Below are 57,671 nucleotides of genomic sequence, written 5' to 3'. Positions count from 1 at the left end.
CGTTGTGGCGCTGAAACGCTGCCTCGCATTGGTCTCCGCGCGCATCGAATAGTGTAATGCGTGCCATCGGATACTCTGCATACTTGCCTTCAATTAAGGGTTTGATGAATTGAATCTCCGGGTTATCCCAGCCATACTGTTCATACAGGCGATGCAAATAGATTCTTCCCGCCTTGATCTCAACACGATACACCTTTCCGCTTAAATCCGGGGAGTCCGCTATGGCTTGCATAACGCTCGCTTCAAGTCTTGATTTATCGGCTGCCGTCAATTTAGCCGGCTTGGGATTATACGACCAACGCTTATTCGTCAAGGTTTCCCGCCTCCTTTAACCTGATAGCTTAATCTCCAAGCTCCTCCGCCCCGTCGTGCTCCTTATTCGCAAAATCCTCCAGCAGCGCACGCGCTTCGCTTGTGGACCTGGTGTTCATTAAGTGGTTTCGCAGCTCGCTGGCCCCGCGGAATCCGCGAACGTATATTTTGAAGAAGCGGGTCAGAGGGCGGTACGAGCGCTGCTCCAGCGCCGAATATTGATCATAGAGATCCAGGTGCAGCCGCAGCAGGTCCAGCAACTCGCTACTGCTGTGTTCCCTCGGCTCCTGCTCAAAGGCATACGGATTATGAAAAATCCCCCGCCCGATCATAATCCCGTCCACCCCGTACTCCTCCGCGAGCTTAAGGCCGGTCTGACGGTCAGGAATATCCCCGTTAATGGTCAGCAGGGTATGCGGCGCCACCTCATCGCGGAGCTTCTTGATCTCCGGAATCAGCTCCCAGTGGGCATCCACCTTGCTCATTTCCTCTCTGGTGCGCAGATGAATGGACAGATTCACAATATCCTGCTGCAAAATATGGGTTAACCAGCCGCGCCATTCGTCTACGCTGGTGAAGCCGAGCCTTGTCTTGACGCTGACGGGCAGTCCCCCGGCTTTGGCCGCCTGGATGAGCTCCGCTGCCAGCTCGGGACGGCAGATCAGGCCGCTTCCCTTGCCGTTCTCGGCTACATTCGCAACAGGGCAGCCCATGTTGATATCGATGCCTCGGAAGCCTTCCTGCGCGAGGCCGATGCTCATCTGCCGGAAGTATTCCGGCTTATCGCCCCAGATATGCGCGACCATGGGCTGTTCATCCTCGGTGAACGTCAGCCGCCCGCGCACACTATGGTTCCCCTCCGGGTGACAATAGCTCTCCGTATTCGCAAACTCTGTGAAGAATACATCCGGTCTGCCCGCTTCACTCACAACATGGCGGAACACTACATCCGTCACATCCTCCATGGGCGCCAGGATAAAAAATGGCCGTGGCAACTCACGCCAGAAATTCGTTGTCATCTCGAAAACCTCTCTATGAATACCGGGAAACATCCTTCCCGAAGTAGTAGACTAACTTGTTGATATCCTTGCTTTTAGATACAGCATGTTAAAGCTTCACATAATAAACGACAGGTTGTGTTAAGGTTTAGACACTTCCACAAGTATATCATAATCCGGAGCGAAGCATCCTTCCCCAATATCTTCACATCTGGAGGGGCTGCTGCACCGATGCCTACAACTTGCCGCACCGGCGGCGGAATGGAGATGAAGATGAAGAAATACTTAAGGCTAGGCCTAGTTCTCATGCTGGCCGTGAATGTAGCTGGTTGTTCTAATGGTAAGGCGGCTGGTGTATCCAAAGAGCCTGTCTCGATGGTTAATAAGGGCAGCCACTTTGAGGTGGTCCTTGATTATACTGCGGGCACATCCCATTATGACATGGGAAAGGCCTATGGTGCGGCGATCCTTGAAGCGGTGCCGGATTATGAAAGCCTTTTCGATTCCTATCTGGCGGATATGACCAGGGACAACCAGGATCTTGACTTTCTTTTAGGACGAGTAAAAGATATCAAGCCGCAAATGGAACAGGATTATGTGGATGAAATCGAAGGGATCGCCTCCAATTTCTCAGGAGGGACCGACAGCATCAGAGGAGACGGGAAGCTTTCTGCGGAGGAGCTGTTCCTGATCAATCTATTTCCGGATGTGGGCAGAGGCACCCAATGTTCAGCGGTTAGTGTATACGGACAGCGGTCTGAGACCCGTGAGACCATTACGGCGAGAATTCTGGATTGGTATAATGGCACGAAGAATCAGCTGTCCAGAATGCATGCGGTCGTTACGTACAAGAATGATGATAAATCCATCGTGACGATTGGCTATTTAGGGTTTATGGGGACGGTTTCGGGATTTAATGATGACAAGGTCTTTGGGGCGATTCTGGATGCAGCGACGGGGGCTGCGTATTCTTCCTCCTCGAAATATTCGTATCCAATGGATTTGCGGTATGCGCTGGAGCATTATCAGACGATGGATGAGGTTGCGGCTTATCTGACCTCCCCCGATCGGGAGTATGCATTTAGCCATCTAATCTTTATGAGTGATCCATCCGAAAGCAAGGTGCTGGAGAACAATGTAAGCGGGCAGGCCAACAGCCTTCGTAACGTCCGGACAGAAGGGTCCGAATTCAACGGCAAGATCGTCTGGGGGATCAGTGACTCGATAGGAAGTGTGAACTCATTTTTGTTAAAAGGTAACTTTAATAACCACTCCTTGAACTTATTCAACACCGCAAGGTTTGAGAGTATGAAGGATGCGCTTGAGTCCAAAGGAGAAGAAGTAACCGTAGATGAGCTGAAGTCCGTGGCCTCCTACTACGGCGGGGAAGCCCCCGGAGAGCAAACGAATGGGGATCTATATAATCTGGGGACACAGCAAATTATTATTTTTGAGCCAGGCGAGCTGAAGCTGGAGGTGTTCTTCCGGCCTATGGATAATGTGCTGCCGGCGGTTCCGCAGTTTGAGGAGATTGATGTGGATTTGGATTGAATAAACTTTCTCTCCAAAAAGAAATAGACCGCACTATCCCAAGGAACCGGTCTATCTCATGACTGCTATTCCGAAGCCGCCGCCCTTAATGCGGCTATTGCAAAAGGGGAGTCGTGTTGGCGCACGGCTCTCTTTGCATTTTACGATATTTCTGCCTTTATTATAATGGGCAAATCCCGCAATTACCAGGTCGCCGCGCTCCGGCTCGTACCTGCCCGTCACCCTGCTTCCCGTCCTTGTATTTCACCAGTAGAAACCTCTTTATGGAGATTATCCGGCGTGACCCTGGAAAGAATCTCGTCCAGTGTTGCCGACTTCGGCTTGATTACAAGCTGCCCATCCTCCACATCGAGTTCGACTTCAGAGCCTTCTTCAATACCGACCTTCAAGGCAAGGGACTTTGGGATGCGAATGCCCAAGCTATTCCCCTATTTTTGGACCTGAAACATAAAACCGCCCCCTAAATTGTCTAAACACATCTCCTTTGCAAGTCAATCAATGGATGCGGTGTTGGGCCTCTTTGATCTAAATCAGCCTGTCCTTACGGAAGCCCGCCGTCATAAAACGCCATGCAGCCTTTCGGTTGGTCAGCCAGGCGATTTGAGCGCCATTCTTGGTGTTGCTGAGTATTCTGGGTACGAGGAATTTGGCGACCGTCTCCGGTTTGTCTGCCAATATATTAAATATCCTTCTGAACCTCTCATCCGAGATGACCTCCGATGGATCACCGTCGGGCGTCCGTGTGATAAAATCTGTCAGCATCATGCCGGGAGATAGCCTCCCTGCCAGGATTCCTGTGCCTTCCAGTTCTTTGGTTAGCCCCTTCATAAAATACGTTAATGCGTGCTTAGTGGTACCGTACAATATGGTCTTGGGCTGGATCATATTGTTGGAGCCCAGACCCTCCATGCTGTATATCGCCCCATGCCCCTGCTTTATCATCCCCGCTGCCGCAATCTGTGAACCGTATATCATGCCTGTAATATTGGTCTTTATAATATTCTCCGTGTAAGATTCGCCCGTTTCCCACGCATACCTATGCGGCGCATTTTGCCCCGCGTTGTTGATCCAGATATCTACCCTGCCCCATTGATCCTGAGAAGTGTCCCAGAGGTTCTGGAGACTTGCTTTGTTTTGGACGTTGCATGGGACATAAGTGTATTTCCCCTCAAAGGGCAAAAGTGACGCGGCAGCCGCTTCCGGTAACCTTTCACCTCTGCCAGACAGGGTAACATTACATCCGGCCCGCAGAAACTCCATTGCCATAGAGAACCCGATTCCCCGTGTACTGCCGGTTATCACTATATTTTTCAATGAAAATCCCCCTTCATCGTCCTCATTGAAGATACACCCGTTCCTGCAAATATTCTATAGGTTTACCTTTTCTCCTCTAGCGGCACAATATCCTTCTCGAAAATAACTATTCTAGAATAAAAAGGGAGGATGCTGGGAGAACATTTATTGCGGGACTATCGCAGAAAGTTGGCAGCTATGGCGGTCCTAATATCGTTCAAAAACAGCATAGTACGATAATCAGGAAACACAAAAAAAGAGGGGCAGCATCCCTCTAGCTATATCCTCAAACATAAAACCGCCCCTAAATTGTATAAACATAGTATCCTTGTGAGTCAATCACCGAACATTCAGCGCGAAGACTATCACAGCACCACCAGCCCCGTTGCCTACTGCGCCCAAACCAAATAAAAAAGAAGCGGATGATCGCCTGCACCCAAGGACATCTCGAACAAGTCCGCTCCCATCTGGCCCATCTGGGCAAAAAAGCTGCCGTAAAACCCGATCACCTGGCCGTACAGCCGTCCATTACGTCGCCCAACACCTTGTCCACGACGAAATCCCAAATGAACATAAAGGGTACATCATCTCCCGTTTGGCAATTTTTGAATTAGCAGTTGCGTCACGAAGAGTTGACTCCTTCCACCAACGCAGTACAATGAAGACGCGAAGACAGAAACACAGTTCCGGTGGTAGTCCGGACGGGCGCAAGCCGCCAGTAACCTGCCTCCTTGGTTGTCCGTTCTTTGCGGATCAAACAAAAGGGGGAATAGTTATGGACGTCGTCAACTGAAGGTTCAGTCCACCCATTGAAGCAAGAGACACGTTAGAAAAGCAGATCAATCCCAAACTATGGAGGGTAATGCCTCAACAATCGGAGGTATCCATGAGAATTCAAAATATAAAAATCGGCAACATCCCATCCATTATTTGGGGTGATAGATCAGACAAGGTATATGTCCATGTTCATGGCAAAATGTCATGCAAAGAACATGCTAGAGATTTTGCTGAAATCGCTGTGAAAAAAGGATATCAAACGCTAAGTTTCGATTTGCCTGAACACGGGGAACGAAAGGACAGTAGTTATCGTTGTGACATTTGGAATGGCATTAATGACCTTAATCTAATTGGAGACTATGCCTTTTCAAATTGGGATCATGTTTCTTTGTTTGGGTGCAGTCTGGGAGCGTATTTCAGTTTGAATGCTTACACAAATAGTAATTTTGTCAATTGTCTGTTCCAATCACCTATATTAAACATGGAATATCTAATTAAACAGATGTTTAATTGGTTTGATGTGACAGAAGAACAGCTATGCATACAAAAAGAGATTGCAACCTCTGTTGATTTGCTGCGTTGGGATTATTATAAGTTCGTAAAGGAACATCCGGTTAAAAAATGGAATATTCCAACTTCAATCCTATACGGCAGAAAAGACAGTATGCAATCTCTGGAAGTTGTTAAGGACTTTGCGAAATCACATGATTGCAAGTTGGAAATCTCTCAGAATAGTGATCATCCTTTTATGCAAAAAGAGGATGTTAAGATAGTTCATGCATGGCTTAAAGAAAACATATGAGACTATAAGCTTAATACGGATTTGTCTTCCTCTAAAACCACCTTGGTTAAAAAAGTCCATCTATGGAAAGGGCACTTTTTAAGCCCAAAAACAACAAACCAGATAATGTAATTAAAAATCAATATGCGGTGTTAGCTCTTCGGCATTAACCCCTACATATCGTGGTTTTTTACCCTTTTCCTATAAAGTCCATCCGAGTTACGCACTCAACATGCACCGTATGCGGGAACATATCCACCGGGGTTACCTCCACTGTCTTGTACCCGCCGTCCTCTAATACCCGCAAATCCCTTGCCAGTGTCGATGGATTACACGACACATACACTACGCGTTCCGGCTGCATCGCCAGGATCGTCTCCAGCAGGCGCGGATCGCAGCCTTTGCGCGGCGGATCGACGACGATGACGTCGGGGGTGACACCCTGCTCTTTCCAGGCCGGAATCACGTCCTCGGATGCACCGACCTCGAACGTCACGTTCTTCATGCCGTTCAGTGCGGCATTCGCGCGGGCGTCCTCAATGGCTTCCGGCACGATCTCTACGCCGTATACTTTATCCGCGTGCTGGGCCAGGAACAGGGAGATCGTGCCGATGCCGCAGTAGGCGTCGATAACGGTCTCATTGCCGGTGAGGCCGGCGTACTCGACGGTTTTGCCGTACAGCACCTCGGTCTGGACCGGGTTCACCTGGTAGAAGGAACGGGCCGAGATGGCGAACTGCACGTCGCCGATGTAATCGTAGATGACGTCGCTGCCCCAGAGGGTGCGGGTCTCGTCGCCGAAGATGACGTTGGTCTGCCGCGTGTTCACGTTCTGGCAGATGCTCGCCACCTGCGGCAGCTCCTCACGGATGCTGCCAAGCCAGGCGTCCAGGTGTGGGATGTCGCGCCCGTTCGTGACCAGCACCAGCATCATCTGCCCGGTGCGGAAGGCCTTCTTGACGACGACATGGCGCAGCAGGCCGCGGCCGGTCTCTTCGCTGTAGGCGGAGATGCCCAGCTCGCTGCCGAGCCGCTTCACGGCGGCGACTACGGCGTCGTTGTGCTCATGCTGGATCAGACAGGTCTCCATGTCGATGATCCGGTGACTGCCGCGCGCGTAGAAGCCGCCGACCAGACCGCCGTCGGTGACGCCGATCGGCACCTGGGCCTTGTTGCGGTAGCGCCAAGGCTCGTCCATGCCGAGTGTCGGCCGGACGATGATGTCTCCTTGCGGCGTGGCTGCCCCAATTGCAGGAGTGCCGCTACCCGATGTGTGGCCTGCGCCAAGCGTACCTGTAGTTGCACCATTGCCCCCGTCAGCACCTTCTTCACCTTGCCCGCTTTCGAACGCACCATTGCCCGAAGCAGCACCAAATTCACGCTCCACGCCTTCAGCAGCGCCGCCACCACCCTGCCCTGCAACAGCCTGGGCAGCGCCAAGCGCCGCCCCCGCCACCCGCAGCTTCCCGATCCGCTGCAGGTTGTCCACCACCAGCTGCCGCTTCCAGGCCAGCTGGGCGGTGTAGTCCATGTGCTGCAGCTGGCAGCCGCCACACTGGTCATAGATCGGGCAAGGCGGCGCGATGCGGTCGCTGCTGGCCTGCACCAGCTCAAGCAGCTTGGCGTAGCCGTACTGCTTCTTGGTCTTCAGCACCTTGGCCCGGACCTTCTCTCCGGGCAGGGCGCCCTGCACAAAAAGGGTATAGCCGTCCGCGCGGCCTACCCCTTCGCCTTCATGAGTCATGCCGATAATATCGAGCACGACTTCATCGTTCTTATTCACGGGCAGTCCGGCGACGGGTACGCTTGCTTCCCGGCGGTTCCCGCCGCGTCCACTGCGATGTTTACTCATGTTCTGTATGTTCACTTCTTTCATTAATCTCTTGGCTTAACTCTTCCCGCCCGTTTAATTCTGGGCAAAGATCCGCAAATGCTGCGGCAAAATATGAAACTGTCCCGGCAGCGTGCCGCCCAGCTCACCGTCGAGGTTGATCTGCACGTAGCCGGGGGAGGTGACCTCCATGGCATCCGTGCGGAAATAGACGACGCGCTTATCCTGCAGATGCTCGCCGCGCAGCGCCAGTGTGACCAGCCGGATGAACTCGGCCAGGTTGCACTTCTTGACGGCGATGACGTCGAACAGGCCGTCGTCGATACGGGCATCCGGGGCGAGCTTCTCGAAGCCGCCGACCGAATTGGTATTGGCAATCAGGAACATCATGAACTCGTCGTGAATCATTTCCTGGCCGTTGGCCCGTATGTACAGCTCCTGCGGGGAGAGGCTGGCCATTTTCTCGATGCCTTTCAGGTAGTACGCCAGCTGTCCCATCATGGTCTTCAGTCTGCTGGGAACCTCGTATGTCAGCTCGGTCAGCCTTCCGCCGCCGGCTATATTAATGAAATAACGGTCATTGGCTTTGCCAAGGTCAATCAGGCGCGATTCCTGGCGCAGAATGAGATCGCAGGAATCCTCCCAGTTCTTCGGAATGCCCATCGCCCGGGCAAAATCATTCGTCGTCCCCAGCGGCAGTACGCCCAAGGGAGGCAGATTCGGCCGCTCGGCCATTCCGTTGATCACTTCATTTAAAGTACCGTCGCCGCCGGCCGCAATGATCATGTCATACGTGCCGCGCTCGACCGCTTCGATCGTAGCTGCCGTAGCATCGCCTTCTCCGGTTGTTGCGTGACAGGACGCCTCAATGCCGCCTAAATCCAGCCGCTCCAGGATGTCGGCAAGCCGTTTCTTCATTCCTTCCCGACCCGAAGTGGGATTATAAATCAATCTCGCAGTTTTCATTACCGGAACGCCACCTGTTTAGAGTATAGATAACTTTACTGATTATACCCAATTGGACACCCTACAAGCAATGTTATACCCGTCCTGGCCCAAATTTAGCAGCAAACGGCAGGACCACCGCCGCCGAGCTAACCCATTACCCGCAAACGTCTCCAATAAGTATACCTCTATATCTATGCGAGGCCACCCTCACTCATTCAGGCTCTTCCATTACGTTCTTCTCGCTACGAACGCTCTCGCAGCAAAGCAACCGCACGATTTACCTGCTCCTCAATCCAGTGCGGCAGCAGCGGATGCGGCAGCAGCGTTCTGCCCGAGTATGCAAAATCCAGGCCTTCGAGCCGCTTCGGTACGACGACCTTGGTGAAATAGCCCTCGCTCAGAAAGAGCGGGGCTACCAGCACCTCATACCCCTGCTCCTGCCAATGCTCCGCGCGGCTGCGCACGCTGTCCGGGTTCAGCAGCCCATAGTCTGCTGCCGCAACGCCACTAAGCTGGCGCACCCGTTCGGCGAGCGAGGCGATGCCCCGCTCCCAGCGCTGCCGGAAGCCCTCATGCCGGCTGCCGTGGCCGACCAGCAGAACCACTTCCCGCTCTGGGTGGTGCGACAACTCGCGCAGCTTATCCCAGATCATAACGGCAATGTCCGGATCGTCATCGACCGGATTGCCGAAATGTACCCGGGCCTGCACCGCAAACGGTGCAAGGTCCGTCTCCAGCTCAGGAGCAGCCTTGACGCCCAGTGCATATTGTATTTCATCAATATGGGTACTCCCCGAAGAAACAAACAAGGGGATCACAATTATATCTGTGACCCCTTGGCTCTCCAGTTCATCAATTCCATCTTGTATCAGGCGGCCTTCCACCAGCTCCAGGAAAGACACCGCCACCGGCAGCTCCTCCGCAAGACTCAGCTCCGCTACGGCTTCCTCCACCATGGATACCCAGGTGCGGTCGCGGGAGCCGTGACTGATAATCAGTACGCCCGGCTGCATGCTTATCGTCCCAGACGTTCCAGCGTCATCTTGTAGCCGTCGTTGCCGTAATTCAGGCAGCGCTTTACGCGCGAGATCGTCGCCGTGCTGGCGCCGGTCTCCGCTTCAATCTGATTGTATGTAGAGCCCTTGCCCAGCATACGTGCAACCTCCAGACGCTGGGACAGCGACTGGATCTCATTCACCGTGCACAGGTCGTCGAAGAAGACATAGCATTCTTCCATATTCTTCAACGTTAAAATAGCCTCGAACAGTTGATCGACACTCTTATCATTTAGCTTCTTCAGCTGCATCGTAGATCATCCCCTAAATGTGTGGTCAGTATATTGATTCACCCGTGAATTTACATACAGAACCCTTATAAATATAACAAATAAATCCGACTATCTGCCTCTACTATATTGTAACGGAGCAGTTTTTTCAAGCATTAACGATTTCACGCTGTAAAGAACGAAAACGACGGACAACTGTCCGCCACACACGCACAAATCTTATGTACTTGAGCACAAAAATCCTGCCGCGCAGCAGAGGAATTACCGAATTAACTATAGTATACTTAAGCGCCGGAAAGCAAGCCCTGACACGCTTTCTTCACTTCCTCGCCCCGCTCAGGGCACCTGCCCAAATCCGCATCTATCCCGGAAATCCGGGCTATGGTCTATACCTTATGTTCGCCCATGACATACAGTATAGCAAATCCATAACAAAGGAAAGTGATGACATGCCTGAGCATTACTACAACCATTCCCGCCGGAATGCGCGTGCCCTGGCCGGTCCGTATCCCTCCTCGCCTTATCCGGGCATCAGTCTGCCGCCCGCCCAGGCGCCGCTTCCGCTGGAAGCCGGGATGGTTCCCGCCGCCGGTGCGGAGCTGGTGGAGACGTCCCTGGCCGCTCCCGCTGCAGAAGCCGGAGCCAAGGCCGGTGGCCTGCTCGGTGGCCTCGGAAATCTCGGCAATCTGGCGAACATGGAGCAGATCAAAGGCTTCATCGACCGGATGGGCGGCATCGACGGCATTGTAAATAATATGGGCAAGGTGCAGAAGATGGTGCAGGGCTTCCAGCAGATGGCCCCGATGGTGAAGCTGGTGATGGGCAGCTTCGGTAAAGGCAAGGGGAATTCCGGGGAGCTGGCCGCCGAGGAGGATGCTGCGCTCTACAAGCCCCGGCGCCGCAAGAAGCGTCCGGCCGGCAATACCAAGCGCAGCGGCAAGAATGCGCCTAAACGGCGCAAACGGGCTCCTTCCTCCGCCGGACGCCGCCGCAGATAGCGGCGGTTGTCCGGCCTTTTTTTATGGCAGCAGCGGGGTTCAAGCCAAACTCAGATTATAGTAGATCATCCAGCCGTTCAGGGCCAGACAGAATACATTCACCAGGATGAGGACGAGGTTTTTGGTTGGCTTTTGCGATAACACGGTCATGATGCTTACAAAGACCTGCAGGCCCGGAACCATAAACACGTACAGAAGCTTGCCTACACTATTGTCGATTTGCCCGCCGGACATATGTATTCCCATCTGCTCGGGGAGCCAGGGATAGGCAATGAGATTCGTTACGAGAGTAAGAAGGATTACACCCAGGCTTAGATAAAGGTACTTGCGATCCGTCATATACTGACCTCCAATAAAATCATATCTTTAAATATACGGCGCTTGCGGCCCGCCCTACTTGAACCACCCGCGCCTGCGGAACCACCACAGCATCCCCAGCCCCAGCGCCAGCATGAGCAGCAGCACCACCGGATAGCCCAGGCTCCATCCAAGCTCCGGCATGTGATTGAAGTTCATCCCGTAGATCCCGGCGATCAGCGTCAGCGGCATGAACACGGTGGTAATGACCGTCAGTGTCTTCATGATGGCATTCATCCGGTTGGAATTCAGCGAAATATAGCTGTCCCGCAGATCCGCAGTCATTTCCCGGTCGGCCTCCAGCATATCGGTCAGCTTCAGCAGATGGTCATAGATATCGCCGAAATAGACCCGCTCCTGGTTATTGCTCTGCACATGCTGCGAATTGACAATCCGGTACATCAGGTCGCGCATCGGCACGATGGTCCGCCGCAGCTTCAGGAGCCGCCCGCGCACATTGAACACCTGGCTCATCAGGTCTTCGACGGATTCGGTGCCGCCTTTGCTCTCCAGATCGGCCAGTTCATCCTCCAGGTTGTACAGGCTCGGGAAATAGTAGTCCACCAGCTTGTCCATCACGGAATAGGCCGCGGCCACCGGACCTCCGGACCAGCCCTGGCGGCTGTGAATCTCCTCTCTGACATTCGCCCAGGCTTCGTCCAGCTCCGGCTGGTGCTGGTGATGGTAGGAGACGAGGAAGCTCGAGCTGAGGAACAGATCAACCTCCTCCGCCTGCAGCGTCTCCTCATTGAGCGCATGCAGCACGAAGAACTGCACATCGTCATAATAATCCAGCTTAGGGCGCTGCAGAATATGCATGCAATCCTCAATCGCCAGCGGGTGAAAATGAAAGTACGTATCCAGCAGCCGCGTTTCCTCTGCCGTAGGCTCGGCGAAGTCAGCCCAGATCCAGGCGTAGTCGGCCATGCGTATGCTCTCCAGCGGCAGCCCGGTCAGCACCTCGCCCTCATGGGTGACCGCAAGTGTTCGTATCATAGCTATCCCCCATCAATTCCGGCTAAAAAGCTTTCATGATTGCTTCCAGCTCCATTGTACCGCACCTGTACATTACACCCAAATGCGGAAATGCACTAAGCAGAGTGTTTGAGTGCTTAGCCGCGACTCCCCGGAATGCCTGGACTTCAGGGAGCAAAGCGTGCCGGCCGGCGGCAAAAAAATAACCCCCAGCCCGCTATGATCAGCGGAACCGGTGGTTCGTTGGCATTTCAATATCATGAGCTTTCGTGAGGTCCTGGGCTACCTGCGGCCCAAGCCCTCCTGCAGCTCCAGATGCAGCACCTGCAGGAACTTCTTGATGTTCACCTTCACCTTGCCGGTGTCCTTGCCCTGCCCGATTTCCTTCATCTTCAGCCGTACCTCCTCGAAGTCGAAGTAGAGCGGCGCGTAATATTCGAACTTCGGATTCCCGTAGTCCGTCAGGCCGATCGACGCCAGGTTCAACAGTCCAGCTGCGAGCGCCCGGCGCAGCCGCTGCTCTATAGCCTTGGCCTCCCTGGCCGCCTCCGTAGGCACCGACTTGTAGACATTGGCCGCCATTTCATACAGCTCCTTCAGCGGCGGCAATCCGCCCAGCGGGTCTTTGGCTATGGCCAGCTCCATCATCGTGATGATGTCCCGGCTGCCGCTCTCCGAAATCATGCCCATGTTCATCAGAATCGGCTGCAGGATTTCCCTGACCGTGCGTTTACCGGAATCAATCAGCGGCGATCCGAACTGCAGCCCCTCCAGCTTGCCGAGGCTCGACTTGATCTCCTCCAGGTAGCGGTTAATCGCATACCGCTCATTGACCTTGTGCAGCACGGCTTCGACTTCGATTTTGTTGATCGGCTTGCGGATGAAGAATTCGATGCCGCTGCGGTAAGCGCGCCCCACCATATCACTGTTCTCGATCTGCGAGATCATCACGAATTTGGAGCGGCAGCCCTGGGTCTGCAGCGACAGGATGGTCTCGATTCCGTCCTGGTCGGGCATGAGCAGATCCATCAGCACGATATCCGGGGCTTCCTCCAGCACCAGCTTCATGCCATCCTGCCCGCTCTCCGCTGTACCCGCCACTTCGCCGAGACCGCTGTCCTCAATAATATGCTGCAGCATTCTTCTGGCAACCGCATCATCGTCCACTATACAGAAAGTAAGCGGCATGACTTATTCCTCCTTCCGCAGCGTAGCCGTTGGCACACTGATCTGAAACATCGCCCCTCCGGTATGAATCGCCGTTCCTACAGTAATCCGCCCTCCCAGGGCCTCCACAATATCGCGCACATGCGAGAGGCCGATTCCCGTTGCCGCCACGCCTTCGTCATTGAACTTGGTCGTGAACCCGGGCTCGAACAGCAGCTCCCGGTCCCTTTCCTTTATGCCTACCCCGCTGTCCGTAACGGTAAACAAGGTGTATTCCTCTTTCTCATAAGTATCCAGAGCAATACTCCCGGAAGCCTTGATCGCTTCCACCGCGTTGGCAGTCAGGTTATTAAGCAAAGTAAGCAGAGGAATATAGCTGGCCGTAGTGTAGTCCGAGGCAAGGTGAAGGTGGAACTGAATCTGCTTGCCGAGCATCTCGGCATATTGCGCGTTGCTCTTGACCGTGAAGCGCAGGATTCCCGAGAGCGGCATGTCGCCCGTCGCCTCGCGCTCGGCCAGCTTGACAAGACCGGCCAGAATCCGCTGCGAATCCTTCTTGACCTCATGAATCTGCTGGGTGATGTCCAGCACCTGACGGCTGCGCCCAGGCTGCCCGTCCTCCTCCTTCAGGCTGCGGTACAGCTCGTAGCTCTTCAGCGTTACATTTTCCAGCGTTCCAATGGATTTCTTCAGATAAAAGACTTCGCCGTACAGGCCCGAGCCGAAGCCAAGCATCTGCTCGATCCGCCGGTTCTGCTCCCGCTGGGCGATCCGCAGCTGGCTGACGGAGATGCTGCTGTATACTCCGGTAGTGAAATACGTGCGCAGCACAGCAATCGCCATCAGGTAAGTCCATTCGTTAAGCCGGAAGGTGGCCGAATCGAGCACGATCAGCCGGGTCAGCAGCTCCATTTCGTTGGACAAGAGATCAATGACAGCCGCCGCTCCGCCGAGCACCAGCGGATGAAAGGTATCCAGCCGGCTCTTCAGCAGGTTCATCAGAGCTGCGAACACAATGTAGTAGACCATGGCCGATACGTGGCTGGTGAAGCTCTCAGGCAGCGGAATTTCGCTGCGGAACACAGCATCCATACCGGTGCGGAATAACAGCACCACAATCCCTGTGACAATGCCCGTCATGATGTAAGGAAGTCTGCGCATCAGCAGCAGGAACAGCAGGAACGCACTGCTCCCCAGCGCGATCCGGAATATGTCGCCATCAAACGGATTAATCTTGAATTCGCCCGCCACTGCTGTCCCCAGCGCCGCAACAAGAACCTGCAAGGTTCTGGATTTCAGTATAGAATGTAACATCGCCCACTGCTCCCGCCCAGAGATGTTGTCAACTATACTACCATAACCTTTGCGGCTCCGATACGTTTTCCGGCATGTTTTCGCTGTGCGGGTCAGACGGCCTTGGTCTCCAGCCTTCTGGACACCAGCGACAAGAGATAATTAACGACGAAATAAATCAAGGCGACCAGGAGCAGTGTGGGAATTGCGTAGCTGTAGCCTTGCCCGATGACAATTCCGGCGTTGTGCATCAGCTCCGGCAGCGAAATAACCACCGCCAGCGATGTATCCTTCAGCAGCGAGATGAACTGGCTGACCAGCGGCGGCACCATGCGGCGCAAGCCCTGCGGGAGCACTATATGCCACAGTGTCTGGAAGCTGCTCAGTCCGGACGAACGTGCGGCTTCTATTTGTCCCTTATCGATAGAAGCGAGTCCACCGCGCACAATCTCTGCGATCATGGCCGCCTCAAAGATCGTCAGAGCGACAATCGCTGCAGTCGTGAGTCCCATCCGGATTCCGATCTCCGGCAAGGCAAAACGGATAAAGAAAATAATCAGCAGCAGCGGCAGGTTGCGGATCAGTTCTACCAGCACAAGCAGCACTGGCGACAGCACCGGCACCTGCGCGTAACGAACAACTCCGATTAAACAGCCGATGATGAAGCTGAGGACGATCGACACAGACGCCACAATCAGCGTCACATACAATCCATCCAAGAGAAACCTCAGATGATCGGCCGAATATGCGCCGGCAAAATCCATACTATCCCTCCTAAGTGACTATCGAACTTGATGTTAAAGCTCATACGGGTATCTGCAGGCTCCGGTCTAATATTTCCGCTGCAGCCGTCTTTCCCATACCCGCACGCCGTAGCTCAGCGGCAGGGTCAGAACCAGGTAGAACAGGGCGACGAAGATATACGTATCGAAGGTCCGGTAGGTCTCCGTAGAGATGCTGTCGGCAAAATACATCAGATCCAGTCCGGCGACGATGGTCAGCACCGAAGAATTTTTAATCAGATTTATGAACTGGTTGCCGAGCGGCGGAATGACCAGCTTAATGGCCTGCGGCAGAATGACATGCAGCATGGTCTGGATGTAACTGAGTCCGGAAGAACGTGCAGCCTCCGTCTGCCCTTTCGGGATCGCCATAATCCCGGCACGGATGGCTTCGGCAATAAAGGCCGAGGTGTATACCGCCAGCCCGATGGTTCCCGCCGTGAAGCCGTCCAGCGTAAAGCCAATCGCGGATGGTCCGTAATAAAACACATACACCACCAGCAGTAGCGGCAGGTTGCGGACGAACTCAACGTATCCCGTCCCGAACCAGCGCAACCCCCGTACCGGTGTGATCCGGAAGACCGCGATCACTGCTCCGATCAGGAAGCTGCCGATCAGTGCCAGCACGCTGGAGATAACCGTTCCGCGAAACCCCTCCATATATAGGCCGAAATAATCGGTCAAAATTGAGAAATCCATCGTTGTCACCTACCCTTTGCCTTTAAATAATCTGCGGCGCAGCAGCCGCCTCTGTACATACACGAAAGGATGGCCGGCGGACATCCCCCTTCCATCCTTTCATCACTGCTATATCCCTGCAAAATTCCCCATAAACTACATTTGATCATCCAAACAATAAGTGAAATAGGTTTGGACCTCCGGCTGCGGTTGTCCCCAGATCTATGTATGCTAACCGCTACGTACGCACCTTTGGTCCAAGCTGAGTCCATCGCACTTTTCAGCGCAATCCTTAACTCATTTCAATCCTTACTTCATTGCAATCCTTACTTCATTGCAATCCTTACTTCATTGCAATCCTTACTTCGCAGGCGCCTTGCCGATCCACTTGGTGTAAATGGTGTCGTAGTCGCCGCTCTCCTTCAGTTCAGCCAGTGTATCATTCACGGCCTGAACAACATCGCTGTTGCCCTTCTGGATAGCGATGCCGTAAGGCTCGTCGGTGAACGGCTCGCCTACGACCTCAAAATCCGGGTCCTGCGAAGCCATCCCGTAGAGAATCGCGTCGTCGGTGGTGAGCGCGTCGCCCTGGCCGGCCTTCAGTGCGCTGAAGGCGTCCTGATAGTTGTCGAACTCCAGCACGGTGACGCCCGGCACCTTCTCTTTAATATTCTTGATCGAAGTGGCACCCTTGGAGCCCAGAATCTTCGTATCCTTCGTGACATCCTCCAGTCCTGTGATCGGGCTGCCCTTCTTCACCAGCAGCGATTGTCCGGCCTGGAAGTAGACGTCGGAGAAATCGACTTCCTTCTTACGTTCTTCGGTGATCGTCATCGTGGCGACAACCATATCAATCTCGCCATTGTTCAGCATCGGAATCCGGGTTTTGGAGGTCACTTCCTTCAGCTCGATGGCATTCTCGTCGCCGAGAATATGCTTGGCAATCGCCTTGGAGATGTCGATGTCGAAGCCTTCGACATTGCCGGAGGCCGGGTCCTTCAGCCCGAACAGGCGGGTGTCGTACTTCACGCCGACCAGCAGCTTGCCGCGTTCCTTGATCTTCGCGATGGCTGCCGAATCACCGCTTGCTGCGGCATTGTTGCCCTCGGCGGCATTGCCATCATTGTTGTTGCCGCAGCCGGAGATGACCAGCATGGCAGCCAGCAGCAGCGCGCCTAACCATTTGAAGCTTTTCATGGACTTGTTCATTTCTCTTCCTCCCCTTATTCCTATCTATGGTTTAATGGCTTAACACACGGCTGAGAAACGTACGCGTCCGTTCTTCACTCGGACTTGCGAAGAATTGCTCCGGCTCTGCTTCCTCCACAATCTGCCCCTGGTCCATAAAGATCACCCGGTCGGCGACCTCACGGGCGAAACCCATCTCATGGGTCACGACCACCATCGTCATCCCTTCGCGGGCCAAGGTGCGCATCACGTCGAGTACTTCCCCCACCATTTCCGGATCGAGCGCCGACGTCGGCTCATCGAAGAGCATAATTCTCGGCTTCATCGCCAGCCCCCGGGCAATAGCTACCCGCTGCTGCTGTCCGCCGGAGAGCTGGGAGGGGTACGCCTGGGCTTTGTCGGCAATGCCGACCTTCTCCAGGAAATACATCGCCGTCTTCTCTGCTTCCGCTTTGGACAAGCCCAGCACCTTGATGGGAGCAAGGGTGATGTTGTCGATGACTCTTTTGTGGGGATACAGATTGAAATGCTGGAACACCATGCCGATTTCCTTGCGCAGCTTGTTGATGTCCGTCTTGCGTTCGTTGACGGTGATGCCGTCTACCACCAGGCCGCCGCTCGTAATGGTCTCCAGCCGGTTGATACAGCGGAGCATGGTGCTTTTGCCGGAGCCGGAAGGACCGACCACGACAACCACTTCCCCCTCCTGCACATGCAGATTAATGTTCTTCAGAACGTGGAAATGACCATAATGTTTGTCTACCTCATGAAAGTCGATCAACGACAGGCCTCCTTTGCCAATAGCGTTTGCTTTCTGTATCGTCCAGACGATTCTGTCAGCTAACGTAACACTTAAGAGACACCTTAATGCAGACACTACGAAATCCTACATAATCCTACGCCGAATACAAAAATCTCATGTCATTTTCTTTTCAAAAAGTGATGTATTTCATTTTCTTTTTGCTATGATTAATGATTTTTATCGTTTTACCGTCACTTTTTGTGACATTCCTCTCTTGAAAAATAGGCAACAAAAAAAAGATGTCCTTAAAGCCCATCCAGGCTTTCCTGACATCTTTCATGCTTAAACCGCTATTCTTAATAGAAAATTTTGAAGAGAAGACCTGCAAGCAAGGCACTGATTGGAATCGTAATGAACCAGGTGATCACAATCCGTCCGGCCACTCCCCATTTGACAGCGGAGAAGCGCTTGGCCGAGCCTACACCGAGAATGGCAGAGGTAATGGCATGGGTTGTACTTACTGGCAGATGCAGCAGCGTAGCCGAGAAAATAACGGAAGCGGCGGAGATATCCGCAGCGAAGCCGTTGATCGGTTCGATTTTGAAAATCTTGGTACCCATCGTCTTGATGATCTTCCAGCCGCCGATTGAGGTACCCAGCGCCATGGCTGTCGCCGCCGCAATCTTAACCCAGAGTGGAACCTCCATTGTATCGAGACGTCCCGAGGTAACCAGCGCAAAGGTGATAATCCCCATCGCCTTCTGGGCATCGTTGGTGCCGTGCGTAAAGGACTGCAGCGCCGCCGTAATGACCTGCATCGAGCGGAAGCCCTTGTTGACCGTATGCGGACTGCGTCTGGCGAAGACCCATTTCAGAATGGTCATGACGATATAACCGATAACAAATGCAATCAGCGGGGAGAAAATCAGCCCCTCAACAATTTCAATGAATCCGCTCCATTTGATGTGCTCGGTGCCTGCCCCGACATATACCGCTCCGGCCAGAGCGCCGATGAGCGCATGCGAAGATGAGGACGGGATGCCCAGCCACCAGGTGACCAGATTCCAGATGATAGCAGCGATCAGAGTTACGATAACGATATCTATACCGTTGTCGAGCAGGGTCGGATCGGTAATGCTGCCGCCGATCTTCTTGGCTACGCCGGTGAACATCAGCGCCCCGACAAAGTTCATGGAGGCTGCGAGCAGGATGGCTGTACGCGGCTTCAGCGCCCGGGTAGAGACGGAGGTAGCAATGGCATTGGCCGTGTCATGGAACCCGTTAATGAAGTCGAATGCCAGCGCGAGAAAGACAACAATCCCTAGTACTAAAAGTGATGTTTCCATATTCCGACTCCTTATGAGTTGCGCATAATGATCGATTCCAGCATGTTGGCCACGTCTTCACATTTGTCCGTGGTCGTCTCAAGCCGTTCGTACAGTTCCTTGCGCTTGATCAGCTCAATCGGGTCGGTTACGGTTTCGAACAGGTGCTTGGTGCAGATGCGCAGCACTTCATCACCCTGGTTCTCCAGGTCATTCAGGCGGATCGTATACTCGCGGATGGCAAGCAGCTTCTTCTGCGAGAGCAGATGCACGGCTTTTTGAATTTCATAGGCCGATTGGCGCAGAATTTCTGCGAACTGGGCGATATACTCGTCCGATTCAAGCAGGTTGTACATATAGAAACGGGAGGCGGAGGCTTCCAGACCGTCGATGACATCATCCATGCTGGTGATCAGATCCATAATGTCGTCGCGTTCGAGCGGAGTGATGAACGTCTTGTTCAGCTCCTTGATGACGGTATGCGTGAAGCTGTCGCATTGGGATTCATATTTCTTCATCGTTGCGGCAAATTCTTCAACATTATTGCCAAGGGTCGTGATATTTTGCGCAAAATAATCCGCCGCCTGGACAATGGTATCGGCCATGTTCTCGAGCGTCTCGAAGAAAATGTCCTTTTTTTTCAACTTCATGAGTTTTAAACCCCTTTTCATAAAATTGCCGTGAAAGAAGAAGCCATCCATAGCGTTCCTGTAAACAGAATGAAAATGAATGACAACCCTTGTTATCTTATCATAACCACGAAAGGGATAGAAGTAAAAAGAGCAACTTTTTTACACGATATTTACAATTCCCGCGAATGTAGAAAATAATTCTCTGAATCGCCATTTTTGTCGCATCAAGTCGAACTCTCCGGCAACGTCACTTCGACATGGCTTTCAAACGACGGGCTGACCGGAACAATCAGGATATGGGTAATCCCCGGATACATCTGTGCCTCCGTCCCGTCCGCTTTGACGAAGCGGATCATATCGCCGGGCTGTCTCGACCAGCGGCCTTCTATCTTATTACCCCGCTGGAACAGCATAGCCTCCCCGCCAAGCTCCACATCCACCGACAAACGGCCGACATCGTCAAGCACCTTATGCTCCGTACCTAGCACGATTACATTCGCCGCCTCCACCGGGTCACCATTGTTCAGATCCAGATGCGGTTTGCCGTTGACCGAACGGGCATAAGTCCGCTTCACATCGTCGTATGTATAGCCCACCGTATAGCTCTGAAGCAGAAACTTGACGTCGAACGCCGCCGCAGGCTCACCTTCAAGCGGAACATAGTCCGGATCGGCAAAAGTGAATGGAGGAACCTCTGCGCTGTCCGCGTAGCCGAGCTTGTCCGCCCCTTCGCGCAGCTTTGCATCGTTGCTGTACAGATTATGCGGGGCTTTGCGCTCCTTGTCCCGCCAGAAATACGCGCCGGCGTTGCCGATCTCGTCCAGATCGTCCTTGCGCTGGCTCTGCAGAATCGCATAGGCGGCCGGACTGCCGCCGGCATGCACCGTGACCGCCCCGAAGCTCTCGCCGAGGTCGATCAGATAGGGGCGGATGCTGCGGATCGGGCCGATCTTGACCACGCCGGTCTGGCTCTGGAAGATGCCGATCAGCCGGGTGATGCCGCCTTCGGCCAGCACCTCATAGAGCACATCCGCCTCGCTGACACCGGACTGCGGCCGCGCGGCCGGCGCGTTGTTGATCATAACGGCGAGCGGCCGGGGCAGCTCGCCCTGAACCGGCAGGCCGGTCAGCCCGCTGACGGGGCCGAGGGCCTGGTCGGCGCTCGGTGCAGGCGTCGCTTCGGGAGCAGGCTCCGGCGAAGCGGTGGGGGGCACCGACGTTGGCGCCAGCACCGTTGCGGCGTCATTGCCGCCGCAGGCGCTCAGCAGCACGGCGGCCAGGGCAATCCCGGCCATCAGGCGGGAAGAGTGGCGGTTAATGGACATAACGTAGTTCCTCCTAGTGTTAGGGTAAAGGTGTGTCCTACTGAGGGAATCTGAACGGTTACTGTGAATGTTTGCTGTGAATGTTTGCTGTGAATGTGCGCTGTGAGTGCGGACTGTGATGGATATGTAATGTTGGATGCGAGCTGAGAATGTGCGTCGGCAATACGGACTTGTGAATATGTACTGTTGATGCGCACTGAGACTGTATACTGTGAATGTGTATTGCTGGATGCGTACCGTGACTGTGCGTCGGCAATGCTCACGCGTTTGGAATGTATGTGCTGTTGGATGCGTGCTGTGACTGTGCGATGTAATTGTGCATGCCAATAAGTGTATTTCATGCAATTATTCCGCCTGAATTCACCCAATAAATGAATAAAATTGTAGTTTGTACACTTAAAACGGCCGAAATGGTGCTCATCTGCTGTCGGAGCCCATTTTAATTGTACAGAATACATTTAAAATCCGTTTGTGTGCAAATAACGGGAATTTAATTGTACAAAATGCAATTATGCTTCAAGTTTAGGCATCATGATCCAGCCGTCACGTTCAGGCACCAAACTTAGGCATCATGATCCAGCTATCACATTCAGGCACCATACTTAGGCATTGTGATCCTACTATCACGTTAAGACTCATACTTAGACATCATGTATGCAACCGTCACGTTCAGCCATCCTGCTTCAAGCATTCTGGCACCATGACATGGCTCAAGCAGCTTATCCAGCAGCCGCCTTGCATTCACATCCAGCAGCTTTGCAGCTGAGGATTATTGCGGGCGGCGACGCCCCGCTTCTTCCATTTAATCACAGAACGCAAGCTTTTGTCGTGGCCCGTTTGTTCAGCACGCGACAAAATAGGGCACAGCCTTATTATCGGCCATGCCCTGTAATTCGCTTATTTGCATATTCAACTTATACTCAATACTCATATTCACAGGATACTCAATTTCACAGACTCATCAGTCTACCATCCAGCAGTTCAGACTCAGCGTCCCGTACTGGTAAGCCTGAATCATGCGCTGCGCCCGCCGGCCTTCATCCGCCGTGCCCATCACATAGAAGAGCGGGACGAAATGTTCTCTTCCATAGGAAGGAACCGCCTCACGTGCATGCGGGGCCTTCTTCTGATAAGCGAACAGCTCAGGAAGATCCCAGGCTTCCAGTCTGGCGGCAATCCAGGCGTCGAAATCGAGCGCCCATTGCTCCGGCTGGTCATCCTGGCGCAGCAGCCGCAGATTGTGCACCAGTCCTCCGCTGCCGATCACCAAGATGCCTTCTTCCCGCAGCGGGGCCAGCATACGTCCGATATTGTACTGCTCCGCAGGGGAGCGCAGGGAATCGACAGATAAGGCCACTACCGGGATATCAGCCTGCGGGAACATTTTCTTCAGAATGACCCATACGCCATGGTCGAGACCGCGGCCAAGCACCGGCTGATGGGGGAGGTTGTTGTTCTTGAAAAGCTCGGAAATCCGTGCGCTAAGCGCTGGATCACCCGGGGCAGGATAGGTCAGCGAGTAAATCTCGTCCGGAAAGCCATAGAAATCATGCAACGTCTCATGCTGTCCATCCACGGTCATCAGCTGCTCGGGACTGTCCCAGTGCGCCGAGAAGACTACGACGCCGCGGAGTGCTCCCAGATCAGCGCCCAGCCGCTCCAGGAAACGCGTGTACTCATTATCCTCAAGGGCCAGAACCGGGGAGCCGTGCGCAATAAAAAATGCCGGTAATTTCATCGGATGCCTACCTCCATAACCCAGTTTATGGTCTGCTTCTTTATTCTACCTGTTCTTCTGGGTTATTGCGAGTGCAGGACAATCCCTTAAATCATCCAGTTCTGCCATTCCTGCTGCAGGTGCTCCTGCTGATTCATCCATTCCCTTGTCCGTTTCAATACCTGCTCCTGCGCCGGCCCCGAAGAAAAGGTATGATCCGCCTGAAAAATAATCTCCTTGTCGCAGCGCCCCTCGGGACGTGTCCAGAACAGCTTCTGGTAGAGAAAAGCATAATCTACCGGAATAACGTCATCCGAGGTTCCGTGTATGACCAGCACATCGCCGTTGAATTTGCCGGCTTCCTGGAACGGCTGGAAGGCGGCTAGGGAATTGAAATAGACGGGAGTGAAATTATATCCGGCATAATCGGCCGAGCCGCTCTGAACCGAGCGGTCGTAGACCTCGCGGCCGACAATTTTGACAATATCGTTGAACGGATAGCCTACCGCCGCCCACAGCACCAGATTCTTCACCCGTCGGTCGCGTACAGCCGTCAGCAGCGCCACCGCTCCGCCCAGGCTGTGACCGATCAGCGTGACCCGCTGCGGGTCGACATCCGCGGAGCCAATTCCGTAATCGAGCACCGCCCGGGTCTGGGCGATCATCGACTCAATGTCCTCGCTGCCGTAATTCCCGCTGCTCTCGCCGCATCCCGCATAATCAAAACGCACCACCATATACCCGTCCTGGGCCAGCTCGCGGGCGGCCTTGACAAAGATACGGTCAACGCCGATACGGCTGCCGACGAAGCCATGGCAGATTACCGCAAGCGGCACCCGGTCTTTGCAGCGCCCAGAGCCGCTCTTGTCCCTGCACGGATAATGTATGCTCGCCGTTAGCTCTTCCCCGTTATGCCGGATAATTATATTCCGCTCCATACCCGAATCCTCCCCAGAAAGTCATTCTTTTCTATTTTCAATAATTCCGATTAAATTAGTGTGTTTTATATCTTTATTATATATCCTGCCGGATGTTTGTCAACCGGATCAACGATGGATCAGCAGATAAAGCCCCTGGCTCTGCCGCCACTTAAGAAAGGGCCTTCAGTCCTCCCGGGAGAGGCAAAAGGCCCTGCATACCGCACCTGCTTTAGTTGTAGCTGTCGTGGAACATGTCGTGGGTTTCCTGTCTGCCTTCCCAATCCTCAAAGCCATTCTCGGCGTCCACTGCGGAATCCCAGAGGCTATAGCCGTCGGAATTGCCCCAGTCTACCACCTCATTTGCCTTTCCTGGCGTACCTGTTCCGTTGGTTGCCGGTCCCTGCTTCTGTTCCTCTGCCATTACGCTCCCGCCTTTCCTCTTGCTTGAATATGGGTGTGATGCAATCACACTATCAGTGTTCACTCTTCCAATAGGATTATTCATTCAGGGCTGCCGGCCAGAGGATGGCGGGGTTGTCCTTGCGCTCAGCGCCCGGGCGAACGTATACTCTAGGATAGAGACTGACCCGATCAGGCGTCATTTGGAGGTTACCACCTATATTATGAAAGTCAAAGCTATGATTACGAAGAACAACCAGCTGCGCGAGCAGTTGACCCCCTTTAACCGTTCTTACATGGAGGACATGATCCTCAGTCTGCGGGAGAGCCGCCTGGACCGGGTGCGCACGGAGGAACTGCTGCTGGAAGCCACCGAGCTGATGCTGAAGGAGCAGGGCAAGGGCCGGAACGCCAAGCAGGTCTTCGGCGAGCATCCGGAGGATTACTTCCGGGAGGCTGCCGCCCCAGCCCCGCCCCGGCGCGTCCGCAGCAAGCTGAGCTTCAATCTGATGATCCCGTGGGCGGCACTCAGCTGCATGTTCGCTGTCCTGGGAATCGGCGGACTGCTCATGGAGTGGAGCGGCAGCTCCTCGGACATGTTCGGGCGGGTCAGCGTATTCTCGCTGATTGTTGTCGGTGCCGGGTCCATCGTCCTTATCCAGCTGCTGTTGAAATGGCTGGCTTCCTTGTCCGAGAGTGACGCCCCGCGGGCCAAGGGCTTCGACCTGAAGGGACTGGCCATGTATATAGCAATTGCGGTCGTTGTCATCTTTGCAGGCGTATTTCTTGATAACCTGTTTCCTGTCATCACCATCTCGCCCTGGGTCAGCCTGATCATCGGTTTGGCCGGGGGAGCTGGACTTAAATTGATTTTTTTCAGAGCATAAGCTGCTAATTCTGGTTCCTAAGAGAACGGGAGGTACATCATGAAGAAGCATCGCCTATTAATCGCTGTATTCGCCGTAACGCTTGGACTGCAGGCCGGATGGGCTGCTCCTGCTCCGGTCCATGCCGCCGGACTCCCGGCAGGTGCCACCCCGGCTGCGGGCTCCGGCCATGCGGCCGCAGTCTATAAAGCAGCGCTGCCGCTGCTGGCCGATTCCGCCAAGCTGCCGCAGGCTATCCGGTATCTCAATGCCAACATGTATGCCGTTACCGAGTATCAGGCAACTATTCTGGTACTGAAGCTGGAGAACCTGCATAAGTCCGCACTGCCGGCCTGGGAGAAGCGCTTCGCCAGCCAGTCGGTTCAGCGGGAGCTCGAATCCGTCTACAAGCCGGGGAGCAGTCTGGCCGAGCTTGCCGCGAGAACCAAGAACACCGCCGTGCGCAGCCTGCTGAGCAGCGCCGGGGAGCACGGATACAAGCTGGAAACGGCTGAAGGCACTTATTTTCCCGTTATTGATTACGCGGCCTACCGCAAATATAAAATGTATGTCATGGACGACATCCGCGATTATATTACCATTATGTCCGGCGAATCCGACCTGCCTCCCTCTAAGGATAACGGGCTGGTCATAGCCTGGAGCGAAGTAACCGCAAGAGCCCTGTCCACCGAACAGTTTGTCCGGAGCCATCCCAAATCCAACCGTCTGCCGGCCATCAAGGCGCTGCACGAGGCCTATGTGGCCAATACTTTCTACGGCCAGAACAATTCGCCGCTGTTCCATTACGATAACGGTGAGATGGATCTTGAAGCCCAGAAGGCGTACACCGGACTGCTGGCCAAGACCGGCAAGCTGGAGAACAGCCCTTATCTGCAGAAGCTCGACGGATTCATGAAGCTGCTGAAGGAGAGCGGATATAAGCTCGATGACAGCGTAGAGGCCTACCTGAAAGAGAAGGTTCCCCTCTCCTAAATGAACAATGCCCGCCCCGAATGAACATGGGGCGGGCATTTCTATTAAGCGGCTGATTAAATCAGCATATTAAACAAGTTGAGGTCCTTATTAATTTCCGTATAATCTACACCCTTCTGCTGCATGCGTTCGATCAGCGGAAGATAGTCTTCCTTATGCAGCAGCTCGATGCCGACCAGCGCCGGACCATTCTCCTTGTCATTCTTCTTCGTATATTCGAACCGGGTAATGTCGTCATCCGGACCGAGCACCTCGGCCAGGAATTCGCGCAGGGCTCCGGCGCGCTGCGGAAAGTTGACCAGGAAATAATGCTTGAGGCCCTCGTAGACCAGCGAACGCTCCTTGATCTCCTGCATCCGGTCAATATCGTTGTTGCCGCCGCTGACAATGCAGACCACCGTCTTGCCGCGGATCTGGTCACGGTACTGCTCCAGCGCCGCAATCGGCAGCGACCCGGCCGGCTCAACGACAATCGCATTCTCATTGTACATTTCCAGGATCGTCGTGCAGGCCTTGCCTTCCGGCACCTTCACCACATCATCCAGATGGCGGGAGCAGATATCGTATGTCAATCCCCCGACACGCTTCACGGCAGCGCCGTCCACAAATTTATCAATCTCGGTCAGAGTCACAACCTCACCCAACTGAATGGCCTCACTCATCGAGGCGGCGCCCGATGGCTCAACGCCGATGACCTTGGTTGCAGGGCTTACCTTCTTGACATATGTGGCGACACCCGCCGCCAGGCCGCCACCGCCGATAGTTACGAACATGAAGTCCGCCGGCTTGTCCAGGCTCTCCATAACCTCCATGGCAATCGTGCCGTTGCCGGCGATAATGCGCGGCTCATCGAACGGGTGAATCAGAGTCATGCCATGGTCGATGCAAGCCTGCAGCGCTTCTTCATAGGCGTCGTCGAAGGTATCGCCCTTCAGGATCACCTCTACGAATTCACCTCCGAACCGGCGCACCTGCTTGACCTTTTGATTCGGGGTCGTGCTCGGCATATAGACCTTGCCCTTGATGCCCAGCGTCTTGCAGGAGTAGGCCACGCCTTGGGCATGGTTGCCGGCGCTGGCGCAGACAATGCCCTTCGCCCGGTCTTCCTCGGATAAGCTGCGGATCATATTATAAGCGCCGCGGATTTTGAAGGAACGGACAATCTGCAGATCCTCGCGTTTCAAATATACGCTGCAGCCGTATCTGGCCGACAGCACCGCATCCAGCTGCAGCGGAGTGCGGACGATTACCTCGCGCAGCACATGATGTGCGCGCACAATATCTTCCATTCCTACGATCCGGTCTTCGCCTTCTCTCATTGCTTTCCTCGCCTCACTGTCTCTATCTAATCACTTCTGCTTCTAGTAACATACTCTGCCGGGGCGATTTTATCAAGCTTTGTCCTTCTCCTGAGGACTATATAAGCTGAACTTTATGTTCAACGTGTACAGAAACAACAAACGGCCCGGGCGGCGAATGCCGCCCGGGCCGCAGGCCAAGCAAAGGAATTATGCCTTGAACCGGGAGACCGCCTGCTGCAGCTGAGCCGAGCTGGCCTTGATCTCTTCCATCTCGGCAACGACTCCGCCGGACTTGGCGATGATGCTCTCGACCTGGGAGGCGATGAAGCCCGCCCCCTCTGCGCCTTCGTTCGCCGCGCTGCTCGTCTCACTGATGGCGGTTAACATACTCTGGATCGATGCCAGCAACTGTTCCGAGGTTGCGCTGAAGTCGGTCACCAGCTCATCGATATACCTGGCATCCTCGCTGTACTGCTCGCCGGTCCGCTGCATCGCATCGTAATCGGGCCGCACCTGCCCGTCAATGAAGCGCAGAACGCCCTCCGCACCCTCCACCAGACCGGCCACCGATCCGACAACGGCTGTCGTAACCTCCTGGATTTGTGCAGCCGTCTCGCGCGAGCTGTCGGCCAGCTTGCGGATCTCTTCGGCCACAACGGCGAAGCCACGGCCCGCTTCTCCGGCTCTGGCCGCTTCAATCGAGGCATTCAGCGACAGCAGGTTGGTCTGGGCGGCAATCTCCAGGATCGCCCCCGTGAGCGCCTGTATCTGTGCAATGGATTCCGACTGGACAATTGCTCTGCGCAGCCGTTCCTCGCTGTGGCCGTAGATGTTGTCGGCCCGCTGCCGCGAGGCAATCGCATCTTCCTTCAGCTGCGCAGCCCGTTCATTGATCTGGCGGGCGGCATCGGCGCCCTCCTGCGCTTTGCGGGCGACGCCCTGGATCGCATGCTCGAACTCAGTGGTGCCGGCGTTCATTTCCTCCATAGAAGCCGCGGTCTGCTGCATTCCGGCTGACAGCTCCTCGGTGATTGCCGAGATATCGGCAATGTTGCCGTCCAACTGTGCCATGTTGGTCTCCGTATTGTTCACCGCACCCGAGATGCGTCCGGCGCTGCTCTTGATATCACGGATCAGGCTTTGCTGCGTGGAGATCATCTCGTTAAAGCCGGCCGCCAGGAGGCCCATCTCGCCTTTGGCCGCTACCTTGGCCCGCACCGCCAGATCGCCGGCCATCGCTTCGCGGAACGCTGCCGTCAGCACCGGAATCGGCTTCAGAATGCTGCCGGAGACAAAATACAGGACGACGGACAGCAGCACTACGGAAACAAGAATGGACAGTGCGAAGATAAGCTCGAACTTCTTCAATTCCTTCTCCGCATCCTTGGCGGGTACGATCAGCGCAACAGACCACTGATTATCTACCGCCGGAGCGTAGGAGACGTAGCTGGCGGTGCCGTCTATGCCGGTCTGGTACACCTTTTCGCCCCATTGCGTCATTTTGCTCCCAAGCGCCTGCCAGTCCTCGCCAAGATCCGCCATTGTCTGGAGCAGGATGTTGTCTGCATTCGGGTGATAGATGAAGGTCCCCGTCTTGTCGATCAGAATGGCGAAGCCGCTGCCATTGTAATTAAACGAGCCCAGCGCCTCGGTGATCTGCTCTGTCGAAATATCCGCGCTCGCCACCCCGAGCAGCTTGCCGGAGTCATCAAGGATCGGCGTGCTGACGCTGACCACCATTTTGCCTGAACCGGCGTCAATATAAGGGTCCGTAATGGTAAGCCGCTTATTCTTGGCCGTCGATGCATACCAGCTGCGCTCCTTCAGCTTGAAATCGGCCGGGGGCTCGAACTCGTCCTGGGTAATCAGCTTCCCTGTCTGCTCCAATCCAAGATACACGTTCAGCAGATTGCTGTTGCTGTCCTTGATCAGATTCAGTGTGGCAATGAGTTCACTGTAGCCCTCGGTCGATTGAGCCGTATCTGCGGAGTCCACCCGCTGAATGAAGCCGCGCAGATAAGCGTTCGCGTTGAGCAGCTCCACACTATTGACGGCCGGCTGCAGCATATCGTTAATTGTCGCGTTAATCTCACCTTTTTCATAGGATAAGGAACGGTTGAGATCCTGCACGATAATCTGCTTCGCATTGTTGTGAATGACCAGCGCCACAATCATGAAAATGACGACCACCGATACAATCACGTACATAAAAAGCTTGCCGCGTATGCCCATGCTGCTATACCTCGAGGCCAATGACCGCCATATGCCGGAATCCGCCTTCCCCTTGCCCCCCGCACCGGAGGCCGGTTCTGTTCCCGACGCCTGAAGTCCGGGCAGTCCGCCCTTCTCCTCTATTTCCGTTTGATGCTTTTTTACCGCCATAAAATTCCCGCCTTCAAATTCAAATATTGCCAGCGTACTCTCTTGCCTGAGAGCTTCACCTGATTTCGACTTATTTCTGCAAAATATCACTTTAACCCTTTAGCGTTTTACATCGAGCTGTGAAAATACTGTGTCCATGTCAGGTATTTTCCGCATTACCGGGAACTAAACCAATCATTCCCTTTAAAAAGTCTGTCCAGGCTCTCCTTTTTACCCCTTTATAAGGGCAAACCCCGGACGATATGTAAGGTTATATGCCGGAACTCAATCCGGACAATCTGTTCAGCACCGAATGCCCCCCAAAGTGGAGCCTGCATCATAGCTGAATAGCTGATTCAGATCCCTTGCGGATTTCTATGCACAGCAAAGAACCACAGCATCGCTGCTGCGGTTCTCTTGTAAGCATCTATGTTTTATTGCTTCAGCATCCATTTCAGTAGCTCAGGTACGCTGGCCCAGAGACGTGAATGCGTAATGACATACTCCACGGCTTCGTTGGGATCGCCTGTGCCGATGAAATCGGGCAGATTGCTGGGCAGACGTTTCACCCCGAGCAGATAATCGGGAACATGCTTGTTGACGCCGCGCGCTACCCGGTAGAGCATTTTGAGCTGGGAGGTCAGGCCGTTCTTCTTGTACTCCAGAATCATCCGGTCATACGCAAAGGTTGCTGCAGCATCATCCTTGTATTTCTTCAGCAGCTTGTCCGCCGCATTCAGGTTGCTGCTGTGCAGGTACACTGCGACCAGCATATACCGCGCTCCGGTGTTGTCGTCCGGATTGTATTCCAGAATATGCTCCAGCATCTTCGCCGCTTCATCCATATCGCCGCCGAACCAGCAGGAATCCGCATAGCTCTTGCAGACCCGGAGATATGGCCGTGTCTCGCTGAGCAGCCAGAAATGTCCTTTATTCTCGGCAAAATACGCCTCTCCAAGCTCCCGCTGTCCGGCGGTGATGCCTTCCTTCAGATAAGCGCGGGCTTCCTGCTCGCTTTCAGCTTCTTCTGCCAGCACCAGATACGCATCCGGATGGTCGGGATAGAGGCTGATTGCCGTCCGCGCCAGTTGAACCCGCCGCTTCGGCGCCGCCTCCGCTGCCATATACAGCAGCTCCTGGGCCTTTTGCCGGGGCGACAGATCGGACCGCTTCACAACCGCCATTTCATCGGCTTCTCCGCCGAGCCCGTATTCCTCGACATAATTCTGCATTTCTTTGACCTTGCGGGAAATGGTCGCCGTTGTCACTTCATACATGTCGGCAAGATCGGCTTGCGACTGCATAAAGCCGTAGGTCTCAGACAATATATATTCGATCGCCGCGCAGAAGGAGCCTGACTTCTTCACCGCAGGCTTGCTCTGGCGGGAATAGCCGTTCCACAGCACGAGCGCTTCGTAAATCAGCTCACGGTCATATCGGTCACGCATGCGCTCGATAAGCTCCATAGCCAGCTGCTCATGGGCCGGATGCTCCCAGGTCATTTCCTTGGTAACCATCTTCTTCAGCGTAGGCAGGGTAAGCTTGCGATCTGGACGAAGGACAGGCTCCGCAGGAGCGGGACGCACGCCGGAGTCTTCTGCCGCAGTCTTGAGGGCCGCCGCATCCTCCGTTGTTACGAGCCGCAATATGGATTCAACCGCCGAGGTTTCTTTGCCAAGGCAGCATTTCTTGTATTTCTTCCCGCTTCCGCATGGGCACAAGTCATTTCTTCCAACCTTACTCAACAATAATTCCCCCTTAAATCTCTGGCTAGCCATTCGCGTAAGCGTATCGCTACTTTGGTACTATACAACAAGACATTGAATTTAAAAAGGTCTTCCCTGAAAGGAAAGACCTTTATCTGTATATATCCGAACTTTTTCCCCCGTACGAGTTGTATTATAGCACTTCTGTTATCGCTTGTCAGTCCTTTTTAGGACCAGCAGTGTAAAAAAAATGCAAAAATACAGTTCTTTTTGCTCAGATTAAGGCTTTCATGGCGATATCGCTGCGGTTCTGTTTACCTGCAAAAGTAATACCATCCGCCTGCCGGTAGGCCGCAAGCCGTGCTTCGGCAATGGTCTCGCCTATACCGACGACCCCGAGCACGCGTCCCCCGCTGGTAACATAGCTTCCGTCCGCACCGCGTGCCGTTCCTGCATGGAAGACCAGCGCTTCGCCGCCCTCCTCAAGACCCGAGATCGGCACTCCCTTCGGATAGGTTCCGGGATAGCCCCCGGAGGCCAGCACGACGCATACCGCCGCTTCGTCGCTCCACTCGATGTCTGCCTGATCCAGTCTGCCTTCGGTCACCGCCAGAAAAATCTCCAGCAGATCGCTCTTCAGCCGCGGTAGCACGACCTGCGTCTCCGGATCGCCGAAGCGCGCGTTGAACTCAATGGTCTTCGGCTTGCCGTCCGGCGAGATCATCAGACCGGCGAACAACACACCGCGGAATGGCCGGCCTTCGGCCACCATTGCTTTGGCGGTCGGCTCAATAATCGTCTCCACCGCTTCGCGGATAATGGAGTCCGCAATATGCGGCAGCGGCGAATAAGTGCCCATTCCGCCGGTATTCGGCCCTTTGTCACCGTCGAAGACCGGCTTGTGGTCTTGCGCGGCTGCCATTGGCCGCACCGTCTCACCGTCCACAAAGGCAAGAATCGACATTTCCTGGCCGGCCAGGAATTCCTCAATGACCACCTGCGCACCGGCTTCGCCGAATATTTTGTCCACCATAATATCATGCAGCGCCTGCTCCGCTTCTTCAAGGCTATACGCAACGGTTACGCCTTTGCCCGCAGCCAGTCCGTCCGCCTTGATGACGATCGGCACGGACTGGGCACGCAAGTAAGCCAGGGCAGTCTCATAATCACTGAACTTCTCATAAGCAGCCGTAGGAATACCATATTTATGCAGGAGGTCCTTCATGAATGTCTTACTGCCTTCAATCTCAGCCGCATTCCTGCGTGGTCCGAATACCCGGAGACCCTCGGCCTCCAATACGTCGACTATCCCCGCAGCGAGCGGATCATCGGGACCGATGACCACCAGGCCGACCTCGCGTTCTTTGGCAAAAGCAGCCAGCTTGTCGAACTCAAACACGCCGATTGGCACGCATTCCGCCAGCTGCGCAATCCCGGCATTGCCGGGTGCGCAGTAGATTTTACCGGCTTTGGGGCTGCGGGAGAGACTCCAGACAATCGCATGCTCCCGTCCTCCGCCGCCTACTACTAGAATATCCATCCGCTTGGTAAGCCTCCTTAGTGCTTGAAATGGCGGACGCCGGTGAAGACCATGGCGATGCCGTATTCGTTGGCCACCTTGATGGACTCCTCGTCCTTGATCGAGCCGCCGGGCTGGATCACTGCTGTAATACCGGCCTTCGCAGCCAGCTCCAGGGTATCGCCCATCGGGAAGAAGGCGTCGGAGGCCAGCACAGCGCCCTTCGCTTTCTCTCCGGCTTGTTCAATGGCGATCTTCGCTGCACCGACGCGGTTCATCTGACCGGCCCCAACCCCGACGGTCATATCGTCCGCCGCCAGCACAATCGCATTGGATTTTACATGCTTCACGACCTTCCAGCCAAAGAGCAGTTGCTTGAGCTCTTCTTCAGTCGGCTTGCGGTCGGTCACAACCTGCAGCTCCTCAGCGTTGACGGAGTGCACGTCGCTTTCCTGCACGACCATGCCGCCTTCAACAGAAGTGACGACAAAGCTGCTCTTGCGCGCTCCGGCTGCGCTTAGCTCGCCGATCTTCAGCAGACGGATGTTCTTCTTCTTCGTCAGGATTTCCAGCGCTTCATCGGTAAAGCCTGGAGCAAGGATGATTTCCAGGAAAATATCCTTCAGCAGATTGGCCGTATCCTGATCAATGATCCGGTTGGCCGCGACGATGCCGCCGAAGATGGAGGTCGGGTCAGCGTTGTACGCTTTTTGATAGGCTTCATATACGCTCTCTCCTACGCCCACTCCGCAAGGGTTCATGTGCTTAACGGCCACAACCGCCGGCTCTTCGAACTCCTTGACGATCTGCAGCGCAGCGTTGGCATCGTTGATATTGTTGTAGGACAGCTCCTTGCCGTGCAGCTGTTCAGCGGCAGTGAGGGTATCAGCGGCGGCCAGCGGCTTGCGGTAGAACGCCGCCTTCTGGTGCGGATTCTCGCCGTAACGGAGATCCTGGATTTTCTCATAAGTAACCGTATAGCGCTCCGGCAGCGGTTCGCCGGTCACATTCGCCAGATAATCGGCGATCAGGGCGTCGTAAGCCGCCGTATGGCGGAAGACTTTGGCCGCAAGGCGTTTGCGGGTCTCGAGCGTTGTATCGCCCTCTGTGCGGATTTCCTCCAGCACCTGGGCATAATCGCCGGCATCAACCACCACGCTGACGAACGCATGATTCTTTGCCGCTGAACGCAGCATCGTCGGTCCGCCGATGTCGATGTTCTCGATGGCTTCCTCATAAGCAACATCCGGCTTGGCAATCGTCTGGGCGAACGGGTACAGGTTCACTACAACCAGATCAATGTAGTCAAGACCAAGCTCGCTCATCTGCTTCGTATGCTCCTCATTGTCGCGGACAGCCAGAAGACCGCTGTGTACAGCAGGGTGCAGCGTTTTGACGCGGCCGTCCATGATTTCCGGGAAGCCTGTCACATCGGAAATGCCGATGACCGGCACCCCTTCTTTAGCCAGCAATGTGCTTGTACCGCCCGTGGAGATAATTTCTACGCCCAATGCAGACAACTCGCGGCAAAAATCCACGATGCCCTGTTTATCCGATACGCTGACCAGCGCTCTTTTGATACTCACTTTGAATAGTCCCCCTCGGATGATGCAAGATTGGTAATTCAGGTTGGTAAGCCGATGACGTCTGACGGTAGGCCCGCGGTTGGTGAGGCGATAGGTGCCCGGTAGGTGCTGCGGTTGCTGCTCAGTAGGTGACACGGTAGGTGACACGGTAGGTGATGCGGTTGCTGCTCAGTAGGTGACGCGGTAGGTGCTGCGGCAAGTGACGCGGTAGAAGCGCGCCGTTCTTGGGCAGCCCGTGCTGTCGAAGCTAGGATGCGCAGCAATTGCGGCCGGTTGTCTTGCAGCCACAGTACCTGCCTGTTCCCCCACCCGCCTAACCGCCTGCCCGCCCAACTACCCGCCAACGCATTCTGTCGGCTAGAAATGCTTACAGCATAGTTGGTAAGGCATTCTGCCAGTTCGCGATTATAGTAACGTTGGCACGGTACGGTATTCTCCCCGATTGGCATGTTTACAGCGCTTTGGCACGGCATTCTGCCGGATTGGCATGCTTACAGCTTCGTTAGTACGGCATTCTGCCAGGATCACAACGTTTGCCAACAACACTGGTACCCCTAGTTGGATTTCAGCCACTTAATTTGGCGATAAACGGTGTCTCTATAGCACTTAGTTGGATAATCGCCATCTAATATCTGACATTTCACGCGAAAGGTCCGAATACATCCAGATTAGTGTGCCATAATCCACTTAAATCCGAATAACCTGCAGATTTGCTCAAAATAAGTGGCGTAAATCCACTTCGTTCTTCCGTTTTCCGACAGCCTGCGCCGCTTGTGCAATATTTCCCGAGAAATATCGGAATCATCCGCTTAAATCCGAAACTGTCGATTACAACCTATATTGATCCGCTAAAATTCGAGTTTGTCGATCTGTAGTTACATCATTTCTCTGCTCCGCGTACACGTACCTGTCTGCCCTGCAGCTCTACTCTGCCCTCGGCAAAAGCGCGCACAACCTCCGGATACAACTCATGCTCCACCCGGTGAATTCGTGCGGCAAGCGTATCGGCCGTATCACCCGGCTCAATCGTTATAGCGCGCTGGGCAATGACAGGACCGGTATCCATGCCTCCATCCACAAAATGCACCGTAACGCCGGTCAGCTTAACGCCATAGTCCAGTGCCTGGCCGATGGCGTCCTTCCCGGCAAAAGCCGGCAGCAGCGACGGATGCACATTGATAATCCTTCCGGCATAGGGCGTGAGCAGCACCGGTGTAATCAGCCGCATATATCCGGCGAGCACAATCAGACCGATCTCCCGGCGCTGCAGCTCAGCAACAATCGCGGCCTCATACTCCTCACGGGAGGCGAAGTCCTTCGGCCGCAGCAGCATAGCAGCGATCCCCGCCTCCTCTGCCCGCTGGGCCACCGGCGCTTCCGGCCGGTCCGATACCAGCAGCTCGATCTGTCCTTCCCCGAGCTGACCCTGCCGCTGCGCCGCTACAAGTGCACTGAAATTGCTGCCCTGCCCGGAGGCAAAGACAGCGATCCGCGTGCTGCGCATCACACTTCGGCTCCCGTAAAGGTTACCTTGCGCTCTCCTTCCGTTACAGAGCCGATAAGATAAGCTTCTTCACCGCTTGCCTTCAGCAGCTCCAGTGCACGTTCACTGTCGGCTGAGGCTACTACCAGCACCAGCCCGATGCCCATATTGAAGGTAGTGAACATATCGCGGTTGGAGACATCACCTTGGCGCTGCAGCAAATCAAAGACCGGCAGAATCGGCCACGAGCCGTAATTGATTTCAACATTGACGTGATCCGGCAGGACGCGAGGAATGTTCTCGATAAATCCGCCGCCGGTAATATGAGCCATTCCCTTCACCGGCAGCTGCTCCAGCAGCGCCAGCAGCGGCTTGACGTAGATTTTGGTCGGTGCCAGCAGCACATCCGCAAGCGGTGCACCGAGCTCCGGAAGCACTTCATCGAGACCGTACCCGCCCTGCTCCAGCAGCAGCTTGCGCACCAGCGAGAATCCGTTGCTGTGCACACCGCTCGAAGCCAGTCCGATGACGGCATCGCGGGCTGCGATATTGGCGCCCGTAACCAGCTTGGCCTTATCCGCCACGCCCACCGTAAAGCCGGCGATATCATATTCACCTTCTGCGTACATTCCCGGCATCTCGGCGGTCTCGCCGCCGATCAGCGCGCAGCCGGCCTGGTGGCAGCCCTCGGCAATGCCGGACACAATCGCTTCGATCTTCTCTGGCACGACCTTGTCGCAGGCGAGGTAATCGAGGAAGAACAGCGGCTCTGCGCCCTGTACGACAATATCGTTTACGCACATGGCCACCGCATCAATGCCGATCGTGTCATGGCGGTCAGCGGCAAAAGCAAGCTTGAGCTTCGTGCCTACGCCGTCGGTACCCGACACCAGCACCGGCTCTTCGTATTTATCTTTGTTCAGGCCGAAGAGTGCGCCGAATCCGCCCAGCTCCGTCATCACTTCCGGACGATAAGTGCGTTTCACATGCTTCTTCATGCGTTCTACCGCTTCATTGCCAGCGGCAATATCCACTCCGGCATTCTTGTAAGCTTCCGACACGATGGGCCACCTCATTTAATTAGTTTAGCGAATTCTGAACAAAAAGTTGTTTGTACTTATTCGGAGAAGCAGAGCCCGGTAGTAGTTAAATCGTCATTCCGGGGAATGCTTGGACCTCCGGCCGCTGTTAGGTTTGGATTTCTGTGATTTGAACCGCTGTCTGAGGTAGAAATCCAAACCTAAAGGCTGACGCTCCTCCAGCCCCAAACTTCCCCTCCGCGACTTAAACTACCGCTCAGGCGAGCGCCCCTCCGCTTCTGCGCAGCAGACAGGACCGGGGCGCGAGCCCAGGCGCAAGGCGCACAGCCTTGCGCTACCACGCCCACAGGCGAGCGCCCCTCCGCCTCTGCGCAGCAGACAGGACCGGGGCGCGAGCCCAGGCGCAAGGCGCACAGCCTTGCGCTACCACGCCCGCAGGCGAGCGCCCCTCCGCCTCTGCGCAGCAGACAGGACCGGGGCGCGAGCCCAGGCGCAAGGCGCACAGCCTTGCGCTACCACGCCCGCAGGCGAGCGCCCCTCCGCCTCTGCGCAGCAGACAGGACCGGGGCGCGAGCCCAGGCGCAAGGCGCACAGCCTTGCGCTACCACGCCCGCAGGCGAGCGCCCCTCCGCCTCTGCGCAGCAGACAGGACCGGGGCGCGAGCCCAGGCGCAAGGCGCACAGCCTTGCGCTACCACGCCCACAGGCGAGCGCCCCTCCGCCTCTGCGCAGCAGACAGGACCGGGGCGCGAGCCCAGGCGCAAGGCGCACAGCCTTGCGCTACCACGCCCGCAGGCGAGCGCCCCTCCGCCTCTGCGCAGCAGACAGGACCGGGGCGCGAGCCCAGGCGCAAGGCGCACAGCCTTGCGCTACCACGCCCACAGGCGAGCGCCCCTCCGCCTCTGCGCAGCAGACAGGACCGGGGCGCGAGCCCAGGCGCAAGGCGCACAGCCTTGCGCTACCACGCCCCCAGGCGAGCGCCCCTCCGCCTCTGCGCAGCAGACAGGACCGGGGCGCAAGCCCAGGCGCAAGGCGCACAGCCTTGCGCTACCACGCCCGCAGGCCCGGCGTGGCAGCTATGCCGCCGGGCCGCACCAGCGCCGCCAAAGCGTGTCCCGCCCGTGCGCCAGCACACAGGGACAAAGCGGGCACCTGCACCCAAGCCCCCTTAGCAAGTTTAAAACAAACTCCTACGCCAACCTTTCGGGTGGCCGGAGGGCGGAGCCCTCCGGAATCCCCCTTTTTAAGGGGGACTTAGGGGGTTAGCAACTGCATCCGTCCTTCTCTTCCCCGCCGAAGTCCACCTGCGTCGGGTAGTCGTTGTCGAAGCAGGAGAGACAGAGGCCGCCTTTGTAGTCGCTGCCGTTCAGTCCGCCCACGGACTGGATCAGTCCTTCCGGCGAGAGGAACGCCAGCGAGTCGGCGTTGATCTCTTCGCAGATTTCCTGAACCGTCTTATAGGACGCGATCAGATCACGGCGGTCAGGGGTGTCGATCCCGTAGAAGCACGGGTTCTTGAACGGCGGCGAGGTAATCCGCACATGCACCTCGGCAGCCCCGGCCTCGCGCAGCAGATTAACGATCCGTCGCGAAGTGGTGCCGCGCACGATGGAGTCGTCGATCATCACGACGCGCTGGCCTTCAACCACACGGCGCACGGCGCTGAGCTTCATCTTCACGCCCTGCTCACGTAGCTCCTGGCTCGGCTGGATGAAGGTCCGGCCGGTATATTTGTTCTTAATGAGGCCCAGCTCATAAGGGATCCCCGTCTGCTCGGCATAGCCGATGGCCGCCGAGATGCTGGAATCCGGCACACCGGTGACAATATCGGCGTCGACGAACGCTTCCAGCGCCATCCGGCTGCCCATCCGCTTACGGGCGGAATGCAGGTTCGAGCCGTTCAGATCGCTGTCCGGACGGGCGAAATAGATATATTCCATCGCACACAGCGCCTTACGCTGCGGCTCCGCGAAGCGGTCCTCGGTCAGCCCGTGCTCGTCCAGCACCAGCAGCTCACCCGGCTCAATATCGCGGACCAGCGTCGCTCCGATGACTTCCAGCGCGCAGGACTCCGATGCGAAGACATACGCATCGCCGATCCTGCCCATCACCAGCGGACGCAGTCCGTTCGGGTCAGAAGCCACTAGCAGCTTGTCGTTGGTCATGAGCAGGAAGGCAAAGCCGCCGACCAGCTGGGTCAGCGCATCCTTGGCCGCTTCGACGAAATCCTTCGGCGAACGCGCAATCAGGTGTGCCAGTACCTCGGTATCGCTGGTCGTCTGGAAGATCGAGCCGCTGCGCTCGAGCTGCTTGCGGATCAGCGGCTCATTGACGATATTGCCGTTCGTAGCAATGGCCAGATCGCCGTCACGGTACTTGAAAACGAGCGGCTGGGCATTGGTTAGCCGGCTGTCGCCGCTGGTTGAGTAGCGCACATGCCCGATGGACATGTTGCCGATCAGCGAAGCGATCTTGTCCTTGTCGAACACTTCCTTGACGAGGCCCATGCCGCGGTGATAATTGAAACTCTGTCCATCCGCTACGCAGATACCCGCGCTTTCTTCCCCCCGGTGCTGCAGGGCATGCAGCCCGTAGTAGGACATAGAGGCCGCCTCCGGGTGTCCGAAGACCCCGAAGACGCCGCATTCTTCTTTCAGTGTGTCAAAAATATCTCCCGAAACCGTTCCTTCATTGTAATAATCGCCGGTCCACAGGATAGGGTCTGCCTGCTTGTTCCCGGTCTTTATTTCATAAGACATGGAATAGCATCCTCCCACACGGTTGTAAGTTCGCTAACGGCTTCATCCAGCACAGCAACAGACCCGCCGTCCAGGGTCACCCGCAGCCGGTCTCCGCCGACGGTGCCGATAATGGCAACCGGGACGCCGCTGGCTGCGATCGCGGCTTTCAGCTCTTCCGCCTGACCGGACTTGGCCGTCAGCAGAATACGGGATTGGCTCTCGCTGAACAGCGCCACATCAGCGCGGAGGCCAGTGGAGGCCAGTTCCACGTTCGCACCGATTTTGCCGCTGATGCAGCTCTCGGCCAGCGCGCCCGCCAGGCCGCCTTCGGACAGGTCATGCGCGGACGTTACCAGCCCGCCGCGGATTGCGGCCAGCACGGCGTCCAGCAGCTTCTGCTCGGCAGCCAGATCAAGCGCCGGCGGACGGCCTTCTGTTACGCCATGCACGGCGTACTGGAATTCGCTGCCGCCCAGCTCTGCGAAGGTCGTACCCAGCAGCAGAATGGCGTCGCCTTCCTGCTTGAAGCCCTGCGTCGTAATATGATCGGTATCTTCAACCAGACCCACCATACCGACAACCGGTGTCGGATAGATGGCTCCGGTGGCATTTTCGTTGTACAGGCTGACATTGCCGCCGATAACCGGCGTGTCCAGCACGCGGCAGGCTTCGGCCATGCCGTCTACGGCGCGTTCCATCTGCCAGAAGATCTCCGGCTTCTCAGGACTGCCGAAGTTCAGGTTGTCCGTGATCGCCAGCGGCTTCGCGCCGGAGCAGACAATGTTGCGGGCCGCTTCGCTGACTGCGATGCGTCCGCCCACCTCAGGATCAAGATAGACATAACGGCCGTTGCAGTCGGTCGTCATCGCCAGACCCTTGCGTGTGCCGTGAATCGTCACGACAGCGGCATCGGAGCCGGGACGGACCGCCGTGCTGGTGCGGACCATATAGTCATATTGGTTGTATACCCAAGCCTTGCTGGCAACGGTTGGCGAAGCCAGCACCTTGCGCAGTGCGCCGCCCAGGTCCTTCACTTCTTCATAACGCAGCGTATCCACGCAAGCATTCGCTTCATAGTATGCCGGAACCGCCGAAGGCTTCCGGTAGATTGGGCACTCGTCCACCAGCGCTTTGACCGGCATGTCGCCGACCACTTCGCCGTGATGGAACAGCTTGAGGCGGCCGTCGTCGGTCACCTTGCCGACCTTGCGGCAGATGACGCCCCAGCGGTCGAAGATTTCCTGCGCCTGTGCTTCATCCTTCGGCTCCACAACGAACAGCATCCGTTCCTGCGATTCCGACAGCATCATTTCGTAAGGCGTCATGCCCTCCTCACGCTGCGGCACCTGGTCAAGATACAACTCCAGGCCGTTGCCCGCTTTGCTGGCCATTTCCGCACTGGAGCAGGTCAATCCGGCTGCGCCCATGTCCTGAATGCCCAGCACAATGCCGCTGTCGATCAGCTCGAGGCAGGATTCCATAACCAGCTTCTCCATGAACGGATCGCCGACCTGCACCGCTGTCCGCTTCGCTTCCGACTCTTCGCTCAGCTCAACGGAAGCAAAGGTCGCCCCGTGGATGCCGTCGCGTCCGGTTGGCGGACCGACATAGAAGACCGGGTTGCCGACGCCTTTGGCGACACCGCGCTGGATTTTGTCGTGGTCGATGAGTCCGACGCACATCGCGTTGACCAGCGGGTTGCCGTCATAGCTGTCGTCGAACATGATCTCGCCGCCGACGGTCGGAATGCCGATACAGTTGCCGTAGCCGGCGATGCCGGAGACGACATGCTCGAACAGGTATTTTACGCGGTCGCTCTCAAGCTTCCCGAACCGCAGGGAATTCAGCAGCGCCACTGGTCTTGCACCCATGGAGAAAATATCGCGGATAATCCCGCCCACCCCGGTCGCCGCGCCCTGATAAGGCTCTACCGCCGACGGGTGGTTATGACTCTCAATCTTAAAGACAACCGCCTGGTTGTCGCCGATATCGACGATCCCCGCACCTTCGCCGGGTCCCATCAGCACGCGCGGTCCGCTTGTCGGGAAGCGCCCGAGCAGCGGCTTGGAATTCTTGTATGCGCAGTGCTCAGACCACATGACGGAGAATACACCGATTTCCGTATAGTTGGGCAAGCGGCCCATGAAGGAAGTGATCAGTTCATATTCGCTGTCCGACACCCCGAACTGGCTGTAAATTTTCTGCTCCGCAATCTGTTCTGCGGTCGGCTCCTTAGCGGATACTTGCTGCGTCATAACGATCCCTCCATGTCTTGAGAATGGATGTGAACATCCGTTTGCCGTCTTCCGAGCCGAGCAGGCTGCTAACCGCACGCTCCGGATGCGGCATCATGCCGACTACGTTGCCCGCTGTATTGCAGATGCCGGCGATATCGGCGACCGAGCCGTTCGGGTTGTCCGAATATTGGAAGACAATCTGATTGTTCGCGTGAAGCGATGCCAGCGTCTCTTCATCGCAATAGTAGTTGCCTTCCCCGTGGGCGATCGGAATGACGATCTCCTCATCTTTTGCATAGTCAATAGTAAACGGGGTTGTGTTATTAACGACCTTAAGCACCGTATCATGGCAGCGGAACTTCATCGACATGTTGCGGCGCAGCGCTCCCGGCAGGAGGCCCGCTTCAGTCAAAATCTGGAACCCGTTGCAGATGCCGAGCACGAATTTGCCCTGCTCTGCCGCTTTGGCTACTTCAGCCATCACCGGAGCGAAGCGGGAAATCGCGCCGCAGCGCAGATAGTCACCATAAGAGAAGCCGCCGGGCACCAGGATACAGTCATAGGCCGACAGGTCTGTCGCCGTATGCCACACATAATCCACCGGTTCGCCCAGGCTGTCTTCTACCGCTTTGTAGCAGTCGATGTCACAATTGGAGCCCGGAAAGACAAGAACAGCAAATTTCATGAGGTTCAGTCCTCCAATTCATAGCGGTAATCTTCGATCACCGTGTTGGCCAGCAGCTTCTCGCACATATCCTTCAGGCGGCCTTCAGCCTCGGCGCGGTTGTCCGTATCGAGCGTCAGCTCCATATATTTACCGATGCGCAGCGACTCCACTTCCTGGAATCCGACGGAATGCAGCGCTCCCTGTACGGCCACACCTTGGGGATCGAGCACGCTTTTCTTGATGGTGACATAGACTGTCGCTTTTAACATACGCTTATAGTTCCTCCTAAAGTTTAATCGGGCTATCCCATCTTCCTATCCAGACCACTCAGAACACTCAGAGCACTCACAACACTCCCAGGCAATTCCACGCCATCCAATGCGGCCAACGCACTACAGTTCTATGAGCCGTCAGCCCGGCCACCAATAACAGCATTTCATACAACTAAAATCAGGTTTCCAGCGGTAAAATCTCGAATAAGTGCAGTTGATACAGCTATATTCAGCCAGCATCAACGATTTCGGCCTGACAGCCGCTTTTAATTGTACAAAATACATCTATTGCTTGATTTCCTGCAATTTCACACCAAATAGCTGTACGATCTGCAGTTATTCCTCAACCGAACGCGAGCGGCTCATCATCTCATTGACCAACATCAGCTCCACAGAGCCACTACCCATCTGGGCCGGCCCGCCTGCTGCGTCTTCTACAACGAGTTCCCCGTCAGACGGTGATAGATATCCAGATAACGGCGGGTGGTTTCTTCCACAACCTCAGCCGGCAGCGGGTCCGGGGTACTGTTCTTGTCCCAGGAGGAGGCGGACAGGTACGTCCGGACCGGCTCCTTGTCCATGCTGTCGATCTCAATGTCCAGGGCAAAATTCTCTTTGGCCCAGAACCGGGACGCATCGGGAGTGAAAATTTCATCGATCAGAATCACCTTGCCTTCCAGCAGCCCGAACTCGAACTTGCAGTCTGCCAGGATGATGCCGCGCTCTTCGCAGTATTCTCTGGCAAAAGCGAACAGCTGCAGGCTTTTCTCCTTCAGCTCCAGCGCCAGCTCGGCGCCGATCAGCTCCTGCATCTGCTCAAAAGGAATGTCCTCGTCGTGCCCGACATCGTTCTTGGCCGCCGGTGTGAAGATCGGCTGCGCCAGCACCGCATTCTTGCGCAGGCCTTCCGGCAGCTTGATGCCGTTGACCTCGCCAGTCTGCTCGTACTGCCGCCAGCCGCCGCCCGTAATGCAGCCGCGCACCACGCATTCGATGTCGATGCGCTCCGCTTTGCGGACCACCATCACGCGGTTCTTCAAGGCTTCCTTGTCGCGGGCGATGCCGCCAAGCTGGTCCACATCGATGTGAACCACATGATTCTCCATCAGATGCTTGGTCTTGCCGAACCAGAAGGCGCTGAGCCGGTTCAGCACATTGCCCTTCTCAGGCACCGCCGGATCAAGCACGTAATCGAATGCTGAGATGCGGTCCGTCACGACAATCAGCGTATGTTCGCCCAGATCGTACAGCTCGCGGACCTTTCCTTTGTAGAGCAGCGGTGCATCAACGAGATCCACAGCCGTGGATACGGCAGGGTGAGTCATGGAAATTTCCTCCCTTGAACAAATAGTTGCTTATGCTTAATTCAAGCCCAGCTTGCGGAAAATCGTATCAACATGCTTCAGATGCCACGATGGATTGAACGCATCCTCGATCTCTTCCGGACTCAGCACCGCCGTAATTTCCGGTGTAGCTTCCACAATGTCGCGGAACTGGGTCTGCTGCTCCCAGGCCTGCATAGCACGCGGCTGCACAGTATCGTAAGCCTGCTCGCGGCTGAAGCCCTTGTCGATCAGCTTGGTCAGCAGACGGCCGGAGAATGGCACACCGTAGGTGCGATTCATGTTGCGTTTCATATTTTCCGGGAAGACGGTCAGGTTCTTCACAATGTTGCCGAAGCGGTTCAGCATGTAATTCAGCAGCATCGTCGCATCCGGCAGGATGATCCGTTCCACCGAGGAGTGCGAGATATCGCGTTCATGCCACAGCGCCACGTCCTCATAGGCAGTTACCATATGGCCGCGGATGACGCGCGAGAGACCGGAGATGTTCTCGCAGCCAATCGGGTTGCGTTTATGCGGCATGGCGGAGGAGCCCTTTTGACCCTTGGCAAAAGCCTCCTCGACCTCGCGCACTTCACTCTTCTGCAGCGCGCGGATTTCCGTCGCGAACTTGTCGAGCGAAGTGGCGATCAGTGCCAGCGTCGCCATGTATTCAGCGTGGCGGTCACGCTGCAGCGTCTGTGTCGAGATCGGCGCCGGGCTGGTGCCCAGCTTGCGGCAGACGAATTCCTCCACGAACGGGTCGATGTTGGCATAGGTGCCGACCGCGCCGGAGATTTTGCCGAATTGTACGCCGTTTGCGGCATGACGGAAGCGCTCCAGATTGCGTTTCATTTCCTCGTACCAGAGCGCCATCTTCAGGCCGAAGGTTGTCGGTTCTGCGTGCACGCCGTGCGTCCGCCCCATCATCGGTGTATCCTTGTAGGCTACCGCTTTGTCCTTCAATATCTCGATGAAGTTGATGATGTCCTTCTCCAGAATCTCGTTGGCCTGCCGCAGCAGGTATCCGAGCGCCGTATCCACCACGTCGGTGGAAGTCAGGCCGTAATGCACCCATTTACGCTCTGCGCCAAGGCTTTCCGATACTGCGCGGGTAAAGGCGATGACATCATGGCGGGTCTCCAGCTCAATCTCGCTGATCCGGTCAATGTCGAATTTCGCATGCTCGCGCAGCTTCACGACATCCTCCTGCGGGATGACTCCCAGCTCGGCCCACGCCTCGCAGGCGCATAGCTCTACTTCCAACCAGGCATTGAATTTATTCTCCTCGGTCCAAATGGCCCGCATCTCAGGTCTGCTGTAACGTTCGATCATATCGGTCTAGTTCCTCCAAAGGTTAGTTTGCTCCACCCAGGCCAGCGCGTCAGCGGTGTCCCGGCAGAGCAGATTGATGTGGCCCATCTTGCGGCCGGTCTTGCTCTCGGTCTTGCCGTATATATGAAGCTTAGGAATCACACCCAGTTGCTGTGCCGCTTTGTCCTCCCGTACAGTGCGCTCTACGGCGCCCTCCAGGTGCTGGCCCAGTACATTCACCATCACCACAGGTGTAAGCAGCGTCGTATCGCCCAGCGGCAGATTGCAGACCGCACGGACATGCTGCTCGAACTGCGAGGTTGCACAGGCATCCATCGTATAATGCCCGGAGTTATGCGGGCGCGGCGCCAGCTCGTTGACGAACAATTCGCCATCTTCCGTGACGAACATTTCTACCGCCAGCAGGCCCACCGCATCCAGTCCGGCGACCAGGCGCTCGGCCAGCTCACAGGCCCGGCGCTGAATCTCCTCCGGCACCCGCGCCGGCACGATGGACAGGTGGAGAATATTGTTCACATGGATATTCTCTGCTGGCGGGAAGCTCTTCACCTCGCCGGAGGCGCTGCGTGCGGCAACCACGGAGATTTCGCAGCGGAAGCTGATGAACTTCTCCAGCACCAGCTCCGGCACCTCGCCCTGCGCGGCGCCCGGGGCCACCTGCCGGAACGCGGCTTCCAGCGCTTCCGGCTCCCGGATGACGGCTTGTCCCTTGCCGTCGTACCCCCCTGTGGCTGTCTTCAGCACACAGGGCAGGCCCAGCTCGGCAGCCGCGGCCTTCAGCTCGTCCAGGCTGCCGACCTTGCGGTACGGGGCAACCGGCACGCCTGCTGCCTCGATGGCCGCCTTCTCGCGCAGCCGGTGCTGCGTCGTATACAGCAGCCGGCTGCCCTGCGGCACGTACGCCTCCTCCGTCAGCAGCGCGGCTACGCCCGCGTCGACGTTCTCGAACTCGTACGTGATGACATCGGAGCGGCGCGCCAGCTCGCGCGCCGCCGCAAGGTCGCTGTACGCCGCTGTAATCTGCGGCGACACCTGCCCGCACGGCGCATCGGCCGCCGGATCGAGCGCCACGAAGCGGTAGCCCATGGCGCTGCCGGCAAGCGCCAGCATCCGGCCGAGCTGGCCGCCGCCGAGCACGCCTACCGTCGCGCCTGGCGCCAGCGTCTTTACCGCCGCAGCGACGCCTGCTTCGCCCTTACCCGCATCGGCACCGCTAGCACTCGCTTCAGCTTTGCCTGGCTTGGCTTCACTCACCTCGGCTCTACTCGCTCCAGCCTCATTCGCTTCGCCCTTACCCGCATCGGCACCGCTCGCACCCGCTTCAGCTTTACCTGCTCCGGCCACACTCGCCTCGGCTCTATCATCTCTAGCCTCATTCGCTTCGCCCTTACCCGCATCGGCACCGCTCGCACCCGCTCCAGTCTCTGCCGCCCATCCCTTCTCCATGCTCATGCTGCCTGGCTCCCCCTGTCTCATAGGCTGTCGCTGCTCTCCAGCACCTCACGCTGAATGGCCTCGCGCCGCGCGGCTACCCGCGCCGCCACCTCCGGCTCGTAGGCGCCGATGATCTGCGCCGCCAGCAGGCCGGCGTTCACCGCACCTGCGCGGCCGATCGCCACGGTCGCCACCGGAATGCCGCCCGGCATCTGCACGATCGACAGCAGCGAATCGAGGCCGTTCAGCGCCTTCGTCTGCACAGGTACGCCGATGACCGGCAGCACCGTCTTCGCGGCCACCATACCCGGCAGATGTGCCGCGCCGCCCGCTCCGGCGATGATGACGCGCAGCCCTCTGCCCGCGGCCTCCTCCGCATAGCGGAACATCAGATCCGGCGTGCGGTGCGCAGATACGACTTTTTTCTCATAAGGAACCTTCAATTCTTCCAGCACCGCACAGGCATGCTCCATCGTCTCCCAATCCGACTTGCTGCCCATAATTACTCCAACCTGTACAGACATGCTTCACCCTGCCTTTCAGCTCCCGTTAGTGTAGCCCGCCGGAATATGTTTCCGCTTCTCTATCAGTATCCCATAAACCGGAACAAAAAAGCCCGGATTCCAGACGCAATTTACTTGCGGGTGGACCGGACTTCTGCAGGAGAACAGGACGCTGCGCAGGCAGCCGGAACCCTCGCAAAATCCGGCAAGTGGCAGTACACAGCCCACCGCCCCGTCTGTCCGGGGCGGCGCTGCCAAGGCCGCTGGGGCGTTCCTGTTCCCTCGTAGTCCGGCAGTTTACGGTTACCGGGTAGAGACTTCCGGGCCATATTCCCGGATATATACGAGCTCTTCATAGGTCCAGTTTAACAACGCCCTACACTTCGTGTCAACTTAAACACGAACATTGTTATACCTTGTCTTTATATTGTTCGCTTTTGGGCACATCTTTACCTGTTGTCAGGCTCTGCCTGCCCAGAAGCTCCAGCCGAATCCTGCTATGCCCTGCAGCCCGCCACAGCCACCACGACCCTCCGGACCGGCATACAAAAAGGGAACGCCGCAGCGTTCCTCTCTTCAACCTATTTTATTTGACCACCAGCACCGGAATGCGGGCGCTCTGGACCACGTTGTGACTGACACTGCCCAGAACAAATTCGCGTATCCCGCCCAGCCCGCGGCTGCCGATGACAATCACATCGACATTATGTTCGCCTGCATAATTCAGAAGAACTTCGGCAGGCGAGCCCTGCAGCAGCTCCACTGTGGCGTTAAGGCCTTCGGCATCAAGACGCCCCTTGACCTCATCCGTGGTCTGAACCGCCAGATCATAATAATCCTTGTTTACAGAAGCCGGCAGAGGCGCCAGTGCTTCCCCTATGAAGAAACGTGGAAATTCAAAGGCATGGACGACATGCAGCGATGACCCCGGAGTGATCTTGGCCAGTTCAATCGCATGCTCAAGAGCCTTGTTGGAAGCTTTCGAACCGTCGTAGGCAAGCAGAATTTTAGAGAATAACATGTACGCCACCTCTTTCTTTCTGTACTATTTTCGAACCACCCCGCAAAGCGGGGCCTTGCTTCAAGGCTTGTCCAGGTACTTCTCAGACCCGGAACTGACAATACTAGGATGATAAAAAATACCCATAGAGCACAAAGTTAAGCACCAGCAGGAGCGGAATCCCGATCCGGAAGGAAGCATGACGCGTCTTGTGGCGTTTGCGGTACATGGCAATCAGCACACCGAGCGCCCCGCCCATCAGGGCCAGCAGAAACAGCGTCTTCTCCGGCACTCTGTCGCGCCGTTTGCGCGCCTTGTCCTTATCCTCGGCCATGACCACATACCCGATCACATTGATGATCACAAACCATAGCAGTATCCCTCTGACCATCGCTTCCGGCCCCTCCTCATACACTTCGCTCTACTATCCATTATAGTACCCTTGCCGGCAAAAGACCAATCCCGGCGCTTTCCCCGCCTGGCCGCTTCTTTACCTAATCCTTACATGGCAGTGCCTCTGTCGGCCCGTTCTCTAAGCCAGATCCATGACAACACCGCTGCAATAGCGGCGGCGATTCCTCCCAGCCAGAATCCGCCCCGGAGTCCATAGACTGAGCTCATCCACCCTGCCACAAACGGCCCGCCGGACATACCCACCGCATATACCGCCTGATAGAAGCCCATTGCCGTAGCCCGTTTATAGGGAGCTACCCCGGATACCGATTTGCCGAGCAGCAGCGGAAAAATAAGACCCTGCATCAACCCGTTGCCCACCTGTGTGGCACAAAGGGCCGCCAACGTCGGCATCGCTGGAATCAGCAGCGTAAATACCGCTGTCCCGGCAAAGCCCAGCAGCAGCGTGCCGCGGTCGCCCAGCCGTCCGCCGAGCAGGCGCGAGCCATACAGCGTCGCTATGGCATGGGGGAGCATAAAGGCCAGTGTCAGCCAGCCCAGTTCGCTTTTGGCGGCACCGAGGGCAAGCGCCTGATTCGGAGTATACCCGAACATGGTAATAAACAGCACACAATGCGCCAGCACCGATAACAGGGAGACCTTGACGAGCAGCGGCTCCTTTACCACGGATGCCAGATCCCGGATTTGAATGCCCCCGCTATATCGCTCCTGCCGCTGTTCTGGCAGATGCAGTGTCAGCAAAGCTGCCACAGCCGCCACAGCCAGCCCGATGATAAAGGGGGCATTCCAGCCCCAGTGCTGGACAATCGTCCCGCTGACCAGCATGCTGGCAAGCTGGGCAACGACAGTGGCAAATTGCAGCATGCCCATTGCTTTTCCCGCATCCTCCTTCGGAAAATAGCCGGCAAACATCACCGAATACACCACCCAGGCCGACGCCGCAATTCCAGCTACGGCGCGCGCTGCCAGCGCCCAGCCGGGATGCGCCCCGGCCAGGAACAGCAGGCAGCTTGCCCCGCTGGCCAGCAGCCCGAGCAGCACGAACGGCCGCCGGCGGTTCAGCATATCCGAGCCGATGCCGATCGGCAGCCGGCACAGAATCTGCACCAGCCCGTATACGCCAAGCACTGCGCCGACCATGGTATAGGAGGCACCCAGCGATTCTACATACGGTGACAGCACCGGTACATATATGTAAGAAGAGAACCAGAACATAAACACAATCACCAGGAAGAACCAGCGGCTGTCCCTGCTTTTCTCCGGAACGGCTGTCCTGTCTGCATCCTTCCGTTCTTTCATAATAGCCACTCCATCACCTGCTTCTTCGATGTTAGTATAGACCCGGAATACGCCCTTCCGCCTGATCTTTCTAGTTAAGCATATCCCCGGACAATTGGGAAGAACATGTCCCGCTGTGCATACTACCGGATACAGGCAGCAAGGGTGCGCCCAGCGCCAATAACCCGGGAAGGCTGTGTATTTCACAGTCCTCCCGGGCTTCTTCTGAACATGCACTTGACTCCTACTTGCCTTTCTCCTTCGCTTCCATCGCCGCTTTCAGCAGATCACCGAGGCTTGTGCCTGCGCTTTCCTGTTTGCTGTATTGCTGCACCAGCTTCTGCTGCTCGCGTTTGTTGACATGCTTGTGGTCTTTGTCCAGCGTTTCGGTTATTCCGCAGCCCAGACACTGCACGAACATCCCCGCCTTGCCTTCCTTCAGTTCCATCTTCTTGTGACACTGCGGACAGCGGCGGTTGGAGAGACGCTTCTCCCCGGCACGGGTATATCCGCAGTCGTCCGCCGGGCAGACCAGCAGCTTGCCGCGCTTAGTCTTCTTCTCCAGGAGGCGTGTGCCGCATTCCGGACAATGGCTGTTCGACACATTATGCGGCTTGTATTCCGCGCTGCTGTTCTTCACGCCGGCCACCAGCTCCTGGGCCATGCTGCGAATGCCCTGCAGGAAAGGCTCCGGCCGTCCCTGTCCCTTGGCGATTCTTTCCAGATCCGCTTCCCAGCGGGCGGTCAGCTCCGGCGTCCGCAGCTGCGCGGAGACGATTCCGATGAGCTGCTTGCCCTTTCCGGTTGGATGCAGCGAATTGCCCTGCCGCTCAATCGTATCGGAGCTGACCAGCTTCTCGATAATATCAGCGCGGGTGGCGGGAGTGCCCAGCCCGTGCTTCTCCATCTGCGTCAGCAGCGAGGCTTCCGTATAGCGCTTAGGCGGCTGTGTCCGGCCGGAGCGGATCAGGCAGCGCCCGAGCTTGACGCTCTCGCCTTCCCGCAGCTCCGGCAGCTTCACACTGCCTGCCGCCGGCTCATCTGCAGCGTCATCCTCATCCTCGTCGCTGCTCATATCGCCGCCGTACACCTCGCGCCATCCGGCGTCTTTGACGGTAGTACCTTTAATGTAGAAGCTTTCGCCCTCTACATTGACGGTAACGGCTACCGCATCGTAACGCGCTGCCGGATAGAACAGACTGATAAAGCGGCGTACGATCAGATCGTACAGCTTGCGCTCCTCGGTGCTCAGCTGATTGAGCAGCACCGTCTCCTCTGTCGGAATAATCGCGTGGTGATCACTGACCTTGCTGTCATCCACAATACGTTTGGTGACCGGCAGCGGCTTGCGGAGCAGCGGCCGCGCCAGCGGAGCATAAGGGCCTACGGCTACGCTTTCCAGCCGCTCCTTAAGCGTGCCGGTCATATCCGCCGTCAGATAGCGGCTGTCCGTACGCGGATAAGTCACCAGCTTATGCTGCTCATACAGACGCTGCAGCACGCTCGACGTCTGCTTTGCCGAGAAGCCGAACTTCTTGTTCGCATCCCGCTGCAGCTCTGTCAGGTCATACGCCAGCGGATGCGGCTCGGACTTCTCGCTCTTGTGGACCTTGGCAATCTTGCCGGAGCGCCCGGTAAGCTTCTCCTTAAGCGCGGCGGTCTTTGCCTTGTCAAAGATCCGTCCATCGCCGCCCGCAGCCCTCCAGCCGGCCTGGAAGCTGCCGAAGTCGGCGCTCAGCAGCTCATACTCCTGGGAGCGGAAGCTCGTAATCTCGTTCTCCCGGTCCATGATCATGCCAAGCGTCGGAGTCTGCACACGTCCAGCCGACAACGGAGCACCGAACTTACAGGTCAGCGCCCGGGTAACGTTCAGTCCGATCATCCAGTCCGCCTCCGCGCGGCAGCGTGCCGATTCATACAGCCGGTCGAAATCCTTGCCCGGCCGTAAGGAGGCGAACCCTTCCTTGATGGCCTTGTCGGTCTGCGAGGAGATCCAGAGGCGCTTGAACGGCTTGCGCCAGCCGGCCATATTCATGATCCAGCGTGCCAGCAGCTCCCCTTCACGCGCGGCATCTGTCGCGATAATGAGCTCCCCGACATCCTGCCGATTCATCAGATGCTGGACCGCCTTATACTGCTGGCCGGTTTCGCGCAGCACTTTCAGTTTGGTCTTGTCGGGCAGAATAGGCAGATCCTCCAGCGCCCATGACGCATACTTGCTATTATAATCCTCCGGCTCCGCCAGCCCGACCAGATGGCCCAAAGCCCAGGTTACGATATACTTCGGTCCTTCCATATAACTCTTCTGCTTGTTGCCGCAGCCCAGTACGCGCGCAATCTCCCGCGCCACTGACGGCTTTTCGGCCAATACCAATGCTTTCATAGTACGCTCCTTTCTTCATCAACAACTTATTATACCATTATTCAAAAGTCCGCAAATATCGTCAGGCAAACCTGCTGCAGCTAAATTACACTATACCTAGCATCAACCGAAAGGAGTCACAGCCAATGCATAACCCAGAAACATATAATATTGTTCAGATAGGTACTGTGTCCGGAGCTTCATCCAGTCTTTATCTGGAGATTCATCCGCAATACGCCCCGGCTTTACTGGGCTTGGCCGATTTCAGCCACTGCCAGGTGCTTTGGTGGATTCATGAATTAGCAGATGATACATTCCGGAGCACCACACAGATTGACCCGCCTTATCAGGCGCCGGTCACCGGTGTATTTGCCTCCCGTTCTCCCGTCCGCCCCAACCCTATAGGGCTTAGTGTAGCCAGAATCGTATCTGTCGACATGGAGCGCGGCAGGGTAGAGGTAGCCGGACTGGACGCTTATCCCGGAACTCCGGTGCTCGACATCAAAGCGTATTTTCCTACAACAGACCGTGTCCGGCAGGCAACCGTTCCCGCATGGGCTACTTCTTGGGGAGAATGGGTGGAGGAATAAAACAGTGATCCTGGGAGGTGCAGCCTTGAATAACCGCCAGCTTATCGTTCAAGCGCTGGATCATATCGAAGCAAACCTCCGGGTTCCCTTGTCCGTCCAAGCCCTCTCCAGGAATACCGGCTACTCGCTGTATCACTTCATCCGGCTGTTTCAAGGCGTGACCGGGCTTACTCCCGGTGATTATATCTCCCGGCGCAAAATTACTGAAGCCGCAAAGGATATACTTAAGACACCTGAGCGTTCGCTCCAGGATATTTCTCTGGATTATGCTTTTAATGATTATGAGACCTTTGCCCGGGCTTTCAAAAGAATACTGCGCCGTCCCCCCTCCGCGCTGCGCCAAAAATTACATCCGGACATTCCGCCCCTGCTTCCGCGTCTGTATGAAAATGACTTACAGCAGTGGCCTGACACGCTGTTCGTGCAGCCCCGGCTAATTGATCTCGGAGAATTGGTCCTTCAGGGACCGCAGGTTAATGAATACACCAACCCAGCTGCTTTTGGGGCAGCCTGGGAGAACCTGTTCGGCAGCTTAGCCTTACTTCCGGAGCGCATGCTCCCGGAGCGATACTATCAATTGGGGTATTGGGCAGACGATTATGAAGACAGTGGAGCTTCCTTTCTGTGCGCATGTGAGTTAAGCCGCATTCATCCTGTATCGTCCGGCCCGGGCTCCGGCCTGGTTGCAGACCAAGCGATTCCTCAGTTCCCCGTCCATGTTCTGCCGCCAGCACGTTATCTCAAGTTTCTGCATAAGGGACGCTCCCGCGAAATCCCTGCTACATATAAGTATATCTATGGCGTATATTTGCCCAAAACCAACTACCGCCTGACTCTTCCTTATGAGTTCGAGTTCTACGGCGACGATTATTTGGGACCAGACCATCCGGAATCCGTCAGCGAAATTTATATTCCACTTACCTTACTCTGATAACATACACAAGCCCGCATCTGCTCGGCAGATACGGGCTTATTTGCGCCTATTTTTGTAATACTTGGTGCTGTCTTAAGGAATGACTATCGTGGTCTCCAGTTCCGGATAATAAGTCTTTACACGCTCGCCGTTGGCATCCGTCATTATTTCCATATCCCCATCGAATGTACAGGTATAGGGTCTGACCGTTATGGCCTTGGGCACTTGCGGAAAGGCATCATACAGATTATCCACAATAGGGTGCCGGATCGCTTTAGCCGGAGAATAACCCCAATGCTGCGGGTTAGCGATATTACCTGCATCGTCCACCAGCTCATAAAACACCTCGGTAGGCGCATACTCCCCCGTCTGTTCCGGAGATACGGGCACTTCGCCTGTACTGGTGATTACCATTCTTATCGAGACTGGGGTGATATTCAGCTTCGTAACCGTATATTGGAAATCGTCTCTGCTTGCGCCTTGATAAGGAGAAAGATTGATAATTCCCTCTGTTACCTTCTTTACCGGCACCTGAAATACAAACGGCTCCTTAATCTGTGCTACCGGAACACTGACATTAACCGTCATTTCGTCTCCGTAGGAAGCTGTATTAAGCAGTGCATTCAGTTCGAGTAAAAGCGTGTTCGGCTGTCCATCCACATCGCCAGTGGACATTGAGCCGTACCCTACAGGTTCCCCGGAGGGCAAGGTTACCGTCGGAATACCCAGCAGACCTTTGGCTGCACTATCCAGACCACCGGTTTCGAGAGCGCCAGGAACAGCCAGCACCCTCTCTTCATTAATTCCACTCCGCTCAAACCCGAGTGCCAGCCGCGTCCCATCATAGAAGGCCTCAGTAATACTTAAGGTCACCCCATCCTGCGTAACACTTAAAGCTGGAGCCGTTGTCATCCCTTGTTCCGCAGCCAGCTTCAGGCCCGGGTCCTCCGTATGTTCGAATATGCCGCCCAGCAACGGGAGCTGCTTTAACGTATCCGCCCATGCCGGGGAAACAAAGCCTGCACCTATAGTGCATATCCCTATGACTGCTGCGGCGCTCAGGGTAATCATAGCTTTTTTCAGCAGCCCGTGCTTTACTGCTGTTTGATCAATGCGGTTCATAATAAGCTCACTGTAGCTCTCTGCCGGCAGCTGCACCTTTTCAAAGCTCCGGCGGATTTCTTCATCTAAATGACGCTCACTTGAACTCGGCCACTTCTCCATGAAGGTAACCTCCTTTATTCTCCTTTTGCTGAATCAGCTTCTTCCGCAGCCGCTCGTATCTCTTGCGCAGAGCTGCCGGGCTGCGGCCGGTAATTTCCGCCATTTCCTCAAAGCTGTACTGCTCCACCACATGCAGAATCAGCAGTGCGCTTTCCTCCGAGGTCAGACCGGCAAACAGGGTATCCACCAGCGCCCCATCGCGCTGCCCATCGTTACCGTCACGCAGATGCATTTGATAAAGAGATAACAACCGGCTGCGGCGCTTGTTTTGGCGGAGCTGATCCAGACAATGATGATAGGCAATCTTATACAACCAGGCGGAAAAAGAAGCCCGCCGCTCATATCTTCCAAGCTCCCGATACACTTTCACAAAAATGTCCTGCACCGCATCCTCAGCCTCTTCCCGGCTCCGCAAAATGTAGAAGCAATAGGTGTAGATTTGCTTCTCATAAGCTTGTATCACCGTAGTATAGGCTTGGCGCTCACCTGCGCTCACCTTATCAATCGCTTCCTCGATCATATTTGGATTCATTGGGCTCCCGGGGTTCCCTTGCTCCAAAAGAATCACCTCCGTCATCCTTGTACATCTATATAACGAACCCCGATCAGCGATTTGTGACATCCTGTGGATAATGAATATAAAAAAAGCAGTCACTCGGAACTCTGAGCGGCTGCTTAGTAACACTGTTATTAACTCTGTTAATAACCCTATTATAAAAATGATTTTTATGAAGTCTCCCGCTTAGCAAGCTGCAGACATGCCTCAAATAATACCCGGCCTTCCCCCTGTCCACGAACATATATGCCGGTATCGGTCCAAGATGTTCGCAGAATAGAGATTTCATCCCCGAACGTCGCCTCCTGGGCATATGTAATATGAAGCCCGGTAAGCTCTAATTCCTCCCACTCTTCCAGCGACAACGCATCACAGCATAAGTCGACATAGCGGGCGTTGTTAAGATGGCCATTGTTATCAAGTCCGCTGTACCTCACCTGATACCGGTAGGCTTCCTCCATGATTGGCTCCTCCGGTATCGCTACTTTTTCAGGTAAGTCACCCACAGAGTCCTCCAGATAGGGCTCGACAGTAACAGGCAGCGCTGAGGGGCGGAGTATTTTTCGTTTATCGATATCTACAAGAGCCCAGATGGAACGGGCTGCAGCAACTTCATGACCAGCCTCGTCAAAAATACGGTAATCCCGCTGCCAGAGCGCTCCCTTATTCCCCTTGCTCCAGGTCTGCACGGTAAGCGATTCGTTCGGCTGCGGCAGGCGCTTAAGCTCCAGCTTCATTGTGATGACCATCCAGCCCATTCTAGCCTCAAGCATCTTCTCAATGTCCAGACCCAAACTGCTGACCGCCGAATCTGCAGCACGCTGCATAATATCAAGAAGATAGGAAAGCTTGACCCTGGAACGGAAATCCGTATCACTGGCATGAACAAAAAATTGCTCTGTCCACAATAAGTTGTTCTGTTTGTCCATAACTTGCTCGCTCCTTCATCATTTCATCCACATACATGTGTTATATCCACATAACCTCTCCTGAAATCCACAGCAAGCTGGGGAGTACTTAGTAATATGGATAAAATAATAAGCTATCCACATGTGCATAAGTTTAATTTCAGTCCATCAACAGCCTTAAAACTGCGGTATGTTTATATCGAATGGGCAAATCTATTTTTCCAATGCAAACAGAGCCTCGTAAAGATTAAATTATATCTTGTTAACGTATATTAGCTTCTGCTTCGCTCGTTCCCCATAGTCTCCGGCTTCAAAATGTAAAAGCAGTACAGGTGAACTTTATTTGTTCCAATCTGACAACCGAGTAGCACCTTCCACTTTGGTCAAAGTGTTACCCCTCTATATAATATAAGTCTTTACAACTTAACACAAAAAATCCGCATTTGACATCATGTCAAATGCGGATTTTCAGGTGCTTGGCAGCTTCCTACTCTCCCAGGACCCTTCGGTCCAAGTACCATCGGCGCTGGAGGGCTTAACGGTCGTGTTCGGGATGGGTACGCGTGGAACCCCTCCGCCATCGCCACCAAACGGCAGGCCTCAATCGCCTGAAAACTGAATCCGAAACGAATCTGTGTTTAGATATTTGGATAAGCCCTCGACCGATTAGTATTGGTCAGCTCCATGCATTGCTGCACTTCCACCTCCAACCTATCTACCTCGTCGTCTTCAAGGGGTCTTACATACTGGGAAATCTCATCTTGAGGGGGGCTTCACGCTTAGATGC

General features: G+C 55.7%; 53 protein-coding genes, 2 rRNA genes and 1 riboswitch (1 of these 56 running past the window's edge). Of the genes, 7 read left to right on the top strand and 48 right to left on the bottom strand.

Annotation, left to right across the window (positions count from 1 at the left end):
• Positions 1–313, bottom strand: the 5' portion of a protein-coding gene (locus F1379_RS24095; RefSeq protein WP_150274824.1) for a hypothetical protein. It extends 80 nt beyond the left edge of the window; 313 of the gene's 393 nt are visible here — the first part of the coding sequence; it begins with the start codon at positions 311–313; its stop codon lies off the left edge, out of view.
• Positions 314–341: 28 nt separating this feature from the next.
• Positions 342–1,331 carry a tRNA dihydrouridine synthase gene (locus F1379_RS24090; RefSeq protein ID WP_150274822.1) on the bottom strand — a complete coding sequence of 330 codons (990 nt, stop codon included), beginning with the start codon at positions 1,329–1,331 and terminating at the stop codon, positions 342–344.
• 210 nt (positions 1,332–1,541) lie between these two features.
• Here F1379_RS24090 and F1379_RS24085 point away from each other — a divergent pair, with 210 nt between their 5' ends.
• Complete coding sequence (locus F1379_RS24085) at positions 1,542–2,861, top strand: C45 family autoproteolytic acyltransferase/hydrolase (RefSeq protein ID WP_203457169.1); 1,320 nt, start codon at positions 1,542–1,544, stop codon at positions 2,859–2,861.
• 218 nt (positions 2,862–3,079) lie between these two features.
• Here the strand turns inward: F1379_RS24085 and F1379_RS24080 are convergent, their stop codons facing one another.
• From F1379_RS24080 to F1379_RS30420, 3 genes are all read right to left on the bottom strand, one after another.
• A complete protein-coding gene (locus tag F1379_RS24080; RefSeq protein ID WP_239004790.1) occupies positions 3,080–3,280 on the bottom strand; it encodes an AbrB/MazE/SpoVT family DNA-binding domain-containing protein in 201 nt (66 codons plus the stop codon).
• 106 nt (positions 3,281–3,386) lie between these two features.
• Positions 3,387–4,175, bottom strand: coding sequence for an SDR family NAD(P)-dependent oxidoreductase (locus tag F1379_RS24075; protein ID WP_150274820.1), 789 nt, complete (start codon positions 4,173–4,175; stop codon positions 3,387–3,389).
• Positions 4,176–4,543: 368 nt separating this feature from the next.
• Positions 4,544–4,621 (bottom strand): hypothetical protein, encoded by a 78-nt coding sequence (locus tag F1379_RS30420; RefSeq protein WP_239004795.1) that lies wholly within the window; start codon positions 4,619–4,621, stop codon positions 4,544–4,546.
• 419 nt (positions 4,622–5,040) lie between these two features.
• Between F1379_RS30420 and F1379_RS24070 the strand changes: the two genes are divergently transcribed.
• Positions 5,041–5,733, top strand: a complete 693-nt coding sequence (locus tag F1379_RS24070) for an alpha/beta hydrolase (RefSeq protein ID WP_150274817.1) — start codon at positions 5,041–5,043, stop codon at positions 5,731–5,733.
• Positions 5,734–5,902: 169 nt separating this feature from the next.
• Here the strand turns inward: F1379_RS24070 and rlmD are convergent, their stop codons facing one another.
• The 4 genes from rlmD to F1379_RS24050 form a co-directional block, all read right to left on the bottom strand.
• A complete protein-coding gene (gene rlmD, locus F1379_RS24065; RefSeq protein WP_150274815.1) occupies positions 5,903–7,564 on the bottom strand; it encodes a 23S rRNA (uracil(1939)-C(5))-methyltransferase RlmD in 1,662 nt (553 codons plus the stop codon).
• Between the two features lie 54 nt (positions 7,565–7,618).
• Entirely contained in the window at positions 7,619–8,509 is an 891-nt protein-coding gene (locus tag F1379_RS24060) for a diacylglycerol kinase (protein ID WP_150274813.1), read from the bottom strand.
• Positions 8,510–8,733: 224 nt separating this feature from the next.
• The gene (locus F1379_RS24055) at positions 8,734–9,504 is read right to left on the bottom strand and encodes a sirohydrochlorin chelatase (protein ID WP_150274811.1); all 771 of its coding nucleotides are present in this window, start codon (positions 9,502–9,504) and stop codon (positions 8,734–8,736) included.
• A 2-nt stretch (positions 9,505–9,506) separates the two neighbouring features.
• Positions 9,507–9,797 carry a YerC/YecD family TrpR-related protein gene (locus F1379_RS24050; RefSeq protein ID WP_150274809.1) on the bottom strand — a complete coding sequence of 97 codons (291 nt, stop codon included), beginning with the start codon at positions 9,795–9,797 and terminating at the stop codon, positions 9,507–9,509.
• A 428-nt stretch (positions 9,798–10,225) separates the two neighbouring features.
• Between F1379_RS24050 and F1379_RS24045 the strand changes: the two genes are divergently transcribed.
• Entirely contained in the window at positions 10,226–10,774 is a 549-nt protein-coding gene (locus tag F1379_RS24045; RefSeq protein ID WP_203457168.1) for a tyrosine protein kinase, read from the top strand.
• A 39-nt stretch (positions 10,775–10,813) separates the two neighbouring features.
• On the opposite strand, the gene F1379_RS24040 is transcribed toward F1379_RS24045, so the two are convergent.
• The 14 genes from F1379_RS24040 to F1379_RS23975 all read right to left on the bottom strand — a co-directional run bounded on the left by F1379_RS24040 (position 10,814) and on the right by F1379_RS23975 (position 24,296).
• Positions 10,814–11,113 (bottom strand): DUF1648 domain-containing protein, encoded by a 300-nt coding sequence (locus F1379_RS24040; RefSeq protein ID WP_150274807.1) that lies wholly within the window; start codon positions 11,111–11,113, stop codon positions 10,814–10,816.
• A gap of 54 nt (positions 11,114–11,167) precedes the next feature.
• On the bottom strand, positions 11,168–12,127 hold the full coding sequence (corA, locus tag F1379_RS24035; protein WP_150274805.1) for a magnesium/cobalt transporter CorA: 960 nt from the start codon (positions 12,125–12,127) through the stop codon (positions 11,168–11,170).
• A 261-nt stretch (positions 12,128–12,388) separates the two neighbouring features.
• A complete protein-coding gene (locus tag F1379_RS24030; protein WP_150274803.1) occupies positions 12,389–13,294 on the bottom strand; it encodes a response regulator in 906 nt (301 codons plus the stop codon).
• Positions 13,295–13,297: 3 nt separating this feature from the next.
• Positions 13,298–14,587 (bottom strand): ATP-binding protein, encoded by a 1,290-nt coding sequence (locus F1379_RS24025; RefSeq protein ID WP_150274801.1) that lies wholly within the window; start codon positions 14,585–14,587, stop codon positions 13,298–13,300.
• A gap of 92 nt (positions 14,588–14,679) precedes the next feature.
• On the bottom strand, positions 14,680–15,330 hold the full coding sequence (locus F1379_RS24020) for an amino acid ABC transporter permease (RefSeq protein ID WP_150274799.1): 651 nt from the start codon (positions 15,328–15,330) through the stop codon (positions 14,680–14,682).
• 66 nt (positions 15,331–15,396) lie between these two features.
• Entirely contained in the window at positions 15,397–16,047 is a 651-nt protein-coding gene (locus tag F1379_RS24015; protein ID WP_150274796.1) for an amino acid ABC transporter permease, read from the bottom strand.
• A 339-nt stretch (positions 16,048–16,386) separates the two neighbouring features.
• Positions 16,387–17,235, bottom strand: a complete 849-nt coding sequence (locus F1379_RS24010; protein WP_150274794.1) for a glutamate ABC transporter substrate-binding protein — start codon at positions 17,233–17,235, stop codon at positions 16,387–16,389.
• A 31-nt stretch (positions 17,236–17,266) separates the two neighbouring features.
• The gene (locus tag F1379_RS24005; RefSeq protein WP_150274792.1) at positions 17,267–17,995 is read right to left on the bottom strand and encodes an amino acid ABC transporter ATP-binding protein; all 729 of its coding nucleotides are present in this window, start codon (positions 17,993–17,995) and stop codon (positions 17,267–17,269) included.
• Between the two features lie 317 nt (positions 17,996–18,312).
• Positions 18,313–19,302 carry an inorganic phosphate transporter gene (locus F1379_RS24000; protein WP_150274790.1) on the bottom strand — a complete coding sequence of 330 codons (990 nt, stop codon included), beginning with the start codon at positions 19,300–19,302 and terminating at the stop codon, positions 18,313–18,315.
• Between the two features lie 11 nt (positions 19,303–19,313).
• Positions 19,314–19,931, bottom strand: a complete 618-nt coding sequence (locus tag F1379_RS23995) for a DUF47 domain-containing protein (protein WP_150274787.1) — start codon at positions 19,929–19,931, stop codon at positions 19,314–19,316.
• Positions 19,932–20,137: 206 nt separating this feature from the next.
• Positions 20,138–21,238, bottom strand: a complete 1,101-nt coding sequence (locus tag F1379_RS23990; protein WP_150274784.1) for a DUF3048 domain-containing protein — start codon at positions 21,236–21,238, stop codon at positions 20,138–20,140.
• Positions 21,239–22,199: 961 nt separating this feature from the next.
• Positions 22,200–22,976 carry a DODA-type extradiol aromatic ring-opening family dioxygenase gene (locus F1379_RS23985; protein ID WP_150274782.1) on the bottom strand — a complete coding sequence of 259 codons (777 nt, stop codon included), beginning with the start codon at positions 22,974–22,976 and terminating at the stop codon, positions 22,200–22,202.
• Positions 22,977–23,062: 86 nt separating this feature from the next.
• Positions 23,063–23,893, bottom strand: coding sequence for an alpha/beta hydrolase family protein (locus F1379_RS23980; protein WP_150274780.1), 831 nt, complete (start codon positions 23,891–23,893; stop codon positions 23,063–23,065).
• A gap of 211 nt (positions 23,894–24,104) precedes the next feature.
• The gene (locus tag F1379_RS23975) at positions 24,105–24,296 is read right to left on the bottom strand and encodes a hypothetical protein (protein ID WP_150274778.1); all 192 of its coding nucleotides are present in this window, start codon (positions 24,294–24,296) and stop codon (positions 24,105–24,107) included.
• 202 nt (positions 24,297–24,498) lie between these two features.
• Here F1379_RS23975 and F1379_RS23970 point away from each other — a divergent pair, with 202 nt between their 5' ends.
• Entirely contained in the window at positions 24,499–25,161 is a 663-nt protein-coding gene (locus F1379_RS23970) for a DUF1129 family protein (RefSeq protein ID WP_150274776.1), read from the top strand.
• Between the two features lie 39 nt (positions 25,162–25,200).
• Positions 25,201–26,133: a hypothetical protein gene (locus F1379_RS23965; protein WP_150274774.1), complete on the top strand. Its 933-nt coding sequence runs from the start codon at positions 25,201–25,203 to the stop codon at positions 26,131–26,133.
• Between the two features lie 56 nt (positions 26,134–26,189).
• Here the strand turns inward: F1379_RS23965 and ilvA are convergent, their stop codons facing one another.
• From ilvA to F1379_RS23870, 20 genes are all read right to left on the bottom strand, one after another.
• Positions 26,190–27,452 (bottom strand): threonine ammonia-lyase IlvA, encoded by a 1,263-nt coding sequence (ilvA, locus tag F1379_RS23960; RefSeq protein WP_150274772.1) that lies wholly within the window; start codon positions 27,450–27,452, stop codon positions 26,190–26,192.
• A 189-nt stretch (positions 27,453–27,641) separates the two neighbouring features.
• Positions 27,642–29,816, bottom strand: a complete 2,175-nt coding sequence (locus F1379_RS23955) for a methyl-accepting chemotaxis protein (protein ID WP_150274770.1) — start codon at positions 29,814–29,816, stop codon at positions 27,642–27,644.
• 413 nt (positions 29,817–30,229) lie between these two features.
• Positions 30,230–31,540, bottom strand: coding sequence for an SEC-C metal-binding domain-containing protein (locus F1379_RS23950; protein WP_150274768.1), 1,311 nt, complete (start codon positions 31,538–31,540; stop codon positions 30,230–30,232).
• A 235-nt stretch (positions 31,541–31,775) separates the two neighbouring features.
• The gene (gene purD, locus F1379_RS23945; protein ID WP_150274766.1) at positions 31,776–33,041 is read right to left on the bottom strand and encodes a phosphoribosylamine--glycine ligase; all 1,266 of its coding nucleotides are present in this window, start codon (positions 33,039–33,041) and stop codon (positions 31,776–31,778) included.
• 17 nt (positions 33,042–33,058) lie between these two features.
• A complete protein-coding gene (gene purH / locus F1379_RS23940) occupies positions 33,059–34,606 on the bottom strand; it encodes a bifunctional phosphoribosylaminoimidazolecarboxamide formyltransferase/IMP cyclohydrolase (RefSeq protein WP_150274764.1) in 1,548 nt (515 codons plus the stop codon).
• Between the two features lie 168 nt (positions 34,607–34,774).
• On the bottom strand, positions 34,775–34,915 hold the full coding sequence (locus F1379_RS29890) for a hypothetical protein (protein ID WP_162551271.1): 141 nt from the start codon (positions 34,913–34,915) through the stop codon (positions 34,775–34,777).
• A gap of 571 nt (positions 34,916–35,486) precedes the next feature.
• Positions 35,487–36,110: a phosphoribosylglycinamide formyltransferase gene (purN, locus tag F1379_RS23935; RefSeq protein ID WP_150274945.1), complete on the bottom strand. Its 624-nt coding sequence runs from the start codon at positions 36,108–36,110 to the stop codon at positions 35,487–35,489.
• A complete protein-coding gene (gene purM, locus F1379_RS23930) occupies positions 36,110–37,150 on the bottom strand; it encodes a phosphoribosylformylglycinamidine cyclo-ligase (RefSeq protein ID WP_150274762.1) in 1,041 nt (346 codons plus the stop codon). Before purM ends, purN begins: the two co-directional genes overlap by 1 nt.
• 1,240 nt (positions 37,151–38,390) lie before the next feature.
• The gene (gene purF / locus F1379_RS23925) at positions 38,391–39,887 is read right to left on the bottom strand and encodes an amidophosphoribosyltransferase (RefSeq protein WP_150274760.1); all 1,497 of its coding nucleotides are present in this window, start codon (positions 39,885–39,887) and stop codon (positions 38,391–38,393) included.
• On the bottom strand, positions 39,872–42,124 hold the full coding sequence (gene purL / locus F1379_RS23920; protein WP_150274758.1) for a phosphoribosylformylglycinamidine synthase subunit PurL: 2,253 nt from the start codon (positions 42,122–42,124) through the stop codon (positions 39,872–39,874). The genes purF and purL overlap by 16 nt, the downstream gene beginning before the upstream one ends.
• The gene (gene purQ, locus F1379_RS23915) at positions 42,102–42,791 is read right to left on the bottom strand and encodes a phosphoribosylformylglycinamidine synthase subunit PurQ (RefSeq protein WP_150274756.1); all 690 of its coding nucleotides are present in this window, start codon (positions 42,789–42,791) and stop codon (positions 42,102–42,104) included. Before purQ ends, purL begins: the two co-directional genes overlap by 23 nt.
• 5 nt (positions 42,792–42,796) lie before the next feature.
• Entirely contained in the window at positions 42,797–43,042 is a 246-nt protein-coding gene (gene purS, locus F1379_RS23910) for a phosphoribosylformylglycinamidine synthase subunit PurS (protein WP_039298247.1), read from the bottom strand.
• A gap of 437 nt (positions 43,043–43,479) precedes the next feature.
• Positions 43,480–44,370 (bottom strand): phosphoribosylaminoimidazolesuccinocarboxamide synthase, encoded by an 891-nt coding sequence (locus tag F1379_RS23905; RefSeq protein WP_150274753.1) that lies wholly within the window; start codon positions 44,368–44,370, stop codon positions 43,480–43,482.
• 36 nt (positions 44,371–44,406) lie between these two features.
• Positions 44,407–45,702: an adenylosuccinate lyase gene (gene purB / locus F1379_RS23900; protein ID WP_150274751.1), complete on the bottom strand. Its 1,296-nt coding sequence runs from the start codon at positions 45,700–45,702 to the stop codon at positions 44,407–44,409.
• Between the two features lie 6 nt (positions 45,703–45,708).
• Positions 45,709–47,154 (bottom strand): 5-(carboxyamino)imidazole ribonucleotide synthase, encoded by a 1,446-nt coding sequence (gene purK / locus F1379_RS23895; RefSeq protein ID WP_239004789.1) that lies wholly within the window; start codon positions 47,152–47,154, stop codon positions 45,709–45,711.
• 20 nt (positions 47,155–47,174) lie between these two features.
• Positions 47,175–47,660, bottom strand: coding sequence for a 5-(carboxyamino)imidazole ribonucleotide mutase (gene purE, locus F1379_RS23890; protein ID WP_150274749.1), 486 nt, complete (start codon positions 47,658–47,660; stop codon positions 47,175–47,177).
• Positions 47,661–47,904: 244 nt separating this feature from the next.
• Positions 47,905–48,006, bottom strand: a riboswitch (purine riboswitch).
• A gap of 219 nt (positions 48,007–48,225) precedes the next feature.
• Positions 48,226–48,660: a universal stress protein gene (locus tag F1379_RS23885; protein WP_150274746.1), complete on the bottom strand. Its 435-nt coding sequence runs from the start codon at positions 48,658–48,660 to the stop codon at positions 48,226–48,228.
• A gap of 103 nt (positions 48,661–48,763) precedes the next feature.
• A complete protein-coding gene (locus tag F1379_RS23880) occupies positions 48,764–49,030 on the bottom strand; it encodes a DUF1294 domain-containing protein (RefSeq protein ID WP_150274744.1) in 267 nt (88 codons plus the stop codon).
• A 110-nt stretch (positions 49,031–49,140) separates the two neighbouring features.
• Complete coding sequence (locus F1379_RS23875) at positions 49,141–50,352, bottom strand: MFS transporter (RefSeq protein WP_239004788.1); 1,212 nt, start codon at positions 50,350–50,352, stop codon at positions 49,141–49,143.
• Between the two features lie 223 nt (positions 50,353–50,575).
• Positions 50,576–52,714, bottom strand: coding sequence for a DNA topoisomerase III (locus tag F1379_RS23870; protein ID WP_150274740.1), 2,139 nt, complete (start codon positions 52,712–52,714; stop codon positions 50,576–50,578).
• Between the two features lie 125 nt (positions 52,715–52,839).
• Between F1379_RS23870 and tsaA the strand changes: the two genes are divergently transcribed.
• Complete coding sequence (tsaA, locus tag F1379_RS23865; protein WP_150274738.1) at positions 52,840–53,283, top strand: tRNA (N6-threonylcarbamoyladenosine(37)-N6)-methyltransferase TrmO; 444 nt, start codon at positions 52,840–52,842, stop codon at positions 53,281–53,283.
• Positions 53,284–53,308: 25 nt separating this feature from the next.
• On the top strand, positions 53,309–54,214 hold the full coding sequence (locus tag F1379_RS23860; RefSeq protein WP_150274736.1) for a helix-turn-helix domain-containing protein: 906 nt from the start codon (positions 53,309–53,311) through the stop codon (positions 54,212–54,214).
• 75 nt (positions 54,215–54,289) lie between these two features.
• On the opposite strand, the gene F1379_RS23855 is transcribed toward F1379_RS23860, so the two are convergent.
• From F1379_RS23855 to F1379_RS23835, 5 genes are all read right to left on the bottom strand, one after another.
• Positions 54,290–55,420: a DUF4179 domain-containing protein gene (locus tag F1379_RS23855; RefSeq protein WP_150274733.1), complete on the bottom strand. Its 1,131-nt coding sequence runs from the start codon at positions 55,418–55,420 to the stop codon at positions 54,290–54,292.
• A complete protein-coding gene (locus F1379_RS23850; protein ID WP_239004787.1) occupies positions 55,395–55,952 on the bottom strand; it encodes an RNA polymerase sigma factor in 558 nt (185 codons plus the stop codon). The genes F1379_RS23855 and F1379_RS23850 overlap by 26 nt, the downstream gene beginning before the upstream one ends.
• Before the next feature lie 194 nt (positions 55,953–56,146).
• Positions 56,147–56,905 carry an acyl-[acyl-carrier-protein] thioesterase gene (locus F1379_RS23845; RefSeq protein WP_150274729.1) on the bottom strand — a complete coding sequence of 253 codons (759 nt, stop codon included), beginning with the start codon at positions 56,903–56,905 and terminating at the stop codon, positions 56,147–56,149.
• Between the two features lie 453 nt (positions 56,906–57,358).
• Positions 57,359–57,475: ribosomal RNA gene (rrf, locus tag F1379_RS23840) — 5S ribosomal RNA — on the bottom strand.
• A 55-nt stretch (positions 57,476–57,530) separates the two neighbouring features.
• Positions 57,531–57,671 (bottom strand): 23S ribosomal RNA (locus F1379_RS23835); the annotation flags it as partial.

This window comes from Paenibacillus tepidiphilus (assembly GCF_008635795.1).
Lineage (GTDB): Bacteria > Bacillota > Bacilli > Paenibacillales > Paenibacillaceae > Paenibacillus_AQ > Paenibacillus_AQ tepidiphilus.
The sequence above is the reverse complement of the archived record's forward strand: the minus strand, read 5'-3'. Positions and strand labels throughout refer to the sequence as shown.

Bases quoted from the DNA above. Each gene is read 5' to 3' on its own strand.
- F1379_RS24030 (WP_150274803.1), bottom strand. From the start codon at position 13,294: ATGCCGCTTACTTTCTGTATAGTGGACGATGATGCGGTTGCCAGAAGA.
- F1379_RS23905 (WP_150274753.1), bottom strand. From the start codon at position 44,370: ATGACTCACCCTGCCGTATCCACGGCTGTGGATCTCGTTGATGCACCG.
- rlmD (WP_150274815.1), bottom strand. From the start codon at position 7,564: ATGAGTAAACATCGCAGTGGACGCGGCGGGAACCGCCGGGAAGCAAGC.
- F1379_RS24045 (WP_203457168.1), top strand. From the start codon at position 10,226: ATGCCTGAGCATTACTACAACCATTCCCGCCGGAATGCGCGTGCCCTG.
- F1379_RS23880 (WP_150274744.1), bottom strand. From the start codon at position 49,030: ATGGTCAGAGGGATACTGCTATGGTTTGTGATCATCAATGTGATCGGG.
- F1379_RS23995 (WP_150274787.1), bottom strand. From the start codon at position 19,931: ATGAAGTTGAAAAAAAAGGACATTTTCTTCGAGACGCTCGAGAACATG.
- F1379_RS24025 (WP_150274801.1), bottom strand. From the start codon at position 14,587: ATGTTACATTCTATACTGAAATCCAGAACCTTGCAGGTTCTTGTTGCG.
- F1379_RS24040 (WP_150274807.1), bottom strand. From the start codon at position 11,113: ATGACGGATCGCAAGTACCTTTATCTAAGCCTGGGTGTAATCCTTCTT.
- F1379_RS24015 (WP_150274796.1), bottom strand. From the start codon at position 16,047: ATGGATTTCTCAATTTTGACCGATTATTTCGGCCTATATATGGAGGGG.
- purL (WP_150274758.1), bottom strand. From the start codon at position 42,124: ATGACGCAGCAAGTATCCGCTAAGGAGCCGACCGCAGAACAGATTGCG.
- F1379_RS23980 (WP_150274780.1), bottom strand. From the start codon at position 23,893: ATGGAGCGGAATATAATTATCCGGCATAACGGGGAAGAGCTAACGGCG.
- F1379_RS30420 (WP_239004795.1), bottom strand. From the start codon at position 4,621: ATGGGAGCGGACTTGTTCGAGATGTCCTTGGGTGCAGGCGATCATCCG.
- F1379_RS24050 (WP_150274809.1), bottom strand. From the start codon at position 9,797: ATGCAGCTGAAGAAGCTAAATGATAAGAGTGTCGATCAACTGTTCGAG.
- F1379_RS24055 (WP_150274811.1), bottom strand. From the start codon at position 9,504: ATGCAGCCGGGCGTACTGATTATCAGTCACGGCTCCCGCGACCGCACC.
- purK (WP_239004789.1), bottom strand. From the start codon at position 47,154: ATGAGCATGGAGAAGGGATGGGCGGCAGAGACTGGAGCGGGTGCGAGC.
- F1379_RS23965 (WP_150274774.1), top strand. From the start codon at position 25,201: ATGAAGAAGCATCGCCTATTAATCGCTGTATTCGCCGTAACGCTTGGA.
- F1379_RS23850 (WP_239004787.1), bottom strand. From the start codon at position 55,952: ATGAATCCAAATATGATCGAGGAAGCGATTGATAAGGTGAGCGCAGGT.
- corA (WP_150274805.1), bottom strand. From the start codon at position 12,127: ATGATACGAACACTTGCGGTCACCCATGAGGGCGAGGTGCTGACCGGG.
- tsaA (WP_150274738.1), top strand. From the start codon at position 52,840: ATGCATAACCCAGAAACATATAATATTGTTCAGATAGGTACTGTGTCC.
- F1379_RS23845 (WP_150274729.1), bottom strand. From the start codon at position 56,905: ATGGACAAACAGAACAACTTATTGTGGACAGAGCAATTTTTTGTTCAT.
- F1379_RS24070 (WP_150274817.1), top strand. From the start codon at position 5,041: ATGAGAATTCAAAATATAAAAATCGGCAACATCCCATCCATTATTTGG.
- purE (WP_150274749.1), bottom strand. From the start codon at position 47,660: ATGTCTGTACAGGTTGGAGTAATTATGGGCAGCAAGTCGGATTGGGAG.
- F1379_RS23975 (WP_150274778.1), bottom strand. From the start codon at position 24,296: ATGGCAGAGGAACAGAAGCAGGGACCGGCAACCAACGGAACAGGTACG.
- F1379_RS24060 (WP_150274813.1), bottom strand. From the start codon at position 8,509: ATGAAAACTGCGAGATTGATTTATAATCCCACTTCGGGTCGGGAAGGA.
- F1379_RS23885 (WP_150274746.1), bottom strand. From the start codon at position 48,660: ATGTTATTCTCTAAAATTCTGCTTGCCTACGACGGTTCGAAAGCTTCC.
- F1379_RS23985 (WP_150274782.1), bottom strand. From the start codon at position 22,976: ATGAAATTACCGGCATTTTTTATTGCGCACGGCTCCCCGGTTCTGGCC.
- purF (WP_150274760.1), bottom strand. From the start codon at position 39,887: ATGTCTTATGAAATAAAGACCGGGAACAAGCAGGCAGACCCTATCCTG.
- purQ (WP_150274756.1), bottom strand. From the start codon at position 42,791: ATGAAATTTGCTGTTCTTGTCTTTCCGGGCTCCAATTGTGACATCGAC.
- F1379_RS23870 (WP_150274740.1), bottom strand. From the start codon at position 52,714: ATGAAAGCATTGGTATTGGCCGAAAAGCCGTCAGTGGCGCGGGAGATT.
- F1379_RS24000 (WP_150274790.1), bottom strand. From the start codon at position 19,302: ATGGAAACATCACTTTTAGTACTAGGGATTGTTGTCTTTCTCGCGCTG.
- purS (WP_039298247.1), bottom strand. From the start codon at position 43,042: ATGTTAAAAGCGACAGTCTATGTCACCATCAAGAAAAGCGTGCTCGAT.
- F1379_RS23990 (WP_150274784.1), bottom strand. From the start codon at position 21,238: ATGTCCATTAACCGCCACTCTTCCCGCCTGATGGCCGGGATTGCCCTG.
- F1379_RS24020 (WP_150274799.1), bottom strand. From the start codon at position 15,330: ATGGATTTTGCCGGCGCATATTCGGCCGATCATCTGAGGTTTCTCTTG.
- F1379_RS23875 (WP_239004788.1), bottom strand. From the start codon at position 50,352: ATGAAAGAACGGAAGGATGCAGACAGGACAGCCGTTCCGGAGAAAAGC.
- F1379_RS24010 (WP_150274794.1), bottom strand. From the start codon at position 17,235: ATGAACAAGTCCATGAAAAGCTTCAAATGGTTAGGCGCGCTGCTGCTG.
- purD (WP_150274766.1), bottom strand. From the start codon at position 33,041: ATGGATATTCTAGTAGTAGGCGGCGGAGGACGGGAGCATGCGATTGTC.
- F1379_RS23955 (WP_150274770.1), bottom strand. From the start codon at position 29,816: ATGGCGGTAAAAAAGCATCAAACGGAAATAGAGGAGAAGGGCGGACTG.
- F1379_RS24090 (WP_150274822.1), bottom strand. From the start codon at position 1,331: ATGACAACGAATTTCTGGCGTGAGTTGCCACGGCCATTTTTTATCCTG.
- ilvA (WP_150274772.1), bottom strand. From the start codon at position 27,452: ATGAGAGAAGGCGAAGACCGGATCGTAGGAATGGAAGATATTGTGCGC.
- purN (WP_150274945.1), bottom strand. From the start codon at position 36,110: ATGCGCAGCACGCGGATCGCTGTCTTTGCCTCCGGGCAGGGCAGCAAT.
- F1379_RS23970 (WP_150274776.1), top strand. From the start codon at position 24,499: ATGAAAGTCAAAGCTATGATTACGAAGAACAACCAGCTGCGCGAGCAG.
- F1379_RS24085 (WP_203457169.1), top strand. From the start codon at position 1,542: ATGCCTACAACTTGCCGCACCGGCGGCGGAATGGAGATGAAGATGAAG.
- F1379_RS23855 (WP_150274733.1), bottom strand. From the start codon at position 55,420: ATGGAGAAGTGGCCGAGTTCAAGTGAGCGTCATTTAGATGAAGAAATC.
- purB (WP_150274751.1), bottom strand. From the start codon at position 45,702: ATGATCGAACGTTACAGCAGACCTGAGATGCGGGCCATTTGGACCGAG.